Source organism: Ensifer adhaerens (genome assembly GCF_013283195.1).
Classification (GTDB): domain Bacteria; phylum Pseudomonadota; class Alphaproteobacteria; order Rhizobiales; family Rhizobiaceae; genus Ensifer; species Ensifer adhaerens_G.
Map to the genome: position 1 here is coordinate 399,099 of NZ_JABEKT010000001.1, position 56,609 is coordinate 455,707.

Below are 56,609 nucleotides of genomic sequence, written 5' to 3' on the forward strand. Positions count from 1 at the left end.
GGAAGCGACGCTGCAACTGGCATCCGGCGAGGTTCGCGCCGGTCAGGACCTGCGCGAAGTGATCAACGATGCGCTTCGCGTGCGCAATCTGATGGATGGCCTTCACTCGCGCTACAATCGCTCGATTGTCGAACAGGCGGCAATTGCCGGCGCCTTGAATGTCGAACTGAACGGCCAGCGCGAACAATACGCGCAGGTCGCGATCGAAGTGGCCCGCAGACTCGACGTCATCGCCGAAGAGACCGAACGCGGCTGGAGCGGAGCAGTGACCGCCGAAGGTGGCCTCAAGCTCGAGCGCATGGTGCGTGGCGTCAAGGAAGTCGCCGTCCTCGACATGGCGCTGATCGGCTCGTCCGACGCCCGTCATATCGACCAGCTGACGTCGAAGCTCAAGGAAATCTACTCCGCGCCGCCGGTGCTTCGCCGTCGCGATGGCGCACAGGACATCAGCGGTCCGCGCGCGCTTCTGGATGCGATCTTCGCGGCAGGCCGCAAGGGTCTTTCGATGCAGCGCTACAAGGGACTGGGCGAAATGAATGCCGAGCAGCTTTGGGAAACGACGCTCGATCCGAACGTGCGCTCGCTATTGCAGGTGCGGGTGAACGATGCGACCGACGCCGATGGACTGTTCTCGCGCCTGATGGGCGACGAGGTCGAGCCGCGCCGCGACTTCATCCAGGAAAACGCACTGAACGTTGCCAACCTCGATATCTGATCGAAAGACTGTCGCAATCGCTTCGCAGATCCCGGTGCCGCAAGGCACCGGGATCTTTTTTGTTTATTCCGCCTTGAAGCGGCCTTCGAAGGCGAGTTCTGCAAGCGGCTTGCGCTGGCTCGGCTTTTCCCGTTCGCGCAGATCGTCCGGCAGCGTCGAGGGGTCGGCCAGCCGGCCGATTGCCACCGCGGCCTCGACCCGATGGTGCTCGGGGACGCCGAGGGTGATCATTGCCTTGTCGCGATCGATGCCGGCCATCGCGTGCGCGTGCCAGCCGGAAACCGTTGTCTGCAGCGCAAGGCTGAACCATGCAGCACCGGTGTCGAAGGCATGGGTGTAGGCGGCCCGCATTTCGCCGGAGGCCGCCTGCGTATGGGTCTTGGAGATGACGATCACCAACGCGGCGGCATGCTTGGCCCAGCGCTGGTTGCTCTCGTTCAAGATATCCAGCAGACGCGCGAAATGCTCTGTGCCGCGGCGGGCATAGACGAACCGCCAGGGCTGGTTATTGCTCGCAGACGGTGCCCACCGGGCGGCTTCGAGCAGTAGGAGCAAGTCTTCCTCGCTGATTTCCTCCTGGGTGAACGCACGCGGCGACCAGCGCTTCAGGAACATCGTGTCGATCGGGTGGTCGGCGGTTCTGTGGTTGCTTTCCGTCATGAACATACCTCTTTTATCGTGTCGGAATCCCGTGGGAGGAGCGCTGCCATCGACGACGCCCGCTGCGCAAGGCGAGGCCGTTGGCGAGATTCGCGGCCGACGCTACATGGGATCAGGCGCCGATGAAACCGGCTTTGCGCCCGCACCGTTGATCGTTTTTCCGGCGCGATCCGCTCGATAACGGAATCTGCAGAAACGGTGTTTCGGGTGATTGTCGAGTTTGATAAAAAAGTTGTATAAGTTCTGTAGATTTTTCGGAGAGAGGACGTGCGATGACTTTTAAGGACCCGTCACTGTTTCGCCAGGCTGCCCTGATTGGCGGCGAATGGATTGAAGCGGATGCCGCCAATGCGATCGAAGTGACCAACCCGGCGAGGCGAATGGATTGAAGCGGATGCCGCCAATGCGATCGAAGTGACCAACCCGGCGACGGGCGAACTCATCGGACGCGTGCCGAAGCTTGGCGGCAAGGAGACGAAGGCGGCGATCGAAGCGGCGCGTCTGGCGCAGAAGGGCTGGGCTGCTCGCACTGCCAAGGACCGCGCCGGCGTGCTTCGCCGCTGGTTTGAGCTGATGATCGAGAACAAGGACGATCTCGGCCGCATCCTCACGCTCGAACAGGGCAAGCCGCTCGCCGAGGCGACCGGCGAAATCGTCTATGGCGCAAGCTTTGTCGAGTGGTTCGCCGAAGAAGGGCGCCGCATCTATGGCGACCTGATCCCCGGCCACCAGCCGGACAAGCGCATCATGGTGATGAAGCAGCCGATCGGCGTCGTCGCCGCGATCACGCCCTGGAACTTCCCCAATGCGATGATCACCCGCAAGGCGGGTCCTGCCTTTGCAGCCGGCTGCGCCATGGTGCTGAAGCCAGCGGCACAGACGCCGTTCTCGGCCATCGCGATCGCCATTCTCGCCGAACGTGCCGGCCTGCCGAAGGGTCTCTTCAGCGTCGTCACCGGCTCGGCTCGCGAGATCGGCGCGGAGATGACCGCCAACCCGGTGGTGCGCAAGCTGACCTTTACCGGCTCGACGGAAGTCGGCGCCGAGCTCTATCGCCAGAGCGCCGGCACGATCAAGAAGCTCGGGCTGGAGCTCGGCGGCAATGCACCGTTCATCGTCTTCGATGATGCCGATCTCGATGCGGCCGTGGAAGGCGCCCTGATCGCCAAGTTCCGCAACAACGGCCAGACCTGCGTCTGCGCCAACCGCATTTATGTGCAGGACAAGGTCTATGACGCCTTCTCCGACAAGCTGGCGGCGGCCGTTGCCAAGCTGTCGATCGGCAATGGTCTCGACCAGGGCGTGATCCTCGGCCCGCTGATCGACCAGGCGGCACTGGAGAAGGTCGAGGAACAGCGTGATCCTCGGCCCGCTGATCGACCAGGCGGCACTGGAGAAGGTCGAGGAACACGTTGCCGATGCCACCGCCAAGGGCGCGCGGGTGATCCAGGGCGGCAAGCGCCATGCCCTCGGTGGTACCTTCTATGAGGCGACGGTGCTGGCCGACGTTACCCAGGCGATGGCGGTCGCTCGCGAAGAGACTTTCGGCCCCGTGGCGCCGCTGTTCCGCTTCACCGACGAGGCCGACGTAATTGAAAAGGCCAACGACACGGAATTCGGCCTGGCCTCCTATTTCTATGCGAAGGATCTGGCGCGGGTGTTCCGCGTGGCCGAGGCGCTGGAATACGGCATGGTCGGGGTCAACACCGGGTTGATTTCGACCGCGGAAGCACCGTTCGGCGGCGTCAAGCTCTCCGGCCTCGGCCGCGAGGGCTCCAGATACGGCATCGAGGAATTCACCGAGATCAAATATGTCTGCCTCGGCGGTATCGCCTGACGCATTTGCAGCGTGAAACAATCAGATCGCGAAACCGGCTGGAAAGTTCTGGCCGGTTTTTTTGTTTGCCGCTAGAGAAGTTGCAGTCGTGAAAAGAGGAGATGACGCGATGCCGGCACCGAGCAACCCCTTCAAGGCAGCCCTTCGCGAACAGCGCTTTCAGCTCGGGCTCTGGGTCGCGCTGGCAAGCCCCTATGCGGCTGAGGTCATCTCCGGCAGCGGCTACGACTGGCTGTTGATCGACGGCGAGCACGCGCCCAACGATCTGCCGCTGCTCTCGGCGCAGTTCCGGGCCGTTGTTGCATCCGCCAGCCACCCGATCGTCCGTCTTCCGGTGGGCGATACCGCGATGATCAAGCAGATCCTCGATGTCGGCGTGCAGACGCTGCTCATTCCGATGGTCGAAAGCGTCGAGCAGGCGAAAGATCTGGTTCGCGCGACGCGTTATCCGCCGCATGGCATTCGCGGTGTCGGCGCGGCACTGGCGCGTGCGTCCGAGTTCGGCCGGATAACCGACTATCTCCATACCGCAAACGACCAGATCTGCCTTCTGCTGCAGATCGAGAGCCGCGCGGGTCTTGCGGCGATCGACGAGATTGCCGCCCTTGAAGGCGTTGATGGCCTGTTCATCGGCCCATCGGATCTGGCCGCCGACATGGGCTATCTCGGCAGCCCGGGGCACCCGGAAGTGCGCGCGGCGATCATCGATGCCTTTGCGCGCATCGAAAAGGCTGGAAAGGCACGGGGTATCATGACGCTCGATCTCGCACAGGCCCGCGATTACCGCGATCTCGGCGCCGATTTCATGGCGATCGGGACCGACGTGACCTCGCTGGTTCGGGCGACCCAGGCGCTGCGACAGGAGTTTACCGGCGAAGAAAGCCCGAAGGCCAACAAGATGGAATCCGGCTACTGATCGCAGATCGTGGTTAGCATCGGCATGGAAACGCCCGGGCTCCATTGGCGGAGTCCGGCAATCCTCCTCACGATCTTTTCAGAGTGATGGTTAGCGATATCGGTGAGCCGATGATCGAGGAACGGGTTTCGGAAGCGGTCGAGCGTGGTTTCGACATAGGCGCTGGCCTGTTGCCCAAGGCCCTTGGCGGCAAAGGCAGGAACCACTTCCCGGTCGTAGATATCTTCGAGCCGCCTGGCGATATCGGCATGGCCAAGGATCTGCCGGACCGTTTCGCCGGGATCGCGCCGCCCCCTGATCCATATATCCGCAAGCACCGTGTGGCCGAGGTTGAGGATATGCAGCTTGAGCTTTTCATAGGGTGTCAGGTCGTCGACCAACAGCACGCATGCGTGCGCGCAAGGCGCCTTCAGCCCGGGCTGTTTCTCGATCGCCCATAAGGCGTAAGGCTCGGCCACGGCGCCGGCCGGCTCGATCGGTTCGGAGACGATGCGGTCGACAAGCGTATTGGCCCAGATGACCTCGTTCGCCAGCCAGTCCGAGAGACGAGTGTCGTCAAGCCGCTCAAGCGCGAGCTCCAGCACGATCGCTTTCAGCACGTCGCCGTTGCGCGACACCAGTTCGCAGGGAAGGACAGTGAGCGGCTGGCCGCCGGCGTCGAAACGCGCTTTCAGAAGCAGCAGCAGTTTACCGGGAAAAGACCTCGGCACGGGCGCCGACAGGTCGTCGCCTGATGTGTCGTATCCAGTATCGCCGGTGTTGGAGATCAGAAACTCGGCCTCTGCCGCCACGACATCACAAACTGCATCCCAGTTGCCGTCGGTCGACAGCGCGCGGGTGACGCTCGTGACCCGCTCGACCTTGTCGACCGGTTCGCCGTCGACAAGCCCACGGATCACTACAGGATATCCGCCAGGCTGCGTCAATGCCGCAAGACGTCCTGCTCGCTCGGCTGAACCTGTGGTCTGGACGACCGTGATGTGTCCGGGTGCCGCCTGCCGATGGAGCGCTTCGCTGATGAAGAGATCGGCATGGGCCTGGAGAAAACGGCTCGTCCCAAACTGCACAAACGGTGTCTTCATCATGGCGTTCCGGTAGCTGGCTATGGAATGGATTGCAGCAGCGTCTCGCGCGCCGAGCGCAGATGACGCCTGCAGGCTTCCTCGGCGCGTTTGGCATCGTGCGACCGCAGCGCTTCGATATAGGCAAGATGTTCTTCCAGCGCCCGCGCGTTTCGCTGCCGCGCGTTGGTCTTGTTCCATTGGTAGTGGTAGTGGAACACGATCGAGATGATGTCGTAGAAATCGACGATGAAACGATTGCTCGACGATTTGTGCACGAGCAGATGGAAGCGCTCGTCGAGCTCGGAGAATTCCTTGTAGCGGTTGTCGATGTCCGCGAGGATCTCGTGGTGCAGCGCTTCGATCCTGCTCAACTCCTGCCAGGCCGAATGGCTGTCCGGCAGCGCCACGAAGCTTGCAGCCGAGCGAAGCTCGAACATCTCGCGGACCTCGGTCAGTTCCAGCGCAAATTCGCGGGTAAAGCCCTTGAGGATCCAGTGGCTGTTCGGCCGCTTCTCGATCAGCCCGAACCGGCTGAAGCGGATCAGGAATTCCCGCACGCTGGTGGTGCCGGTGCCGATCTCGCGCGCCAGTTCCAGCTCGTTGATCTGCATGCCCGGCTCGGCGCCACCGGCCAGAATCCGGCGCATGAAGCTGCGCTCGATGATTTCCGCGAGTGAATCCGTTTCTTCCGTCGGGAAGTAATCGTCCGGCCGCGGTTGGCGCAGCACGATCTTCTTGCGCTTGTCCCAGGTGATCAGCTTCGCCTCCTCGAAGCGGCCGAGAATGGCCCGCACCGTCGTCCGGCTGACGCCGAGCACCTGTCCCAGCTCCGGTTCGGAAGGCAGGGAGGATGTTTCCGCCAGCACTTTCAGGCAGCGGTTATAGGCATCCTTGAAGACGGTGTTCTGCTTTGCCATTGCCAGGGTCCGGGCGGTTGAGGTTTCGCGGGCGACGGAGCGCTGATGCGATCAGCCTTCGTCGGCCGCCGATCTAGCCTGCCGCAGCGCACTTGTCTTCGTCTCTCGCACGAAAATCATGACGTTTCTCCCCTGTGGTCGCTGTGCTCGCGGGCGCACGTCGTACCGCTGCACTTGTCTCGCCGCATAATACCCATTGACGGCAATCTGTCTATTGTGGATAAAAGACAAATAGGCCTTTCTCGAAATCGCAGCAATTTTCACGGAGAACATCAGGGTGTCAGTGCCGTCTTCAATCCTTCTGGCGCCCGAGGACAATGTGGTCGTGGCAACGCTTACGATCGCGCCCGGCGAAGCTCTGCCGGGCGGCGTCCGCACGGCGACGAAGATCGATCCGGGCCACAAGGTTGCGATCCGGCCAATCCATGCGGGCGATCCCGTGGTCAAATATGCCCAGGCGATCGGGCGCGCGACCAGCGACATAAAAGCCGGCGAGCATGTGCATTCCCACAACCTCTCCTTCGATCAGGATCGGCTGGCGATCAGCCCGCAAGGCGCGCCGGAAGAGGCGAGCGCTGCCGACAGGGCGCGCACTTTCATGGGCTATCGACGCGGCGACGGACGGGCGGCGACGCGCAACTATATCGGCATCATTGCCAGCGTGAACTGTTCCACCACGGTCTGTCGGGCGATCGCCGAGGAGGCCAACAGGCGCATCTTGCCGAAATACGAAGGCATCGACGGCTTCGTCCCCATCGTCCATGACCAGGGCTGCGGCATGTCTTCGACCGGCGACGGCATGATGAACCTGCACAGGACGTTGGCGGGCTACGCAAGGCATGTGAATTTCGGTGGCGTGCTGATGGTCGGGCTTGGCTGCGAGGTCAATCAGTTGACGCTCTACGGGCAAAGCGGGGCAGGGCATGAAAAGCGCCATTTCAATATCCAGGAGGCTGGCGGCTCGCGGCGTTCGGTCGAGCGGGCGCTCGGCATGCTCGACGAAATTGCCGAGGAAGTCGGCCGGCAGCGTCGTGTTGCCATTCCGGTGAGCGAGATCATCGTCGGTCTGCAATGCGGCGGCTCTGACGGCCTGTCCGGCATCACCGCCAACCCGGCTCTGGGGGCGGCGGTGGATATCCTGGCGGCCGCCGGCGGCACCGCGATCCTGTCCGAGACCTCGGAAATCTACGGTGCCGAACATCTGCTGCGCAGCCGGGCCGCCAACGACGCGGTTGCCGCCAAGCTCGATGGTCTGATCGCCTGGTGGGAAAACTATGTGGCGCTGCACGGCGCCTCGCTCGACAACAATCCTTCGCCGGGCAACAAGCGCGGTGGTCTGACGACCATTTTGGAGAAGTCGCTGGGGGCTGTGGCCAAGGGCGGCCGTTCGCCGCTCAATGCGGTCTACGGCTATGCCGAGCGCGTCACCGAACACGGCCTCGTCTTCATGGATACACCCGGCTACGACCCGGTATCGGCGACCGGCCAGGTTGCCGGCGGCGCCAATGTGATTGCCTTTACCACTGGCCGCGGCAGCTGTTTCGGCTGCAGGCCGGCACCGTCGATCAAGCTGACCAGCAACACCGCGCTGTTTCAGGCGATGGAAGAAGACATGGACATCGATTGTGGCGTGATCGCCTCCGGGGAGGCGACGATCGCCGGTCTCGGCCGCGAGATCTTTGATCTGATCATCGATACCGCTTCAGGAAAGAAGACCAAGAGCGAACTCTTCGGTTACGGCGACAACGAATTCGTGCCCTGGCATCTCGGGGCGACACTCTGACGATGTGATTTCGCGCATCCTTGGGGGAGGAGACAAGGGAATGCAGACGAGAAAGATCGGTCGCACCGACCTGTCGGTGACCGAATACAGTTTTGGCGCCGCCGGCCTTGGCGGGCTCTACAGGGAGTGCACGCGAGACGCGGCAATGGCAACGCTGGATGCCGCCTGGTCCGCCGGCTTGCGCTACTTCGACGTTGCGCCGTACTACGGGCTCGGTCTTGCCGAACGGCGGGTCGGCGATTTCCTGCGCGACAAGCCGCGTGACGAGTTTGTGCTATCCACCAAAGTTGGCCGGCTGTTGCATCCGGTGCCGGAAGGTGATGTGCCCGACTATTCCTACGTCAAGCCGCTGAACTTCGACGTAGCGTACGACTACAGCTACGATGCCATCATGCGTTCGGTCGAATTCAGCTATGCGCGCCTCGGTCTCAATCGCATCGATATCCTCTATGTGCACGATATCGGCGTCTACACCCATGGCGCCGCCCGCAACGCCGTCTACCTGAAGCAATTGCTGGATTCGGGCCTGAAGGCGCTGGAGGAACTGAAGGCGGGCGGCGTCATCGCCGCCTACGGTCTGGGGGTCAACGAGGTCCCGGTTTGCCTCGACGTGATGCGGCACGCCGATATCGACTGCATCCTGCTTGCGGGCCGCTACACGCTGCTCGACCGGTCCGCCGTCGTCGAGCTTCTGCCGCTCTGCGAAAAGAAGAAGACGTCGCTTATCGTCGGCGGCGTGTTCAACTCAGGCATCCTTGCGACCGGTCCCGTCGATGGCGCGCATTTCGACTATATGCCGGCCAACAGCGAGGTCCTTGAGAAGGTCGGCGCGATGGAGCGGATCGCCCGGGAGCGGGGTGTACCGCTTGCCGCTGCCGCCATGCAGTTCCCGCTCGACAATCCGGTGGTTGCCTCGGTCCTGCTCGGGACAGCGAAACCGGAGAGCTTGCGGCGCAACATGGATGCGCTGAGGCACAGACTGTCTACGGACGATTTTTCGGCCTTTGAGCCCTACACGCTTGTGGCGCCGGAGCTTGGATTGGAGGCTGTCCGGGCCTGACGCTTCGGGAGCCGGATCAGCGATCTTCGCGGATAGGGTTCCCGGACGCCGCATATCGAAACGCAACGCCGGAGGAGGCAGCACAGTCACGCAAATCGCAGCAACGACTGCTTGCAAAGCGGACAGTGTTGTATTAGCGTTTCGATATGTTTTTTATCGATAAAAGATCGATCTGCAAGCACCTGGCAGATCGATCTCCATAAGATGGAACGAGGTGCACTGAGAGGAGAAACCCAATGAGCATAACCAAGCACATTCTTTCCCGTCGTGCCTTCACCGCTCTCGCCGGAGCCGCGATGATCGCCACCATGGCGCCGGCCGCGTCCTTCGCGCAGGATGTCACCATTCCGATCATCGTCAAGGACACCACGTCGTTCTACTGGCAGATCGTGCTGGCTGGTGCGCGTGCAGCCGGCAAGGATCTCGGCGTCAACGTTCCCGAACTCGGCGCACAGTCCGAATCCGATATCAACGGTCAGATCAGCATTCTCGAAAACGCCGTTGCCGGTTCCCCGGCTGCCGTCGTGATCTCGCCGACGGAATTCAAGGCTCTGGGCAAACCGATCGACGAGGCCGCTAAAGCGGTTCCGATCATCGGCATCGACTCCGGCGCCGATTCCAAGGCCTTCTCCTCGTTCCTGACGACCGACAACGTTCAGGGTGGCAGGATCGCTGCTGATGGTCTGGCTGCAGCGATCAAGGAAATGTCGGGCAAGGAAGAGGGCGATATCGCCATTATCACCAGCCTGCCGGGCGTCGGTTCGCTCGACCAGCGCCGCGAAGGCTTCCTCGACCAGATCAAGACGAAATATCCGGGCTTCAAGGTCGTCGCCGACAAATATGCCGATGGTCAGGCAACCACAGGCCTCAACATGATGACCGACCTGATCACCGCCAACCCGAACCTTGTCGGCGTCTTTGCCTCCAACCTGATCATGGCGCAGGGCGTTGGTCAGGCGATCGCCGAAAACAAGCTCGGCGACAAGATCAAGGTTATCGGCTTCGACAGCGACGAGAAGACCGTCGGCTTCCTGAAGGAAGGCGTTTTGGCTGGCCTCGTCGTCCAGGATCCCTATCGCATGGGCTATGATGGCGTGAAGACGGCGCTTGCGGTCTCGAAGAAGGAGAAGGTCGAGGCCAATGTCGATACCGGCGCCAATCTGGTGACCAAGGCGAACATGGCTGAGCCGAAGATCGACGCTCTGCTCAACCCGAAGGTCAATTGACGGCAATCGGCGGCAAGCGCGCGAGCGTCGCCTGCCGCCGAGAATACGGGTGCCAGCGGTCGGATACGAGGACCGGCCGCTGGCAGTCCGCACGATGGGGAGGAGTGCTGAGATGCCAGGTCTCGACGAGGTCAGCGATATCAAGAGCGACGGTCTGAGGACGGCTGCCCGCCACCCGGTGCCGAAGGGCGAACCGATCCTGGAAATGCGAGCGCTGCAGAAGAAGTACGGCGCTGTCGAAGCATTGAAACCCGCCTCAATCACATTCCTGTCCGGAGAAGTTCATGCAATCGTCGGCGAAAATGGCGCCGGCAAGTCGACACTGATCAAGCTTCTGACCGGCGTGATCCGCCGCACCTCGGGCGAAATCTACTGGTGTGGCAAGCCGGTTCAGCTCGACAACCCGCAGGAGGCGATCGCGCGCGGCATCAACGCCGTGCATCAGGAGGTCGTGCTTTGCCCGCACTTGAGCGTGGCCGCCAACATGTTCCTCGGCGACGAGATCAACAGCGCCGGCCTGATGCGCAAGCGTGCCATGACCGAGGCGGCCCAGAGCGTGCTTGATGATCTTGGCTTCAACCTGCCGGCAGCCGCAACGCTCGGCAGCCTGACGATCGGCCAGCAACAGCTGGTCGCGACCGCCCGCGCCGCCATGCGCGGCACCCAGTTTTTGATCTTCGACGAGCCGACCGCCTATCTGACCCGCCAGGAATCCGCCCAGCTCTTCCGGCTCATTCGCCGGCTACAGGGCGAGGGGGTGACGATCGTCTATATCAGCCACCGCATGGAGGAGGTGTTCGAACTCGCCGATCGTGTGTCGGTGCTGCGCGACGGCACCCATGTCGGCACGCGAAAGATCGGCGAGACCAACGACGCCGAGTTGATCACCCTGATGATCAACCGCACGATCGAGCAGATCTATCACAAGGAACATTTTCAAGCCGGCGAAACGATCCTTGAAACCCGGGGCTTGAGCGGCCCCGGCTTCGAGGATGTGTCGCTCACCGTTCGTGCCGGCGAGATCGTCGGCCTCTATGGCCTGATCGGTGCCGGACGCAGCGAGTTTGCCCTTGGCCTCTACGGTCGCCATGCGGCGACTGCAGGCGAGGTCTACTGGCAGGGACGCAAGGTCAATATCGCCAATGAACGCAAGGCGATGGACCTCGGCATCGCGCTGGCGCCCGAAAGCCGGCGCGACCAGGGCCTTTGCCTCAACCTGCCGATCGGCCTCAATATCAATCTGCCGATCTTCAGTCGGTTGACTCGCGGTCTGACGATCAACCGTCTGAAAGAAATCGAGAATGCCGACAGGCAGATCCGCGATCTGAAGATCAAGACGCCGTCACGCCGTGTTCTGGCGTCGGCGATGTCCGGCGGCAATCAGCAGAAGATCGTCATCGGCAAGTGGCTGAGCCACGGCGCCAAGCTGTTCATCTTCGACGAACCGACGGTCGGCGTCGATGTCGGCACCAAGGCGGAAATCTACCGGCTGTTCGCCCGACTTCTGGAGAACGGCGCAGGGATCATCCTGATCTCCTCCTATCTGCCGGAGGTCTACGAACTCTCCGATCGCCTGCACGTGTTTCGGCGTGGGCGGCTGGTCGCCAGCCACGATTACCGCGCCGCAAGCCACGAGGAAGTGCTGACGCAGGCGATCGGCGTCTGATCGCGACAATGAAAATCAAGGGCAAGCAGGGAGAACGACGATGAGTGCTGAAACGGTCGAAAGCGGAACGGGTCCGGCGCCGCGGAAAGGCGTGAGCATTCTGTTCGGCCTGACGCTTCTCGGGCTCCTGCTTTTCCTCTGGCTGCTCCTGGGCCTTGCCACCAACAGTTTCTGGACGCCGAACAACATCAGCAACCTCTTGCGCCAGGGTGCGATGACGGCGATCCTCGCCGTCGGCCAGACCTTCGTTATCATCACTGCCGGCATCGATCTGTCCGTCGGTGCCGTTGTCGGCTTCACCAGCGTCATCGTCGCCTGGCTGCTTGCCGCCGGCGTGCCGCTCTGGATCGCCATCATCCTGACGCTCGCCTTCGGCGTCTTGATCGGCGCTTTCCATGCCTTCGGCATCGTTCGCATGGGGCTGCCGCCGTTCATCATCACGCTCGCAACGCTGACGTCGCTGCGCGGCATCGGGCTCTTGATCACCAACGGCTCGACGATCTCGATTACCAACGAGGCCTTCACCAATTTTTCCCGCGCCGATTTTCTCGGCGTGCCAAGCCTGTTCTGGATGGTGATCGTGGTGGCGATCCCGGCCTATGTCTTCCTGCACCTGAGCCGCTTCGGCCGCTACCTCTTTGCCGTCGGCTCCAACAGCGAGGCGGCGCGGCTTTCCGGTGTCAACGTGCATCGCACCATCTATCTCGCCTACATTCTGTCTTCGACCTGCGCCGCCTTCGTCGGCCTGCTCCTCGCCTCTCGCATCGGCATCGGCAACGCCACCCAGGCCGAAGGCTGGGAACTGCAGGCGATTGCCTCCTCGGTCATCGGCGGCACCAGTCTCTTCGGCGCGGTCGGCTCGGTGCATGGCCCGCTGCTCGGCGCCTTCATCCTCGCCACGATCAACAACGGTGCCAACCTGCTCAACGTCAATTCGTTCTGGCAGCGCATCATCACCGGCGTGCTGATCATCGTGATCGTCTATTTTGACCAGCTCAGGCGGCGCGGCGCCCGTTAGGCGCCCGGCTCCCAACAACATACGGAAAATGCCATGAAAGCCGTCCTCTGCCCGCAACCCGGTCGCCTGGAGATCGTTGACCGTGCGCCGGTGCCGACCCCACCCGCGGGTTGGGTCAGCGTCGCCGTCAGCCATGTTGGTATCTGCGGCACCGACTATCACATCTTCGCCGGCAAGCACCCGTTCCTGGAATATCCGCGCGTCATGGGCCACGAGATCTCCGCCACCGTGCTTGCTAACGGACCGGGAACGGTGATCGCGCCAGGCACGCCTGTCGTGGTCAATCCCTATCTCTCCTGCGGCCTGTGTGTCGCCTGCCGCCGTGGAAAGCCGAACTGCTGCACGGCGATCAAGGTGCTCGGTGTCCACACGGACGGCGCCTTCTGCGAGGAAATCCTCGTGCCCGAAGGCAATCTTTATCCGGCCATCGACCTCACGCCGGAAGCGGCCGCGACGGTGGAGTTTCTCGCCATCGGCGCCCACGCCGTGCGCCGGGCTGCCGCACCGGCCGGTGTGCGCGCCCTGGTCATCGGTGCCGGGCCGATCGGGCTTGGAACGGCCATTTTCTCGCGCATCGCCGGCCACGTCGTCACGCTGATGGATACCAGCACTGAAAGGTTGGCTTTCGCGACCGACCGGCTCGGTTTCGGCGGCGGCCTCGTCGCCGACGAAGCAGCCGGCCGCCGCATCGCCGAAGCCACGGATGGCGACGGATACGACGTCGTCTTCGATGCCACCGGCCACGCCGGCTCGATGGAAGCTGCCTTCGGCCATGTGGCGCATGGGGGAACGCTGGTGTTCGTCAGCGTCGTCAAGGACGAGATCCGCTTCTCCGATCCGGAATTTCACAAGCGGGAGATGACGCTGATCGGCAGCCGCAACGCCACACGCGAGGATTTCGACCATGTGGTCAATGCGATCAGGCAAGGGCTGGTGCCGGTGGAGGCGCTGATTACCCATCGAACGACGATGGACGCGGTGGTTGAGGATTTGCCGCGCTGGGCAAACGAGAAATCCGGCCTGGTCAAGGCGATTGTCCGGATCGCGGCGGCGTGACGCCCCGGTCCTGCTGCAATGCGGAAGATCGGATTGAGGCCTGGCGGCCGTGGGGCGCTTCAGAAAAAAGCGTCTGCCCGTGCCCAAAAACGCGAATTTCTGAAGAAAACGGACGGTTTCGGCCAGCTCCGGGCAAGTCCGTTTGTTAAATATCAGCAATCCGGGCGCATTCTCGCAGAAGTCGCTTGTATCGAGGTGAAACGGGTATACTTGTTGCAGTGCACAAGAAACATGGTAGTCTTGCAAGGATTGCGGACACCAAGACAAACAATCGCAAGCTTGCGTCCGACTGGGAGCGGCGTTGTCGTTGATTGAACCAAGGGGTACGCTTCCTATGTTCTACCAGCTCTACGAATTGAACCATGCCATGATGGCGCCGTGGCGGACGGCGGCGGATGCCATGCGGCTTGCTTTCAGCAATCCGATGAACCCGATCTCGCACACCTATTTCGGCCGTGCGACAGCCGCTGGCCTCGAGGTCTTCGAACGAACGACGCGCCGCTACGGCAAGCCGGAATTCGGCCTTCCCGAAACGCTGATCGACGGACAGCCTGTCGGCGTTCACGAGCGCATCGTCTGGCGCGAGCCGTTCTGCAACCTGATCCATTTCGAACGGGCGCTGCCCAAGGGCAGGGCTGCCGATCCGAAAGTGCTGATCGTTGCGCCGATGTCGGGCCACTATGCGACACTGCTGCGCGGAACCGTCGAAGCCCTGCTGCCGCATTCCGATATCTACATCACCGACTGGATCGACGCGCGCATGGTGCCCTTGAGCGAGGGCAATTTCGATCTCGATGATTACATCGACTACGTCATACAGATGCTGCACTTCCTTGGGCCTGACACGCACGTGATCGGGGTCTGTCAGCCGGCGGTCCCGGTGCTCGCAGCGGTCGCAGTGATGGAGGCGGCTGGCGATCCGCTGTCACCGGCCTCGATGACGCTGATGGGCGGGCCGATCGATACGCGCATCAACCCGACGGCCGTCAACAAGCTGGCCGAAGAGCGGCCGATCGAGTGGTTCCGCGACAATGTCGTCATGCCGGTGCCGTGGCCGCAGCCGGGCTTCATGCGCATGGTCTATCCCGGCTTCCTGCAGCTCTCGGGCTTCATGTCGATGAACCTCGACCGTCACCTGATCGCCCACAAGGAGTTCTTTGCCCATCTGGTGAAGAACGATGGCGATGCCGCCGAGAAACACCGCGATTTCTACGACGAATACCTTGCCGTAATGGATCTGACGGCTGAGTTCTACCTGCAGACCGTTCAGGTCGTCTTCATGCAGCATGCGCTGCCGAAGGGCGAGATGATGCATCGGGGCCGGCGCGTCGATACCACGGCGATCAAGAAGGTCGCGCTCTTGACGGTCGAAGGCGAGAACGACGATATTTCGGGTCTCGGCCAGACCAAGGCGGCGCAGACGATCTGCACCAACATCCCCGAGCATATGCGCATGCACTATATGCAGCCTGATGTCGGGCACTACGGTGTGTTCAACGGCTCGCGTTTCCGTCGTGAGATCGCACCGCGCATCGTCGCCTTCCAGCGCGAGCATGCCCGGCATACCAACCCGGTAAAGCAGGTGATCAAGGGCGGAAAAACCGCCTGATTTGTGAAAATCAGGGCTTTTGACCGCGTAGTGTCAAGGGCTTGTCCGATTCCGGGGAAGGGCGTCTTGTAGTCGATAGCGCGCCTTCCCACATCGTTTTCACCGGGCCGCAATGGGTGGTCCGGTTGATTGCGAGGAATCCTGAAGATGAACCAATCTGCATTGATCCGTCCGGATTGGACGCCTGCGACCATTGCATTGATGGTGCTCGGTTTCGTGGTTTTCTGGCCGCTCGGCTTGGCCATGCTCGCCTACATCCTCTTCGGCGAGAAACTGAAAACGTTCAAGAAAGACGCCAACAGTACGGTCGACGGCATGTGCTCCGCCTTCAAGCGTGGCAATCGCGCCAACTGGTCACAGCCGCATCGCACCGGCAACGTTGCCTTTGATGACTGGCGTGAAGCCGAACTTGCCCGCCTCGACGAAGAACGCCGTAAGCTCGATGAAATGCGCGAAGAATTCGATTCCTACGTGCGCGAGCTTCGCCGCGCCAAGGACCAGGACGAGTTCGACCGCTTCATGCGCGACCGCCGCAACGGTGGCTCCGGTCCTGTTGCCCCGTTTGAGGCAAACTGAGTGATGAAAAAGACATCCGGTGTTTCACATGAAACGCCGGATGTCGCGATCGGCATAAGGCGCCACCTGTCGCTTCAAACGCGCAAATGGTGCCGTCTCATGTCGATCACAAACACCGACAATTCCCTGGATCGCGGCGCGCTTTAGGGAATTATGCATTAGCCGGAAAGGCCGCGAATCGGATAGAAAGCCGTCATGTTCCCTTCTTTTACGCGGCGGCGCACCCCTCCAGCTCCTGTCGACACGACCCGAGAAATCGAAGTCGCGGGCAAGATGCTTCCGCTGACCATAAGGCAGAATTCACGCGCCACCCGCATGACGCTGCGCATCGAGCCCGGTGGCCGCGCGCTGAAGTTGACGATCCCACAGGGGCTTGCCGATCGGGAAGTGAACGCCTTCCTCACTCGCCATCAGGGCTGGCTGATGACCAAGCTGGCGCGGTTCTCCGGCGAAAGCCAGCTGGAAGAGGGTGGTTCGATCCTGATCCGCGGCATCGCCCATCGGATCGAAAGAACAGGAAAAATCAGAGGGTTGACTGAAGCAGTGATCGACGGTGACGAGGCGATACTGCACGTCAGCGGCGGCGAGGAACATCTGCGCCGCCGCATCGTCGATTTTCTGAAGAAGGAAGCGCGGCACGATCTTGACCGCCTGGTCGCGGTCTATGCCGGGCGGATCGGCCGGCGGCCCAAATCGCTGAGCCTGAAGGATACGCGCAGCCGCTGGGGATCCTGTTCGGCCGATGGGGCCTTGAGCTTCTCGTGGCGGATCGTCATGGCGCCGCCGAAGGTCATCGCCTATCTCGCCGCGCACGAAGTGGCGCATCTTCAGGAAATGAACCACGGGCCCGATTTCTGGGCGCTTTGCGAGAAGCTTTGCCCCGACACAAACGATGCTAAGCGCTGGCTGAGGCGCAACGGCACGATGCTGCACGCCATCGATTTCGATTAGGCAATTGTCGGGTTTAACCGCGACTGCGGCCGGCAAGCGCTGCTTGGATCTTCTCGTCCGTCTTGTATTGGCTGAGCGCGTAGACGGACCAGATCGCTGCCGGTACCCAGCCGATCAGGGTCAACTGCAGGACAAGGCAGATGATGCCGGCAAAGGGACGGCCGATGGTGAAGAACTGAAGCCAGGGCAGAATGAGGGCAAGCAGCAGACGCATTCGTCTCTCCGTTGTGATAGAATGCATATGGTGAGCGCAGGCCGAGACCGCAATGCCGCACCCTCTGGACGACGGTGCGTGGGGTGGTTTTTGGCTCGACTCCAGCGACATTTCATGCAAGGTCGCTTCTCATGAAAACCGAAGTGAAGATATGCGGCCTGAAGACCGCGGAAGCGGTGGATCGCGCGGTTGCGCTCGGCGCATCGCACACGGGCTTCATCTTTTTTGCCAAGAGCCCGCGCAACCTCGAACCCGATGACGCCGGCCGTCTGGCGGACAGGATCCGCGGCAAGGCCAAGATCGTCGCTGTCACCGTCGATGCCGACAATGACGATCTCGACGAGATCGTCGCAGCGCTCAATCCCGACATTTTGCAACTTCATGGCAGCGAAACGCCCGACCGGGTGCTCACCGTCAAGGCGGTCTATGGCCTGCCGGTGATGAAGGCCTTGTCGATCCGCGACGCCGACGATCTGAAAAAGGTCGAGCCCTATATCGGCATCGCCGATCGGTTTCTCTTTGATGCAAAGCCTCCGGCAGGATCGGAATTGCCCGGCGGCAACGGTGTTTCCTTCGACTGGACGCTGCTCGATGCGCTTGACGGCAGCGTCGATTACATGCTTTCCGGTGGTTTGAACGTGAACAACATCGGTGAAGCCCTGGCGCAGACGCGCGCCCGTGCCATCGATACCTCCTCCGGCGTCGAGAGCGCGCCGGGCGTCAAGGATCTGAAGCTCATGGAATCGTTTTTCGATGCCGTTCGCCACGCGGAGGCGATTACGGCACGGTCAGGGAGCAAGACGTGAACGAGGCGCCAAAACTGAATTCCTTCCGGGCGGGACCTGACGAAGACGGCCGTTTCGGCATCTTCGGTGGCCGCTTCGTTGCGGAAACCCTGATGCCCCTGATCCTCGACCTGCAGGCCGAGTGGGACAAGGCCAAGAACGATCCGGCCTTCAAGGCCGAACTCGACAATCTCGGCGCCCACTACATCGGTCGTCCGAGCCCGCTTTACTTCGCCGAGCGGCTGACGGAAGAACTTGGCGGCGCCAAGATCTACTTCAAGCGCGAGGAGCTGAACCATACCGGTTCGCACAAGATCAACAATTGCATCGGCCAGATCCTGCTGGCCAAGCGCATGGGCAAGACACGCATCATCGCCGAAACCGGTGCCGGCCAGCACGGCGTGGCGTCTGCGACCGTCGCCGCCCGCTTCGGCCTGCCTTGCGTCGTCTACATGGGCGCGACCGACGTCGAGCGCCAGGCGCCGAACGTCTTCCGCATGAAGCTTCTCGGCGCCGAGGTGAAGCCGGTCACAGCTGGCAACGGTACGCTCAAGGATGCCATGAACGAAGCGCTGCGTGACTGGGTCACCAATGTCGACAACACCTATTATCTGATCGGCACAGCTGCCGGTCCGCATCCCTATCCGGAGATGGTCCGCGACTTTCAAGCCGTCATCGGCCAGGAGGCGAAGGCGCAGATGCTTGAAGCCGAAGGCCGGCTTCCTGATCTCGTCATTGCTGCCGTCGGCGGCGGTTCCAACGCGATCGGTATCTTCCATTCGTTTCTTGACGATGAAGGCGTGAAGATCGTCGGCGTCGAGGCTGGGGGCAAGGGGCTCGATGGCGACGAGCATTGCGCGTCGATCACCGCCGGCTCGCCGGGCGTACTGCACGGCAACCGTACCTACCTGCTGCAGGACGGCGACGGCCAGATCAAGGAAGGCCATTCGATTTCGGCAGGCCTCGATTATCCCGGCATCGGTCCGGAACACTCCTGGCTCAACGATGTCGGTCGCGTCGAATATGTGCCAATCATGGACCACGAGGCATTGGAAGCCTTCCAGATGCTGACCCGTCTTGAAGGCATCATCCCGGCACTGGAGCCGTCGCACGCGCTCGCCGAGGTCATCAAGCGCGCGCCGACGATGGGCAAGGACGAGATCATCCTGATGAATCTCTCCGGTCGCGGCGACAAGGACATTTTCACCGTCGGCAAGATTCTGGGTATGGGGCTGTAACGATCATGACCGCACGCATGGACAGAAAGTTCGCCGATGTGGCGTCGGAAGGACGTCCGGTCCTCGTCACCTATTTCATGGGCGGCGACCCCGATTTCGAAACCTCCGTCTCCATCATGAAGGCGCTGCCGAAGGCCGGTGCCGATGTCATCGAACTCGGCATGCCGTTCTCGGACCCGATGGCCGACGGACCAGCTATCCAGCTGGCCGGCCAGCGTTCGCTGAAGGCCGGCCAGACGCTGGCAAAGACGATCGAGATCGCCCGCCGTTTCCGCGAGGAAGACCAGCGCACGCCGATCGTGCTGATGGGCTACTACAATCCGATCTACATCTACGGTGTCGATCGATTCCTGACGGACGCCCTGGACGCTGGTATCGATGGGTTGATCGTCGTCGATCTCCCACCGGAAATGGATGACGAGCTCTGCATCCCGGCGCTTGAGAAGGGCATCAATTTCATTCGCCTGGCGACGCCGACGACGGATGACCGCCGTCTGCCGAAGGTGCTCGAAAATACCTCGGGCTTCGTGTACTACGTATCGATGAACGGCATCACCGGTTCGGCACTGCCCGACCCGTCATTGATCGCCGGCGCCGTCGAGCGTATCAAAACCCATACGAAACTGCCTGTTTGCGTCGGTTTCGGCGTCAAGACGGCGGAACATGCAAGAGCCATCGGTGCATCTGCCGATGGCGTCGTCGTCGGTACGGCGATCGTCAATCAGATCGCGTCGAGCCTGACCGAAGAGGGTAAGGCAACGGACGCGACGGTACCGGGTGTCGAAGCGCTTGTAAGGGGCCTGTCGGCAGGCGTGCGATCCGCACGGCTCGCAGCAGCCGAATAATTGCCTATATTAGCGCGCACAACCCGAAGAAAATCTTCAGGAGACTATTAAGTGAACTGGATCACAAACTACGTTCGGCCGAAAATCAATTCGATGCTGGGCCGCAGGGAAGTGGCGGAGAATCTCTGGATCAAGTGCCCGGAAACCGGCGAGATGGTGTATCACCGCGATCTCGAGGAAAACAAATGGGTCATCCCGCAATCCGGCTTCCACATGAAGATGCCGGCCAAGGCACGGTTGAAGGATCTGTTCGACGGTGGCATCTACGAGACCCTGCCGCAGCCCAAGGTGGCGCAGGATCCGCTGAAGTTCCGCGATTCCAAGAAATACGCCGACCGCCTTCGCGACAGCCGCGCCAAGACTGAACTGGAAGACACGATCGTCGCCGGTCTCGGCCGCGTCCAGGGCGTCAAGCTTGTCGGCGTGGTACATGAGTTCAACTTCATCGGCGGTTCGCTCGGCATGGCCGCAGGCGAAGCGATCGTGAAGGCCTTCGAAAAGGCGATCGCGGAGAAGTGCCCGCTGGTCATCTTCCCGGCCTCCGGTGGTGCCCGCATGCAGGAAGGCATCCTGTCGCTGATGCAGTTGCCGCGCACGACCGTGGCCGTCAACATGCTCAAGGAAGCCGGTCTTCCCTATATCGTCGTGTTGACCAACCCGACCACCGGCGGTGTTACAGCCTCCTACGCCATGCTCGGGGATATTCAAATCGCCGAGCCCGGCGCCGAAATCGGCTTTGCCGGCAAGCGCGTGATCGAGCAGACGCTGCGCGAGAAGCTGCCCGAAGGCTTCCAGACGGCGGAATACCTGTTGGAACACGGCATGATCGACATGGTTGTCAAGCGTCACGACATCCCGTCGACGCTGGCACGCGTGCTGAAGATCCTGATGAAGAAGCCGGCCGATACGGTAAAGCTCAACGGCGGCGGTGCAGACCCAGTGGCCTTGCCAGTAGCGGCAAGCGCATAGCATACGATTCTATCGGGGCAGGGCGAGATGACAGCGGTGGAAGCCAGCGAAGCAGGCTACGAGATCGAAAAACTCCTTGCCTTGCATCCGAAAGGCTTCGACCTGTCGTTGGACAGGATAACCCGGCTTCTGGCCGCGCTCGGCAATCCGCAGGACCGCCTGCCGCCGATCATTCACGTGGCGGGCACCAACGGCAAGGGTTCCGTCACCGCCTTCTCGCGGGCGTTGCTCGAGGCCGCGGGCTTGAGCGTCCACGTCCATACCTCTCCGCATCTGGTCAATTGGCACGAGCGTTACCGGCTCGGTGTCAAGGGCGGCAAGGGCAAGCTCGTCAGCGATCCGGTTCTGGCCGATGCGGTTCGACGCGTGGCGGAAGCCAATGGCGGCGAGAAGATCACCGTCTTTGAAATCCTGACTGCCGTCACCTTCGTGCTTTTTGCCGAACATCCGGCCGACGTCGCGATCATCGAGGTCGGTCTCGGTGGCCGCTTCGACGCGACCAATGTCATAACCAATCCGGCCGTCTCGGTGATCATGCCGATCTCGCTCGATCACCAGGCCTATCTCGGCGATCGGGTCGAGCTGATCGCGGCGGAAAAAGCCGGCATCATGAAGCGTGGCTGCCCTGTCGTCATCGGCCAGCAGGAAGAAGAAGGCGTTCGCGACGTCCTGACCTCGACCGCCGAGCGCCTCGGCTGCCCGATGTCCGTCTACGGTCAGGATTTCCTGGCGCATGAGGAATTCGGCCGCCTTGTCTATCAGGACGAGCGTGGTCTGTCCGACCTGCCGCTGCCGAAGCTGCCGGGTCGGCATCAATATGCCAATGCGGCTGCAGCCATTCGTGCCGTGCGAGCGGCCGGTTTCGATGTGCCGGATGCGGCGATCGAGCGGGGCGTTGCCGGGGTCGAGTGGCCGGGGCGCCTTCAGCGCCTGGGCGGCGGTAAGCTTGGCCATTACGGCCCGCAGGATGCGGAGATTTGGGTCGATGGCGGCCACAATCCCGGTGCCGGGCAGGTGATCGCCGAAGCGATGGCGAATTTCGAGGAGCGCGAATCCCGGCCGCTATTCCTGATCATCGGTATGATCAACACCAAGGATCCGCTCGGCTATTTCCGAGCCTTCGTCGATCTTGCCGAGCAGGTCTTTACCGTGCCGATCCGGGCTTCCGATGCCGGGCTCGACCCGGTGGCGTTGGCGCAGGATGCCGCCTCTGTCGGCTTCGAGGCGTCCGCCGTTTCATCGGTGGCCGAGGCGCTGACGATCATTGCCAATCTTGTCGACGAAGACCCTGTGCCGCCACGCATCCTGATCGGCGGTTCGCTCTATCTCGTCGGCGACGTGCTTGCCGACAACGGCACGCCACCGAAGTGATAGGCTGCTGCGACAAGGATCGCAGCGATCTTTGCAGGACCATCCGCGCGCAACATTCAAGGCAAGAAAAAAGCCCGGCAAGCCGGGCTTTGAAGTCGGTTCGAGAAGGTGGCCTTAAGCGGCCGCAGTCGAAATCCAGGACGTCAGGGCCGTCTTCGGCGCAGCACCAACCTTGATGTCGGCAACTTCACCAGCCTTGAACATGGCAAGCGTCGGGATCGAGCGCACGCCGTACTGCGCGGCCAGTTCCGGGTTCTCGTCGATGTTCAGCTTCACGACCTTGACCTTGCCGGCGAGCTCGTTGGAGATTTCCTCGAGGCTCGGCGCGATCATCTTGCACGGGCCGCACCATTCAGCCCAGAAATCGACAACCACCGGCTCGGCGGCGTTCAGCACTTCCTGCTGAAAATTGGATGTATCGACTTTTACAGTAGCCATCGGCTGCTCCTTGCGTTCGAAATGTCGGTGTCCAGATGTTGTGTCTCATGTGAGACTGTCCCACTGGATTTTCAATATCGGGTATCTCACTTTGTCGCGAGGTCTTCAAGGCTCCTGTCCAGTCGTGCATCCTCAAGCACGTGGATGATCGGTCCTTCCGTGAAAATCAGAGCACATTGGAAGCGGTGCGCCGGATAAAGCGGCCTGAGCAACTCGCGATAGATCGCCAGCTGGGTAATGTAGGCAACGGGGACGTCCTTGGGTGTCGCCGGCACGGTGCGATTGGTCTTGAAGTCGGCGATCGTCACGACGCCATCCGCCACCGACAGCCGGTCGATCCGGCCGGAGACGGCAAATTCCTGATTTCGGAGCTTCAATGTGCCCATGACCGAGACTTCCGCCCGGCTGGCATCGGAAAAGAGCGATTGCAGCTCGCCATGATCGAGCACCTGCAGCACGGCATCGCGCAGGCGTGCGCGCTGGGTTTCGGGCCAGCGCGGCACCGAACGGGCGAGATAGCGATCAGCCGCCGTCGGGCGCTCGGAAGCGGCGATCGACGGCAGGACCTGCAGCAGCCGATGCAGGATGGCGCCGCGCAGCATCGAGATATCGGCTGGCGCCTTCTGCGAAAACAGCGCCGAACCGACGATCATGTCACCTTCGTCTTCGTCCACCGCAATGCCGACGCCCGATGGGCTGAGCGGCCGCGGCAATCTGCGTGGCGGCGGCAGCGGCGTGGAAAGAGCGATCGGCAATCCGGTTTTCGCGGGTGTTACGAGATCGGAGGCTTCGTCGCCCGTCGCAACTTCGCGCGGTACATGTGCTTCGCGCCAAGAGTGCCCCGCCCATTCCTCGTCACCCGCCTTGAACAGGACAGGGGTGCTGCGACCGTTGTCGTCCACAGACAAGCTCGCCTGCACCATGGCGTGCCAGGTGTCGGTGCTGGCCCGTTGCCCACGATAGCCACACACGACCAGCCGGTCGGCAGCCCGGGTCATGCCCACATAAAGCAGACGGCGGTATTCTTCCTCGGCCAGCGTCTTCAGCCTGTCGCTGTCGGCGGCGACAAGCGAATTCGATGCAGAGCCCGGAGCACGCCAGACGGGCAGGGGATAGCTCGAGCCATCCGAAAGCGGCATCTCCAGGAAACGAAGATCGGGCACGTGCTGCGAGTTGAACGGCTTGCCGCCGCCGTCGACCAGAAATACCACCGGCGCTTCCAACCCCTTGGCGGCGTGCACGGTCATGATGCGGACCTCGTCACGCTCCTTGTCCTGCTCGCGCTTGACGGTCGGCGCCTCGATCTCGAGCGTCGAGATGAAGGCCTGCAGTCCAGGCAGGCCGCTTCTTTCGTGTTCGAGCGCAAAGGTCAGGAACTCGTCGAGAATGTCGCTCACCTCGCTGCCAAGCCGGGCGAGAAACGCCGCGCGGCCACCATGGACGCCAAGCACGTGCGCAAAAAAGTCATGCGGAGCGAGCTGCTGGGAGAGGACGGCATAACGAAGAAGTGCCTTGACGGTTGCTTCGTACAGCGAGCCTTCTCCGCCACCGAATTCCTGCAACCTCTGCCAGAGGCTAACACCTTCGTCGCGTCGGGCCGCGAGCTCGAACAACGTGTCTTCGTCGAGGTTGAAGAGTGGGCTCTTCAGCAGTGCCGCCAGTGACAGGTCGTCTTCCGGCAGCAGCATGAAGCGCCCGAGCGCCAACAGGTCCTGGATGGCGATATGGCTGGTCAGGACCAGTCGGTCGGCGCCGGCGACGGGAATGTCGCTGCGGCGCTTCAGGGCGCGGGTCAGCGCATTGACGAAGGCGTCGCGCTTGCGCACGAGCACGATGACATCGCCCGGGCGCATGAAGCGGCGCACGCCCTTCTCGATGATCGTCTCGCGGCCGATCCAGTTGTCGAGCACGGCGGCTATGCGTCGGGCAAGAATGTTGACCGGTGCCGTTTCCGGGGTGGCGTCGAAGGGGGCCGTCCATTCGTCGTCGGTTTCTGTCGGTTCGGCGGCGATTACGTCCCAGATATCGACGGCACCGGGATGGCCGATGCGATTGGAGGCATGCACCACCGCCTCGTTTTGAGCACTGAGCCCACGCGCATGCACCGGGTTGGCAAAGACGGTGTCGACGGCGGAAAGCACGTCGACGGTAGAGCGGAAGGAGAGCTGCAGCCGGATCGGGCTGAAGGCCTTGCCGCCGTCGCGCACGCGCCGCTCCGTCTCGATGCTTTCACGGGAGAAGCGCTCGGGCCGCGCGCCCTGGAAGGAGTAGATCGACTGTTTCTCGTCGCCGACGGCAAACATGGTGCGGTCGGTTCCGCGGGCGCTGTCGCCGGAGAAGAAATCCGCCGCCAGCGCCTGGATGATCGTCCATTGTGTCGGGCTGGTATCCTGGGCCTCGTCGACGAGAATGTGATCGATGCCCTGGTCGAGCTTGTAGTGAACCCAGGCGCTGACGTCGCCGCGCGCAAACAGGCTGGCGGTGCGGTTGATCAGGTCCTCGAAATCGAGCTGGCTGCGAGTACGCTTGAGCGCTTCATAATCGCTGCTGAGCCGATCGGCGAGGGTCAGCGCCGACAGCGTCGCTTCGTACATCTGGACGATGCTCAGCCGGTCGGCGCAGGCGACGACGTGATCGCGGGCCGCTTCGACCAGCTGGAGCAGATCGGGAGCGGCCCCAAGCATCGCCTTGTTCACGAAGGCGGAATCGGCGCGCGGCTTGCCGGTACCGGTGAAGAACAGCTCCTGCAGCCCTTCGTAACGCGCCATGGGATCGGCAAGCTTGGCAGTCGCCCGCAGTCCCTCGGCAAAATCGAGCACCTTGGCGCCGCCGGCGCTGACGGCAAGCGAGAGATAGCGTTCCAGCGCCGGACCGTTGAGGCCTGCAAGCGGCCAGACGCCTTGAAGGACGCGCTCGACGCTATCCTCGGGCTCAAGCTTGAGGGCCGCGCGCAGTTGCACGGCGATGCCGCCATGGGCATCGGCATGGTCGAGAAAAGCCTGTATCGCCGTGCGGTTGGAAACGATCGCGCCCAGCAGCTTTTCAAGCCCGGTGTCGTCGGCAAGTTCGAGCACGGTGGCAAAGGCCTCGGCGAGTGCCGCATCGTCCTCGGCGGCGGTCGCGGTCAGCAAGGCACGGCGTGCATCCGCGAGCAGCACCGCCGCCGCGCGGTCGTCGAGCACCGAGAAGTGTCCGGCAACGTTGGCTTCCAGCGGAAACTGGTGCAGTAGCGCTTCGCAGAAGGCATGGATGGTCTGGATCTTCAGGCCACCAGGCGTTTCGAGCGCGCGCGCAAACAGCCGCCGTGCCTCCTGGAGCTTCAGTCGCGAAGGTAGTTCGCCTTCGATGGCCTCGATCCGCCTTTCCAGTGCCTCGTCGTCGAGCGTGACCCATTCGGCAAGGCGTTCGAAGACGCGGTTGGACATTTCGGAGGCGGCAGCCTTGGTGTAGGTCAGGCAGAGAATGGCAGACGGCCTGCAGCCGGCAAGCAGAAGGCGGATGACGCGCTGCGTCAGTACATGGGTCTTGCCCGATCCGGCGTTGGCCGAAACCCAGGCCGAGCGCGCGGGGTCGGAGGCGAGCGACTGCCGGCGCGAGGTCCAGTCGAGCCAGGCTTCGGGCGTCCTTTCGTCGGGGCCGGCGCTTTCATCCCTCATCGCTGTCATCCTCGCTGTCGGCGGTCGACCATTCGGCAACACGCGCCAGATGGTCGTACTCGCCGCCGTAGTCGCGCTCCTTCTGGACAATGAGGCGGGAGGCAAAGCCGTGTCTGCCCGACATCAGGGCGGTCAGCAGCTTCCTGAGCTCGATCAGGGCTTCGTCGGCCAGCTGATCGGCCGTTTTCGTTTCCTTCGCCCGGCTGTTCTCGTTGTTGACCGCTTCCACCTTGAAGCGGGAGCCTGGTTTCAGCCTGACATAGAGCAGTGATTGCGGGTGGCCGGGACCCATTCCCTTGAACGCACCGGCTTTCAGCGCCGCTGCTTCGAGCGCCAGCTGCGGATCGAGCAAGACCCGCGCTTCCTTGATCGAAGGGCTGGAGCCGGTCTTGTAGTCGATGATCTCAAAGGTGCCGTCCGTCAGCGCATCCAGCCGGTCGGCAATGCCGGTCAGGCGAATGTCGCCCACACCGACGTCCATCGATGCGGCAACTTCGGTCAGCGGTTTGCGGATAAACCGCGCACGCTCCCGCTCCCAGGCGAGGAACGCCTTGCCGACGGCGGCAAAACGTGGCCGCCAGATGGTGTCGATATGGGCGGGCAGGCGCTCTTCGTCGAAGGCTTCGTTGAGCAGGCGGACCATCGCCTCGTCGGCTGCCGGGGACTGGATGTCGAAACCGCCACGCACGAAACGGTCGACGATGCGGTGGTAGAGCGTGCCGCGCTCGGACGCACCCGGATCGCGGTTGAACGGGTCGAGCGGATGCAGCCGCAGGATCCGGCGTGCATAGATCGAATAGGGGTCGCGACGGAGCCGGGAGACTTCGCTGAATGAATATTTGCGCGGCTGCAGCTCGACCGGCGGCTTGGGTGCCGGGCGTTCGGCCAACGCCTGGCGGCCGCCCTTGTCGAGCATGCGCGCCCACAGCAGATAGTCGCTGCCGTTGGATCGCAGGTTCTCCGCCAGCCGTTTGCCGCCTAGCGCCAGGAGCCGCTGCAGCCACCGTGATGCGACGGTGGGCGCAGATCCCTGCCGCATTGAGCGGGAGAAGATCAGCTTGCGCGTGCCGCACGCCATCTGGAAGTCGTGCGCAAGCTGGCCGACGCGACGTTCGGGCGGCTCGAGGCCGATCCCGGTTTTCATGGTGCGGGAGAGGAAGGGATCATTGGCCGTCTGCCCCGGCCAATTGCCTTCGTTCAGGCCGCCGAGCACCACCAGATCCATGCTCTGCAAGCGCGATTCCAGCGCGCCGAAGATGAAGACGCGGGGGTGGCGCATCGAGCGTGGCTTGACCGCCTCGCTGGCGGCGAGCGCCTCCATGATGTCGCACCATTGCGGTCCGTCGGCATCCATCTGCCCTTCGGTCTCGATGATGCCGCGCAAGAGCGTCGCCAAGGCTTCGCCTGCCTCGCCGGACCAGAGACCGCTGAGGTCGGCACGTTCATCGCCGCAGACGGCCTCCAGCGCCTGGCCAGTCCGTGTTGCCCATTCGGCAAAGGTGAATGTTTCCGAGAACGGGCGACGCCCGTCGCTGCGCCGGACCAGCGCACCGGCAAGCGGGTCTGTTGCCGCCTTTACCCGCGCGGCAAGATCCTTGGCCGCAAGAATGTCGTCTTCGGTGATGCCGATCCGCCACTCCGGAGGGTGGCGGTCGACGTTGTGATCGGCGACTGCCTGGTCGAGCAGCGGTTCCAGCAGCGAGATATCGGCGATCTCAGTGCCGCTGCGCAGCGCCATTCGCTCCAGCACGTCGGCGCTGCGGCGCAGCTCCGCCTTCGAGAGACCGAAGCGCGCCAGCGGATGTTTGAACAGCGCCACCAGTGGCACCGGATCGCCGGGCCGAAGGCTTGCCTCCAGTAGAAGCCGCATCAGCGTACCGGCTGATGTCGAGGCGAGCGGTGTGCCGGCCGAATCGTCGGCTTCGATATCGAAACGCGCCAGTTCCGCACCGACGCGGCGCGCCAAATTGCGGTCCGGGGTGATCAGCGCCGCCTGGCTATCGTCGCTGCCCTCAAGCGCCAGCCGGAGCGCAATGGCAATCGCGGTCGCCTCCTCGCGCTCGTTGGCGGTCTCGATCAGCGCAACGTCGCCAAAGGCCCGCTGCAGCGTTTCCGGCTCGAGCCCGTTGCGGGTCTCGGTCCAGCCGTTGGTCGCCTTGGCCGGCAACAGCGCATGCGACAGGATCTCGCTGCGATCGGTCAGTCCCGCGTCGGCCTGGTCAAGGGTTGGCACATCGCGGCGCTCGACCTGCATGCGTTGCAGCAGACGGTGGAAGCCGTATTGCGGGTGGCTGCGGCTTGCCGGGTCGGGCCGGCCGGCGGCGACGGTATCGCCAATGATCATGCCCCATTCCGCATCAGTCATCGTCTGGTCGAGCCCCGGCAAAACGATGGTGCCGTTGGGCAGCTTCTGGACGGCGGCGATCAGCGCGGCCGTCGCCGGGATCGAGCCGGTCGAACCGGCGATGACAATCGGCCCCTGAAGCGCGCCTGAGGCGATGCGCTGGGTCTCTGCCTGCAGGATGGCGTTGCGATGCCGGGCCGGCGAGGATTGCTTGAGTTCCTCCAGCCGCTCCGGCCAGTAGACCCGGGCGATCTTCAGGAATTCGAGCGTCAACTGCCACCAGAGTGCATGCTCGCCAGCGTCGAGACCGTCGAGCGCTTCCCAGTCGAGTTCTTCCGTCTCCATCGCATCGACGAGTTCGGCCAGATTGCGTGCCAGCCAGATGGCGTCCGCGGGGCTTGCCGGCGCGATCAGCGGGCTTTCCGCATGAATGTCGAGCACCACCTTCGGCAGGCGGTTACGCCAGGCGAGGATGAGGCGGCCAAGTTCGATGAGCCGCGCGGTGCCGGGAAGGGGCGGTGCCAGATCGAGGATCGCCGGCACTTCGGCATCGAAGAAGCCGCTGTCGTCGTCGGTCTCGCCGAGTGCCCGGATCGTCGGCAGGATCGCCGAACGGCCGCCGAGCAGGTCGACGAATTCGGAGCGCAGCACGCGGGCGGAGCGGCGGGTCGGAACGAAAATAGTCACGCCGGCAAGCGGCAACGGGTCGGCGGGGTCGTAGCTAAAATCCGGTGTCAGCGTGCCATCGCAGAGCTTGCGCGCGAGTGTCTTCAGGAAGGGCAGGCCCGGCGGGATCGTGAAGACATTTGGCTCGCGATAGGACACGCTCATCCCCCCGGCTGGTAGCGGCGGATTGCGGCTTCAGCCTCTTCGATCGCCTCGGGCGTGCCGACCGTCATCCAGTGGCCGTCGAGCACAATGCCGTACAGTCGTCCTGACGCAATCGCCCGATCGAAATAGATATTCAGATTGAACGCATCATCAGGCGCATCGGCAAACAGTTTGGAATCGAGCGCGATCGCACCGGCATAGACGACGGGGCTGTCCATGCCCTCGGCATAGCGCACCAGGCTCCCATCGGCGACTAGCGAAAAATCCCGCTTGCCGTTGTGGCCGGTCGTATCTTCGTCGCGCACGCAAAGCAGCGCCATGTCCATGCGCTCGGGATCGAAAAAGTCGGCGAGCCGTTCGAGATTGCTGGGAGCGTCAGTGTCTTCGCCGATCCAGAATAGATCGGCGTTCATCACCAGGACAGGGCCGTCCGCCAGCAGCTTCAGGCCCTTGACCAGCCCGCCGCCCGAATTCATCAGCGCGTTACGCTCGTCGGAGATCACGATCTCGGGCGCCGCACGCTGCGCCAGGTGCGCTTCCATCTGGTCGGCGAAGTGGTGGACGTTGACGGCTGCCCGGGTGACGCCGGCGTTCACCAGCAGATCGAGAACGTAATCGATCATCGGCTTGCCGGCGATCTTCACCAGTGGCTTGGGGATGGTATTGGTGATCGGGCGTAGGCGGGTACCGAGGCCCGCCGCGAGCACCATCGCATTGCTGATCGCCATTGCTTCTCTGTCAGTTCGCTGATTCGGGACCGATTAATCCCGTCTTCATACACCAGTCGCGCAAGGGTTTCAGCGCTTCGTGCTGGAGGGCGACTTCAAGATAGGCGAAAGTGCGTGGCATGTGTTTCATGTAGCCGGGCTTGCCGTCGCGCTGCATCAGCCGCACCCAGATGCCGACGAGCTTGCAGTTGCGCTGGGCCGACATCAGATGCCAGTCGCGCAGGAACAGGGGCTCGTCGAACGGGCCGGCGGCGCGGCGATCCGCGAAATAGGCGTCCATCATTCGGTTCGCCAGCGCGGGTTCGATCGTCACTCGCGCGTCCTGAACCAGCGATGCCACGTCATAGGCCGTCGGTCCGATCATCGCATCCTGGAAATCGATCACGCCGACACGTTGAAGTCCTTCGTGACCGGCGCGCCAGATGATGTTCGGCGAATGAAAGTCGCGCAGCAGCAGGTTCGTCTCGGCGGTCTCGATGAGGTCGATCAAATCGTCCCAGATCGCGGCGTATTCCTGCTTTTCCTGTTCCGTTGCCGGCGCGCCACGCTTCCAGGGCAGGTACCAGTCGATGAGCAGCCGCGTCTCGATCTTCATCGCGGTGCGGTCGAAATCCGGGATATGGTGCTCGATACCGCCGGCAAGCGCGATGTCGCGCTTGGTCGGTGCCATGTGGAGCTGGGCAAGCAAGCGCACGCTTTCGACATAGCGTGTCTCGATCGGTCTACCGTCGTCGTCGAGCACGCCGTCGGAACCGAGGTCCTCGATCAGCAGCATTCCCTGGTCCAGATCGCGCGCGTAGATCGTCGGCGCTGCGAAGCCGCGTTCTCGGAGCAGCTCGTCGATGGCAACGAATGGCGTCACGTCCTCGGCGATATGCGCGAGCTGCTGGTAGTATTTGCCATCCTGAAGGATAGGGCCAGGCTTGTGTCGCGCGGCATCCATCAGGATTTTCGCCGGAAGGCCATCCCGGCCGTCGACGCGTTCGTACGCCCTGACTGAGGCATCGCCGCTCAGATGGCGCCGTCGTGCGTCTGCAAAGCCGTTCTGCGCGAGGAAGTCGCGGATTGCGAGCGTGCGGGCGATCCGCTGGAGGGCGCTCTCTGGTCCGGAGATGCTGACGCTCCGCCCGGCCGCTTCATGGGTGATCGACAGGACGATCCTGCTCGTTGGCAATGCTCCGTCGGCTCGCTCGGGCCATTCGACAAGGCAGATACCTAGAGACAGGGCTTCGTCGAAACCGAGTTCGTCGAGTTCGCTGGCGTCGGCAAGGCGATAGAGATCGAAATGCGCCACGGGAATGCGAAGGTCATAGCTCTGCACCAGCGTAAAGGTCGGACTTGGGACTTCGAGGCCGTCGTCATCGGCAACGGCACGCAGAAAGGCGCGCGCCAGGGTCGATTTTCCGGCCCCGAGATCGCCAGACAGCGCGAGACAGTCGCCCGTCTTCAGCGCCAGCGCCAGGTCTTCGCCGAGCTGGATCGTGGCTGCCTCGTCCGCCAGGAAGCGCGTGATCGGCTGCATTATTCCGCCGCGACGATTTTCGGGATCTCTGCCGAAGGAATGCGGCAACTGACCTCAGTGCCTTCGCCCTCGCGACTGCGGATCGATACGGTGCCGTGATGAAGGCTGACGAAGCTCTCGACGATCGAGAGGCCAAGGCCGGCGCCACCGCGCTGGCCGTGGCTTTCGAAGCGGTTGAACACTGTGTCGAGCACGTCCTGTGGAATGCCGGGACCGCTGTCGGAAACCGAGAAGACGAAGTCTCCGCCTTCCCGCCGGCAGGCAAGCTCGATGACGCTGCCGTCAGGCGCAAAATTTGCGGCATTGGTCAAAAGCTTGATGAAAATCTGCTTCAGCCGCTGCTGGTCGGCGACCATGCGGCCAAGGTTGTCGGGGGCCGCGACCCGTAGCGTGACACCGCCCTCGACCAGCCGGTCGGCCATTTGGTGGGCGATGTCGTCGAGGAAGTCGGTGAGATTGATCTCCGACATGTCGAGCTCGACGATGCCGGCATCGACGGTCGCAAGATCGAGAATGTCGTTGACGATGGTCAGAAGCAGCGACGAGGACGTGGCGATATGGTCGACATACTCCGCCTGGCGATCGTTGAGGTCGCCAAAGGCCGGCGTCTTCAGGAGATCGGCAAAGCCGATGATGTTGGTCAGCGGCGAGCGCAGTTCATAGGACACGTGGTGGACGAAGTCGTTCTTCAGCGCATCCGCCTTGCGCAGGGCATCGTTCTTTTCGGTCAGGGCGCGCTCGACGCGGACACTGTCGGTGATGTTGACGAAGGTCAGCATCGTCTGTGCGTTCGGCAGCGGAATGACGGCGAAGTCGAGGATCAACCCCGTCCGCAGTTCCAGAATGCCGCGGCTCGACGGCCGCTCGTCGTCGAAGCTGGTGATGATGTGGGAGAACCGCTTCCAGCCATCCGGCTGGTCGTAGGACATCAGGCAGGCCTGCTCGATCGCACGGATATGGGTGCCCGGCTTCGCCTCGGTCTCATTGATGCCCCAGATGGCTCGGAAGGCGGGGTTGGAAAGCCGGATGCGGCCATCGGGACCGAACACGGCCACGCCTTCGGCCAGATGGTCGATGGTTTCGCCCTGGACCTGGACCAGCGTGTTGTAGCGGGTTTCCAGATCGACCTTTTCGGTCAGGTTCTCGAACACCCAGGTGACGCCGCCTTGCGGCCGCGCCGTTGCGAAGACCCGCAAGGTCTGGCCGTTCGGCAGGTGCCAGAGGTCGGATTGCGTATCGAGCGCCTGATAGACGGAGAGCGCGTTCGCCTTCCACTGTTTCCAGTTGAGCTGTTCGGGCAGCTGGCCGCCGGAGCGCAAGCGATCAAGCACTTCACCATTGTCCGGTTTGCGCTCGAGGAAGCCCATATCCAGGTTCCAGAGGCGCTGGAAAGCCTGATTGTAGAATTGCAGCCGTTGATTGCCGTCGAAGATGGCGACCGGCGTCGCGAGATGGTCGAGCGTCTCGGCATGGCTCTTGAGCGTACGGTCGAGTTCTTCGCGAACGGCCTCGACGCCGGAGACGTCGATGGCAATTCCTGTGGTTCCGGCCGGGCTGCGGGCATCGACGACATCGAAAAATGTACGATTGCCCCTGACGACGGTGGAAAGCTTGTCGCGGAAGGGCGCATCGAAGGTCGAGACGGCGCGGATTTTTTCGCGGGCTATCGTTGCCAGCAGTTCACGGCCCTCGGCAATCGCGGCAGCGACGTTTGGTGCCTCCACCGCATCGGCATAGGCCTCGTTGACCCAGCTCAGCGCTCCATCCGTGCCGCGCTGCCAGACCGGCAGGTCGATCGCGTCAAGCAGCGTGCGGAAGGACATCAGCGAGTTGTTGAGGCGGTCGCGCTCGAGCTTCAGCTCGGCGAGTTCCGCCCGCATGTTGTTGAGTGCGATGAAGCGCACGAAAGCGCGTCCGCCGGAAACGCGGCCCTGTGCCTCCAGCACCTCGTTGCGCTGCGTTTCGAGCACCAGATCGAAGCTGCGCGCCTGGGTGCGCAGGGCGTCGATCGCCTTTTCGAGTTCGCTGGCGGAATTTCCCTTGATCCAGCGGCCGAATGCCAGGAATTCGCGATCGTCTGACGGCGCCCCGGTCTCCGCCGGCAGCTGGCCGAGCATTTCCGCCCGCTCCGCAAGCCCGTCCCAGATGACGATGCGGCGGTTCTTGTCGGCAATGAGTGCCTGGAAGCGCGAAAGGCGCTGATTGGCGTCCGAAAGGTCGGACCTGAGCTCGCGGTTCTCGGCCTCGATGTTGCCGCGCTGGCGGATCAACCAGATCGCGGAGATCATTGCCGCGGAGATGACGCCGATCAGCACGGAAAAGGTGATGACTTCCGACGAGCCGAAGATGTTCGCCTTCTGCGCCGAGACCTGGGCGACCGCATCCGTTGCGGCGAAGAGCGCCGTGCAGGCCATCAGGCGGCGAAGGAGCACCGGGCCTTTGCGGCGACCGCCCGATGAGGTTTCGTGTGCTGTTGTCATGGCGCTGCCGTCCCCGTCTGTCCGAAGGGTGCTGCCGGCTCTGTCGTGCCATGCGCAGTTCCGGCGATACCCTGAAGGGTTCGCGTCAGTTCTGGTTGCATCCCCGGTCTGTCTCCGTCTGTTTGCCGCTTGCCGACAAGACATCCCACTCGCAATGCCCGAAGGTCCGCACCGGCATCACGAATCAATGGGTTAGAGCATACTTCGTTGACGAATCGCCGGGAAGGGAGCCGCCCAAAAAAGAGGCCGCGCTCTCTTGTCAAGAACGCGGCCACAACATGTTGTGGATTGCCCGGGTAACGATTAGTACCGGTAGTGTTCAGCCTTGAACGGACCCTGCTGGCCGACGCCGATATAGTCGGCCTGTTCCTTCGACAGTTCGGAGAGCTTCGCGCCGAGCTTGTTCAGGTGCAGGCGAGCGACCTTCTCGTCGAGCGCCTTCGGCAGAACGTAGACTTCGTTCTTGTAGTTCTCGCCCTTGGTGAAGAGCTCGATCTGGGCCAGCGTCTGGTTGGTGAACGAGGCGGACATCACGAAGGACGGGTGACCGGTGGCGTTGCCGAGGTTGAGCAGGCGACCTTCCGACAGCAGGATCATGCGGTTGCCCTTCGGGAACTCGATCATGTCGACCTGCGGCTTGATGTTCGTCCACTTCAGGTTCCGCAGCGCGGAGACCTGAATTTCGTTGTCGAAGTGGCCGATATTGCCGACGATCGCCATGTCCTTCATCTCGCGCATGTGGTCCATGCGGATGACGTCCTTGTTGCCGGTCGTGGTGATGAAGATGTCGGCAGACGAAACGACGTCTTCGAGCTGGACGACTTCGAAACCGTCCATGGCGGCCTGAAGCGCGCAGATCGGGTCGACTTCGGTCACCTTGACGCGAGCGCCGGCGCCCGAGAGCGAGGCTGCCGAGCCCTTGCCGACGTCGCCGTAACCGCAGACGACGGCAACCTTGCCGGCCATCATCACGTCGGTGCCGCGGCGGATGCCGTCAACCAGCGATTCCTTGCAGCCGTACTTGTTGTCGAACTTCGACTTGGTGACGCTGTCGTTGACGTTGATCGCCGGGAACGGCAGCAGGCCCTTGGCCTGGAGCTGGTACAGGCGGTTGACGCCGGTCGTCGTTTCCTCGGTCACGCCCTTGATGGCGTCGCGCTGCTTGGTGAACCAGCCCGGCGAAGCGGCAAGGCGCTTCTTGATCTGCGCGACCAGGATCTCTTCTTCTTCCGAACCCGGGTTGGAGAGAACGTCTTCGCCGGCTTCGGCGCGGGCGCCGAGCAGGATGTACATGGTGGCGTCGCCACCGTCGTCCAGGATCATGTTGGAGACGCCGCCGTCGGCCCACTGGAAGATCTTGTCGGTGTAGGTCCAGTATTCCTCAAGCGTTTCGCCCTTGACGGCGAACACCGGGATACCGCTGGCAGCGATCGCTGCGGCTGCGTGGTCCTGGGTCGAGAAGATGTTGCACGAAGCCCAACGGATGTCGGCGCCGAGAGCGGCGAGCGTCTCGATCAGCACGGCGGTCTGGATGGTCATGTGCAGCGAACCGGTGATCCGGGCGCCCTTCAGCGGCTTGGATGCGCCAAACTCTTCGCGGCAGGCCATCAGGCCCGGCATTTCAGTTTCGGCGATCGTAATTTCCTTGCGTCCGAAATCGGCAAGACCGATGTCGGCGACGATGTAATCCTGAGTGGTGGTCATGAAATTCTCCAGGCTGATCTCTTCAAGCCGCTCTGGCCCTCTGGCGATCCGGCGGCACGACTATGCCTCCCGCGCATATCATCGCGGTGAGAGTGCGTCCGATCTATCAGGAATTCTGGGGCAGAGCAACCTCGATATAAAGAAGTCTTTATATCTTTATATTGTCGGTTACATTTCTTCGCCGAACTTGTCGCGGACCAATGCGTCGAGCGCATTGAGGGCCTCTTCGGCCTGTGCGCCGCTGGCCGTGACGCAGACGCTGGAGCCGGTGCTGGCGGCCAGCATCATCAGGCCCATGATCGAGGTGCCCCCGACCGTGCTTCCGTCCTTCGACACCGTGATTTCGGCATCATAGGCCTCGACGGTCTGCACGAACTTGGCCGAGGCGCGCGCATGCAGTCCGCGCTTGTTGACGATAAGAAGTTCGCGCGTCAGCGACATGTCGGGACGGTGATCCATCATTTTCCGCTCAGGACACGGCTGGCGACGTTGATGTATTTGCGTCCCGCTTCGGAGGCTTCCGCGAGCGCCTTGTCCATGTCGCTTTCGCCACGCACGCCGGCGAGCTTGATCAGCATCGGCAGGTTGACGCCGGCGATGACTTCAACGGTGCCGCTGCGCATCACCGAGATGGCGAGATTGGACGGCGTGCCACCGAACATGTCGGTGAGAATGATCACGCCGTGGCCCTCGTCGACGTTGGTCACGGCGTCGAGGATATCCTGCCGACGCTGATCCATGTCGTCCTCGGGGCCGATGCAAACGGTCTCGATAGCTTTTTGCGGACCGACAACATGCTCGAGTGCATGTCGGAATTCCTCAGCCAGCTTGCCATGGGTGACAAGCACAAGTCCGATCATGGGTATCTTTTCTCCGACTGCACGCGCAATTCACTGATGGTCAGATATCGCAATGCAGCAATTTCGTCCACCTGTTGGGGCGGCCATCTTGGCAAGGAAAAGGCGAAGTGCAAGCCAAAAATGCCGAAAAACCAGCCCCGTTGCCTGCAACTATAGCTAAAATCCTAATTTTTCGGGTAGCAGCGCACGCAGAGCAGCAAGCATGTGCACACCATTTTCAATGGGAACGCGAACAATCGGCAGGCTGCGACCGAAGGGGAGGGGAAGTTCCTCGTTTTCGGGCGGCATGCGCGGATCGAATGGCGCGCTCACCGGCAGGATCGCCCAATCCATCACCGCGGCAGGCACCGTTTCGAGCCTGGCGATGCCGGCGCCGCGGATCTCGATCAGACCCTCAATCGACGCTGGGCACCGGGCGATGATCTGGTCCTGTTCGATCGACAGATCGACACGGTCGTCGGCGACCAATGCCGCAAAGTGCCCCATCTGGCGGGCTGCCGAAATGCAGGCGAGCGCCAGTCTCGATTTGCCGATGCCGGAAGGGCCGGTTACCAGGAAACCGGCCGTGCCGATGACGATCGCCGTACCGTGAACATTATGCGGCGGTGTCACGCGTGCGGCTCGGCAGGTAGGGAAAGTACGAAGCGGGCACCGACGATCTTCCCATCCGGACCCATGACGTTCTCGGCCTTCAGCGTGCCGCCATGCGCTTCGGCGATCTGCCGGGAAATCGACAGGCCGAGGCCGGAGTTCTGGCCGAAATCTTCGCCCTCCGGTCTGTCGGTATAGAAGCGCTCGAAGATCCGATCGATGTCTTCCGCCTGGATGCCGGGACCATTGTCCTCGACATAGACGAGGCAGCGCGACCGGGAACGGGTGAGGCGCACGACGATGCGGCCGCCCTGCTCAGGTACGAAGGAGCGGGCGTTTTCGATCAGGTTGGTGATGATCTGGCCGATGCGCAGTTCGTAACCATTGATGGCGAAGCGCGCCTTGGGGCTGTCCTTGCGGTCGACGACGAAATCGAGCAGCACCGGCTTCTTTTTGCTGCGGATCTGGCGGGAGATCTCGACGAGGTCGCCAAGCAGCCTTTCAAGGTCGACGACCTTGGCGTCGCTGCGGGCAAGTTCCGCGTCGAGCCGCGAGGCGTCGGAGATATCGCTGATCAGGCGGTCGAGGCGGCGCACGTCGTGCTGGATGACGTCCATCAGCCGCTTCTTCGATTCGTCGGTGCGGGCAAGCGGCAGGGTTTCCACGGCGCTGCGCAGCGAGGTCAGCGGGTTCTTCAGTTCATGGCTGACGTCGGCCGCAAAATTCTCGATCGCCGCGATCCGGTCGTAGAGTGCAGTCGTCATCTCGCGCAGCGCCACCGACAGGTTGCCGATTTCGTCCTGGCGCGAGGAGAAATCGGGGATTTCTTCCCGCTCCTTGGCGCCACCGCGGCGGACCCGGATGGCGGCGGCAGAGAGGCGCCGCAGCGGATTGGCGATCGTCGACGACAACAGCAGCGACAGAATGACGTTGACGAGGGCGGCGACGCCGAACACGCGAATGATGGCGAGGCGCTCGGCATGCACGATCTTGTCGATGTCGCCCGCCTGGGTGGACAGCAGCAGCACGCCGAGCACGGCGCGTGACCGCTGCACCGGCACGGCGACCGAGACGATGAGTTCACCCTTTTCGGTGACGCGGCGCACCGCACCGCGCACGCCGGTCAGCGCGTTCATCACTTCGGGATAGATCGAGCCGTTGCCGCCAGGTGGTTCCTTGTAGAGCGGCAGGTCGCCCGACTGCAGCAGGCGGTTGATCCAGCTTCCGAACTTTTCCTCGATGCCGGTCGCTTCCGGGTCGACGGGCGGCAGGTCGAAGCGCAGCACCTGGCCGCCGCTATAGAGGTGGCGCGAATCGAGCAGCAGGTCCGCATCGGCGTCGAAGAGCCGCGCGCGGGTGCGGGTCGGCGAGATCAAGCGTCTGAGGACGGGAGCAACCCGCTCCTGAATGATCGGAAAATCCAGGTCTTCGTCGCTCGGCAGCGGCGTGATGCTCTGGCCGGCCTGCAGCTCCAGCAGTTTTTCGGGATCGATGGTGATCGAATTGGTGTCGACGGAGGCGGATGCCGAAATGGCGCCGGCGATGATTTCGCCCTGGGTCAGCAGGCTTTCGACGCGAGCGTCGATCAGGCCCTCGCGGAACTGGTTGAGATACATGATCCCGCCGACCAGAACGACGAGCGCGACGAGGTTGAAGAAGACGATCCGGCGTGTCAGGCTCGAAAAGACCGCGTTGCCGAACAGGCGGCGAATCAGCGTGAAGGAATAGGCCCAGCGCCGGCCGTTGTGGGCCGATGACCTTCCGTCAAGTTCGTCGATATCGCCCTGCAAGACTTCCACCAAGTCTTTCCGCTCCCGCAGCGGATCATCCCCGCCGTATCTTCCGATTGCGGACACCCATTACCCGTAAGCCGGGTTTCGCAGGTCCGCCGATGTTCTTTTTTCTGGTCTTCGGTCTCGTGGATTCAATGCCACCGGCCAAGCCAAGTGGCGGGCCGAAGCCTGCCCGCCATCGCATCGGTTCTGAATGCTCCACAAACGACGCGATGGCAAGGGCTGAGACCGCGTGTCGCCTCAGGCCATTTCCCGGAAGCGGTAGCCGACGCCATAGAGCGTCTCGATCATGTCGAAGTCGTTGTCGACCATCTTGAACTTCTTGCGCAGCCGCTTGATGTGGCTGTCGATGGTGCGGTCGTCGACATAGACCTGCTCGTCATAGGCAGCATCCATCAGGGCATCGCGGCTCTTGACCACGCCCGGTCGCTGCGCAAGCGAGTGAAGAATGAGGAACTCGGTGACCGTCAGGGTGACCGGCTCGTTCTTCCAGGTGCAGGTGTGGCGCTCCTGATCCATGGCCAGCTGACCGCGCTCGAGCGACCGCGTCGGCGTGTCGGAGGTCTTCGGGGCGCCAGTGGTGCCGCCGGCTGCAGCGGCTTCGCGGTTGGCGGCCCGACGCAGGATCGCCTTGACGCGCTCGACCAGCAGGCGCTGGGAGAACGGCTTGGTGATGAAATCGTCGGCGCCCATCTTCAGGCCGAAGAGCTCGTCGATTTCCTCGTCCTTCGATGTCAGGAAGATCACCGGCAAATCCGACTTCTGGCGCAGGCGCCGCAACAGTTCCATGCCGTCCATGCGCGGCATCTTGATGTCGAAGATCGCAAGCTGCGGCGGCCGGGCCAACAGGCCTTCGAGCGCGGAGGCACCATCCGTGTAGGTCTCGACCTTGTAGCCTTCAGCTTCAAGGGCGATGGATACGGACGTCAGGATATTCCGGTCATCATCGACAAGCGCGATGGTCTGCATCGTGTTCAACTCCGTCATTTGAGGCCGATCGCCGGTTTCGTCTTCGAATCCACGGCAACCGCGAGTCACGGGTGCGTTACTTGAGTATAAAGGTGGAACAAATTGTGGCGAAGCCCAAAATGCCCTCAAGCGTACACTCCGTCGCTGAGAGGCAGATATGGCGCAGGGAACTCGGATTCAACCGATTAAAAAAACGATAATTTTCTTTAAATCGATTAATATACTGAAATCATTATTCTTTTTTTGACGTCACCTTGTTTTTGAGCGAGCATGCAAGTATGTTCCGGCCAAATTCAACGCCAATGGCCAAACACGAAGGAAGCTTGACCATGGAGCAACTCGGCACTCGCAACGCAGCGAACGGCTTGGAAAAACTCGGCTTTACGGATCTCGACGTGGTCCGCTACAACCTCGAAGCCGCAGACCTTTATGAAGAAGCCCTTCGCCGCGGCGAAGCTCAGTTGACCGCACATGGCGCGATCGTTGCGCGCACCGGCCAGCACACCGGCCGCTCTCCGAAGGACAAGTTCGTCGTCCGCGACGCCTCCACCGACGATCAGATCTGGTGGGACAACAACAAGCCGCTGTCCCCGGAGCATTTCGCCGTCCTGCGGAAGGACATGCTCGACCATGCTAAGGGCATGTCGCTTTATGTCCAGGATCTCGTCGGCGGTGCCGACAAGAATCATGCGCTGCCGACGCGTGTCGTTACCGAATATGCCTGGCATTCGCTGTTCATTCGCAACCTCCTGATCCGTCCGGACCGCGCAGACCTTGCTTCCTTCCTGCCGAAGCTGACGATCATCGACCTGCCGAGCTTCAAGGCTGACCCGGAGCGCCACGGTTGCCGCACCGAAACTGTCATTGCCTGCGATCTGACCAACGGCCTCATCCTCATCGGCGGCACGTCCTATGCCGGCGAGATGAAGAAGTCGGTGTTCACGGTCCTCAACTACCTCTTGCCGAAGAAGGGCGTCATGCCGATGCACTGCTCGGCCAATGTCGGACCTGAAGGCGATACCGCCATATTCTTCGGCCTGTCGGGCACCGGCAAGACCACGCTTTCGGCCGATCCGACCCGCACTTTGATCGGCGACGACGAGCATGGCTGGAGCGATGAGGGCGTCTTCAACTTCGAAGGCGGCTGCTACGCCAAGGCCATCCGTCTTTCTGAAGCCGCCGAACCGGAAATCTTCGCGACGACCCGCCGCTTCGGCACCGTCATGGAAAACGTCGTTCTCGACGAACGCCGCGTTCCCGATTTCAATGACGGCTCGCTGACGGAAAACACCCGCTGCGCCTATCCGCTGGATTTCATCCCGAACGCCAGCGAAACCGGTACCGCGCCGCAGCCGCGCACGATCATCATGCTGACGGCCGACGCCTTCGGCGTGATGCCGCCGATCGCCAAGCTGACGCCGGAACAGGCGATGTACCACTTCCTGTCCGGCTACACCGCCAAGGTTGCCGGCACCGAAAAGGGCGTTACCGAGCCGGAAGCAACCTTCTCGACCTGCTTCGGCGCACCGTTCATGCCGCGCCACCCGTCGGAATACGGCAACCTCTTGAAGGACCTGATCGCCAAGAACGGCGTTACCTGCTGGCTGGTCAGCACCGGCTGGACCGGCGGTGCCTATGGTACCGGCAGCCGCATGCCGATCAAGGTGACCCGCGCTCTGCTCGCGGCAGCCCTTGACGGTTCGCTGAACGCCGCCGAGCTGCGCACCGACGCCAACTTCGGCTTTGCCGTGCCGGTCTCGGTACCGGGCGTCGACGACGGTATTCTCGATCCGCGATCGACCTGGGCTGATGGCAACGCCTATGACGCCCAGGCCCGCCGCCTGGTCGACATGTTCATCGCCAACTTCGCCAAGTTCGAAGATCATGTCGATGGTAGCGTCCGCGATGCAGCTCCCGGCACGAAGATTGCCGCCGAGTAAACATTGCCGGCTATGATTCACGTGAAACCCGGTCTTCCATGGCCGGGTTTTTCGTTTTCATGGCGAATGTTTTCAAGAGGTTCCCGCTGTGCCATAGATCGGGGCGAGGTGAATCATGGCTAGCGACCCGCTTTACATAAACGACAATATCGTCATTGCCGGCTGGGAGCTGACGGAGCAATTCGTGCTGGCCGGCGGGCCCGGGGGGCAGAACGTCAACAAGGTCTCGACGGCCGTCCAGCTGTTCTTCAACGTCCAGGCGTCACCGGCGCTCACCGATCGCATCAAGGCCAATACCTTGAAGCTCGCCGGTCGTCGCGCCTCTAAGGATGGCGTGCTGATGATCGAGGCCAGCCGCTTCCGCAGCCAGGAGCGCAATCGCGAAGACGCACGCGAAAGGCTGAAGGAGATGATCCTGAAGGCCGCCGAACCACCGCCGCCGCCGCGCAGGAAGACCAAACCGACCCGCGGTTCGATCGAGCGCCGGCTGAAGGAAAAAACCGGGCGCGGCGAGACCAAGAAGCTGCGTGGACGCCCGACCGGCGACTGACGTGCGGTTGCGAAATCTTTTCAACCGTCTCTTGTCTTTTACCGCCATGCGCCCTCTCTTATCCCAAGCGACTTTTGCAGAAGGAGGGATCCATGGGCCTTTTCAGTTTTATCAAGAACGCTGGCAAGAAGTTGGGCATTGGCGGTGACGACGACGCGCCGGATACCGAAAGCGTCCAGAAGGAACTCGCTTCGCACGATCTCGGCACCAAGGACGTCCAGGTCGAAGTCGTCAATGACAAGGTGGTGCTGAAGGGTGTCGTCAAGGACCAGACGGCGTTCGAGAAAGCCGTGGTCGCCGTCGGCAACACGCTTGGCGTTTCCGCGGTCGAGGCCTCCGAGCTCAAGGTTGCCGATGCGGGTGCAGCGCCGGCACCCGCCAAGGCGCCTGTCTTCTATACCGTCAAGAAAGGCGACAACCTCTGGAAGATCGCCGAGGCACAATACGGCAAGGGCAAGGGCGCCAAGCACACGGTGATCTTCGAGGCCAACAAGCCGATGCTGACCCATCCCGACAAGATCTATCCCGGCCAGGTTCTGCGCATTCCGGATCTGGACGCCGCGTGACAGCCTTGTCGACGCGATCATTTTTCAGCGTCGTTCTGACGGTGGCAAGTCTTGGGCTTGCCACGACCGGTTTCGCGCAAACGCTGCGCGAGCCGGCCAAGGGCAGTTCGGAGCGCGCAGCAATCCTCGACGCCTTGCGGCCTGCCGTCGAGGCGGAGATGCGCGGTTCGGTCGAATTCGTCGTCACCACCATGCGGGCGACGCCGAACTGGGCCTTCGTGCAGGTCGAGCCGCAGCGGCCGGGAGGTGGCGCCATCGATCTCTCAAAGACCGGATTTCGTGATGATGCCGACATGATGGATGGTTCGACGGTGTTCGCGCTCGTCAGCTTCCAGGGCGGTCGATGGAATCTCGTTGATCACGTCGTCGGCCCGACGGATGTCGCCTATGCCGGCTGGTCCGAGCGCTACGGCGTCCCGGCAAGGCTGCTCGGGCTGGAGTGAGGGCAACCTCATGCTGGTTCTCCCCAAGGGCATAAAACACATCCCCGGCTTTCTCGACCGGGGCCGCCAGGAAGAGATCGTCGAGGCGATCCGCGGCGTGGTCGCCGAAGCGCCGCTGTTCGTGCCGGAGATGCCAAAGACCGGCAAGCCGATGTCGGTGCGCATGACCAATTGTGGACCGCTCGGCTGGGTGACCGATCGCGAGAAAGGCTATCGCTACCAGCCGCAGCACCCTGGCACCGGCAGGCCGTGGCCGCCGATGCCCGAGATTCTCCTAGAAGTCTGGAACGCGGTTTCGGCGAGCGACAAGCAGCCGGAAGCCTGCCTGGTGAATTTCTATTCCGAAGAGGCCCGCATGGGCCTGCATCAGGATCGCGATGAGCGCGATCTGGAGACTGCCGTCGTTTCGATTTCGCTTGGCGATAGCTGTCTGTTTCGCGTCGGCGGTAAGGAGCGCGGCGGCCAGACGGTGTCCTTCAGGCTCGAAAGCGGCGATATCGTCGTGCTCGGTGGCGAGGGGCGCCTGGCCTTCCACGGCGTTGACCGGATCTATCCTGATACGTCAACGTTGCTCAAGAACGGCGGCCGCCTCAATCTGACGCTGCGCCGGGTCAATCCCTGACAATCGACGGAAATACGCATGCCGGATCGGGCCCGATCTGGCTGCGCTAGACTGATTGCATGCGCCAGCTGCGGCGAACGTTCAGAGCTTGCGCAGGGCCACCGTCTCGGTGAGGTGGTCGGGGCCTTTCTGCAGGATGAGGTCGGCGCGCGGTCGCGTCGGCAGAATGTTCTGGTGCAGGTTCTTCAGGTTGATGTTGTGCCAGAGCCCTTCGGCGATCGCCCGTGCCGCATCCTCGCTGATGGTCGCATAGCGATGGAAGTAGGATTCCGGGTTCTTGAAGGCCGTTTCCCTAAGGCGCATGAAGCGGTTGACGTACCAGCTGTGGATCAGGCTTTCCTCGGCGTCGATATAGATCGAGAAGTCGAAGAAGTCCGAGACCATCGGCACGATCTTGCCGTCGGCCGGCAGGTTGCGCGACTGCAGGACATTGATACCCTCGAAGATCAGAATATCGGGCCTGTCGATGACCGTGTACTGATCCGGCAGCACGTCATAGGTCATGTGCGAATAGCTTGGCGCCCTGACGTTCGGCTGTCCGGCCTTGATCGCCGACAGGAAGCGCAGGAGCGCGCCGACGTCGTAGCTTTCAGGGAAGCCCTTGCGGTCCATCATGTTTTCGCGCTGAAGCACGGCGTTCGGATAGAGGAAGCCGTCCGTCGTCACCAGATCGACCTTCGGGCTCGAGGGCCAGCGCGACAGAAGCTGCGCGAGAATACGCGCTGTCGTCGACTTGCCGACCGCCACCGATCCGGCAATGCCGATGACGAAAGGCGTCTTCGTTTCGGACATGCTGAGGAAGCGCTTGCGCTGCTCGAACAGCATCTGCGACGATTCCACATGGGTCGAAAGCAGCCGCGACAGCGACAGATAGATTTGGCGGACCTCGCCGAGATCCACCGGGTCGTTCAACGAGCGCAGCCGCTGCACTTCGTCCGCGGTCAGCGTCATGGGCGTGTCGGCACGAAAACGCGACCATTCCTCGGCGGAGAAGAAATGATAGGGCGAATAGTCCCGTCTCTGAAGATTGTCCGGGAGATCGGCCATTTCGATATCTTGCGCAGCTAGGGTCATGGATCCCGCCGATTAGCCTTTTCCTGCAGACCGGATTGGCTTGTCCGCCGTGCAAGTTCGTCGAGCACATCCTGCAACGGAATGTCTGCAATTTTCAATACGACCATCAGATGATAGAGGAGATCGGCGCTCTCATCGACGAGATTCTGCCGATCGTTCCCTATCGCCGCGATCACGGTTTCGACTGCTTCCTCGCCCAGTTTCTTGGCCGCCTTCTGCTGACCGTGTGCGACCAGTTTCGCCGTCCAGGATTCGTCCGGTGACGCCTTGGCGCGTTCGGCGACGATGGTCTCGAGGTCGGAAAGGGAAAAATCACTCATAACGAAACCCTGAAAACTCAATCGAGACGCATGGCGATGCCATGTTCGGCCATATAGCGCTTGGTTTCGCCAATGCTATAGGTGCCGAAGTGGAAGATCGACGCGGCCAGAACCGCCGTTGCATGGCCGTCACGGATGCCGGCAACCATATGATCAAGCGTGCCTACGCCGCCGGACGCGATAACCGGCGCGCGCACCGCATCGGCGACCGCGCGTGTCAGCGCGATGTCGTAGCCGCTCTTGGTTCCGTCACGATCCATCGAGGTCAGGAGAATTTCACCGGCGCCGAGATCGACGACGCGACGGGCAAACTCGACGGCGTCGATGCCGGTCGTCTGGCGGCCGCCATGGGTGAAGATTTCCCAGCGGTTCTCTTCGCCGTCCTTCGAGACCTTCTTGGCATCGATCGCCACCACGATGCACTGGTTGCCGAACTTGTCAGCGGCTTCGGCGACGAAGTCCGGGTTTTTCACGGCGGCCGTGTTGATCGAGACCTTGTCGGCGCCTGCGAGCAGCAGCTTGCGGATATCGGCCACCTGGCGCACGCCACCGCCGACGGTGAGCGGCATGAAACATTGTTCGGCCGTGCGGGCGATGACGTCGAAGATGGTTTCGCGGTTGTCCGAAGACGCGGTGATGTCGAGGAAGCAGAGTTCGTCGGCGCCTGCCGCATCATAGGCGCGAGCCGCTTCCACCGGGTCGCCGGCATCGATCAGGTCGACGAAGTTGACGCCCTTGACGACACGACCGTCCTTGACGTCGAGGCAGGGGATTACGCGGGCTTTGAGGGTCATAGGCTCATGCCTTTCTCGTGGCGCGGATCAGCGCCAGGGCTTCCTGCGGATCGATGCGGCCGTCATAGAGCGCGCGGCCGGAGATGGCACCTTCGAGCTTCGCCGCATCCGGCGCGATCATTCGCCGGATATCGTCCATCGAGGCAAGGCCGCCCGACGCGATCACCGGGATCGAAACGGCGTCGGCAAGCTCCAGGGTCGAATCCCAATTGATCCCGGTAAGAATGCCGTCGCGATCGATATCGGTGTAGATGATCGCCGAGACGCCGGCGCCCTCGAACTTCTTCGCAAGCTCGATAACGCCGAGTTCAGACGCTTCCGCCCAGCCTTCGACCGCGACCTTGCCGCCCTTGGCGTCGATGCCGACGGCAACCTTGCCCGGAAACTTTCGGCAGGCTTCGATCACCAGCGCCGGGTCGCGCACCGCGACTGTGCCGAGGATGACGCGGGCCAGCCCGCGCGACAGCCAATTCTCGATATGCTCAAGCGTGCGGATGCCGCCGCCGAGCTGCACCGGATTCTTCGTCGACTTCAGGATCGCGTCGACGGCGTCCCCGTTGACGGTCTCGCCGGCAAAGGCACCGTTGAGGTCGACCACATGCAGCCACTCGAAGCCCTGCTCCTCGAAGGCGCGCGCCTGCGCACCGGGATCCGGGTTGTAAACGGTCGCCTGCTCCATGTCGCCGAGCTTCAGGCGCACGCATTGCCCGTCTTTCAGGTCGATAGCGGGGAAAAGGATCATGTGTCTATCCGATCAGAGGTCGCTCAAAACCGTTACGGCTTCCAGCGCAGGAAATTCGAGATGAGGGCAAGGCCGAGCGCCTGGCTCTTTTCCGGATGGAACTGCGAACCGGCCTTGTTGCCATTGGCGACGAAGGCGGTGACGGTACCGCCGTAGTCGGCTTCGGCCACGACATCGCCGGCGTTTTCCGCTGCCAGATGGTAGGAATGCACGAAGTAGGCGTGCAGGCCGTCGTCGCCGGTGCGAATGCCGTCAAACAACGGATGCGCGCGCGCCAGTCTGAGTGTGTTCCAGCCGATCTGCGGGATTTTGAGCGACGGATCCGTCGGCTTCATTTCGACGACGTCGCCGGGGATCCAGCCGAAACCATGGGTCGTGGTCTTTTCGAGGCCACGCGACGACATCAGCTGCATGCCGACACAGATACCGAGAAACGGCCGGCCGGCCCCTTCGACGACCTCGGTCAGTGCCTGTTCCATGCCATCGACGGCCGCAAGGCCACGCCGACAATCGGCATAGGCGCCAACGCCCGGCAGCACGATGCGATCGGCGGTCGCGACGCGTTCCGGCCTGTCGGTCAGGTCGATCTCGGCGTCGATACCGGCTTCTCGCGCAGCCCTTTCGAAGGCCTTCGTTGCCGAGCGCAGATTGCCCGATCCATAGTCGATAATGGCGACGCGCATCAGCGTTCTCCGTAGGATTCAAAAAGTCCAAGACCCGGGCCGGTGCTTGCCGGCTCTTGCCTTGGCCAGTCGACGGCTGGCCGAGCAACTGTTGCTCGGTCGACCGAGGGCACGTTTGCGAAGTAGATTTCTTCCGCCGTCTCGAGATCGCGCGCCGGCACGATGGCGCGCAACGTCCAGTCGCAGGTTATGAGCCGGCGAACAATGAGCACGGGGCCTTCCAGCGCGACCAGCAGGGCGAGCGCCAGATGCAAAAGAAGCGCTGCCAGCACGCCACCGGCAATCGTCGATAGAGAGATTAACAAAAACTGCAGAACAGCAACTGCGATTCCGAATACCCATAGGCGCTTGGCAAACAGCCAGAGCGCGGGAAACAGAAATGCGCCCCAGGAGAAGCCATCAGCAACAAAGCGTGCCCGGTCGTCGTCGGCGCGGGCGCCCGGCGGGGTCAGGATCATGTAAGAGGCCATGGTGATCAGCCAGATAATGACCGCTCAGGCAAGCGTACCCTTGGTCGAGGGAACGCGGCCGGCCTGGCGCGGGTCGATTTCGGTTGCCGTGCGAAGCACGCGGGCGACGGACTTGAAGCAGGTCTCGGCGATATGATGGTTGTTGGCGCCGTAGATGTTCTGGATATGCAGCGTGATGCCGGCGTTCTGGGCGAGCGCCTGGAAGAATTCGCGCACCAGTTCGGTGTCGAAGGTGCCGATCTTCGGCGAGGTGAAGGCGACGTTCCAGACGAGGAACGGCCGGCCGGACACGTCGACTGCAGCGCGCGTCATCGTTTCGTCCATGGCAAGGTCGAGCGAGGCGTAGCGGGTAATGCCGCGCCGGTCGCCAAGTGCCTTGGCGATGGCCTGGCCGATGGCAATGCCGGTGTCTTCGACCGTGTGGTGATCGTCGACGTGCAGGTCGCCGTCGGTCTTGATCTCCATGTCGATCAGCGAATGTCGGGAAAGCTGGTCCAGCATATGGTCGAAGAAGCCGACACCCGTCGCGATCTTCGAGGTTCCGGTGCCATCGATATTGACGGATACGGACACGGCCGTTTCATTCGTCTTACGCGAAACTTGGCCGGTGCGGCTGGACGTGGCTTCTGCCATCAGGCTCTCCTGTATGCGCTGGAGCCGCTCCTTATCAGGGGAGCGGGAAAATATCCAGAACCGCGGCGGAGATTTGACGGATTCGGCGAAGGTCCCGATTTACGGTCAACTCCATGGCCCACCGGGATTTGCAATCGCGCAAGAGGCACTTACATAGGCTTCAAGCAACCAGGCTCGTTCGAGCCCCCAACGCCCCTGGTTCTGGGGCCGACAGGTATCTTCAATGAGTGAACACAATCCCTACGGAACGATGCACGCGACCACCATCATCACGGTGCGCAAGGACGGCAAGGTGGTCATGGCCGGCGACGGCCAGGTTAGCCTTGGCCAGACGGTGATGAAGAGCAATGCCCGCAAGGTCAGGCGGCTGGCCAAGGGCGACGTGATCGCCGGCTTTGCCGGCGCGACGGCCGACGCCTTCACGCTTCTGGAGCGGCTCGAGGCCAAGCTCGAACAGTACCCGGATCAGCTGATGCGCGCGGCGGTGGAACTCGCCAAGGACTGGCGCACCAACAAGTATCTGCGCAATCTCGAGGCGATGATGCTGGTCGCCGACAAGTCGATCACGCTGGCGATTACCGGCAATGGCGACGTGCTGGAGCCGGAACATGGAACGATCGCCATCGGCTCGGGTGGCAATTACGCCTTTGCCGCGGCCCGCGCCCTGATGGACAGTGACAAGTCGGCCGAGGAAGTCGCGCGCCGGGCGCTCGAAATCGCAGGCGACATCTGCGTCTATACCAACCACAATATCGTGGTGGAGACGCTGGATGCCAACTGACCAGGCCCATGTCAGCTTCGAAAGGGTGGCCGATGGCCACCTGCCGATGCTGCATGGCTGGTTGAGCGAGCCGCATGTGCGGCAATGGTGGGGTGATCCGGACAAGGAAGTCGCGTTGATCCGCGACGGCTGCGCCTCGGGCGAGGTGGATGGCTTCATTTTCCACGTCTCGGGCGAGCCGGCAGGCTACATCCAGTCCTGGACACCATCAGAATATGACGAAGAGCCGTGGGCGAAGGATCTGCCCGGCGATGTCCCCGGCGTCGATATTTTCATCGGTCCGCCGGAGATGACCGGGAAGGGCGTCGCGTCCCTGGCGCTTCGGGCCTTTGCCCAGACGCTCTTTGCCGCCGGTGCGCCGCGGATCGTGATCGACCCCGATGCCGGCAACAGACGAGCCGTCCGGGCCTATGCGAAAGCGGGCTTCGTGCCCTTTGGCGAATGGATAGATGCATCCGGCCGCACGCTCCTGATGGAGCTGACGCGGACCGAGTTTGAGAGGACTACATGAGTATTTTTTCACCCCGGGAAATCGTGTCGGAACTCGACCGTTTCATCATCGGCCAGAACGATGCCAAGCGCGCGGTCGCGATCGCGCTGCGCAACCGCTGGCGGCGCCAGCAGCTCGGCGACGATCTGCGCGACGAGGTCATGCCGAAGAACATCCTGATGATCGGGCCGACCGGTGTCGGCAAGACGGAAATCTCCCGCCGTCTGGCCAAGCTCGCCGGCGCGCCTTTCGTCAAGGTCGAGGCGACCAAGTTCACTGAAGTCGGCTATGTCGGCCGCGATGTCGAACAGATCATCCGTGACCTCGTCGAAGTCGGCATCGGTCTCGTGCGCGAGAAGCGCCGGGCCGAGGTCAAGGCCAAGGCACACCAGAATGCCGAAGAGCGCGTTCTCGACGCGCTGGTCGGCGCCACCGCCTCGCCGGCCACGCGCGATAGCTTCCGCAAGAAGCTGCGCGCCAACGAGCTGGACGACAAGGAGATCGAGGTCGATATCGCCGAGACCGGCGCGCCCGGCGGCTTTGAAATTCCGGGCATGCCGGGCGCCAATATCGGCGTGCTCAACCTGTCGGAAATGTTCGGCAAGGCGATGGGCGCGCGCACCAAGAAGGTCAAGACCACGGTCAAGGCCTCCTATGAAGTGCTCGTCAACGACGAGTCCGACAAGCTGCTCGATAACGAGCAGATCCAGCGTGAGGCGGTGAGGGCAGTCGAGGACGACGGCATCGTCTTCCTCGACGAGATCGACAAGATCGCGTCGCGCGAAGGCGGCATGGGTGCGGGCGTATCGCGCGAAGGCGTGCAGCGGGATCTGTTGCCGCTGGTCGAAGGAACGACGGTTGCGACGAAGTACGGACCGGTGAAGACCGATCACATTCTCTTCATTGCCTCGGGCGCATTCCATGTGTCGAAACCATCAGATCTTCTGCCCGAACTTCAGGGTCGTCTGCCGATCCGCGTCGAGCTGCGCGCGCTGACTAAGGAAGACTTCCGCCGCATCCTGACGGAGACCGAGGCGAGCCTCATCCGGCAGTACAAGGCGCTGCTTGAGACGGAAGAAGTGAAGCTCGACTTCACCGACGATGCCATCGACGCACTTGCCGATGTGGCTGTGCAGCTCAACTCGAGCGTCGAGAACATCGGAGCCCGTCGTCTGCAGACGGTGATGGAGCGCGTGCTGGACGAGATCTCGTTCAACGCTCCCGATAGTGCCGGCCAGGCGGTTACGATCGATGCGGAATATGTCCGCAAGCACGTCGGCGATCTCGCCGCCAACACGGATCTGTCGCGCTACATCCTGTAGCGCCGTCGTCCCATCCTGGAACGACCGGACGTGGCGGCAATGCCTTGCCGTCAAGCAACTCTAAAGATGAAAGGCGCCTGTCCCTCGACAGGCGCCTCCATTTTTTCTAACACGGTCGGGCAAGCGATTGTGGCCGGAGGCATTATTCCGACATGATCTTGTCGTAGGAGCCGCGCCGCCGGATAGGCGCCTCCACCGTTGATAGGAAGAAGAGATCGTGCGTTTTACCGCCTGCATGCTCGCTATTGCCACGTTCTGCCTGACTGCAGGCCAGACGTTGGCGGCCAACGTTGTTCCGCCGGGCAACCGGAACGTCGAACAACCCGGCATACCGGGCGCATCCGTTCGCCGCACCAAAGCCGGCCGCACCTCCTTCGACGCCAAGTTCGAGAAGGTCCGCGACCTGCTTGCCAGTGACAAGCAATTGATGAGCAAGATCAAGTCGACGTCGCGTGCCTATGGCATCGCACCGATTCACATGATCGGTGCCATCGTCGGCGAGCACACCTACAATGTCGATGCCTACGACCGGCTGCAGTCCTATTACGTCAAGGCCGCCGCCTATGCCGGCAACAGCTTCCAGTTCGGCTATGATGGCGAGACGGTGGCCGAGTTCGTCGCCCGTCCGCAGTTTGCCGATTGCACGGGAAAGAAGAGCTCCTATTCGCTGTGGAGCTGCCGCGAGCGGGTGTGGGATGCTGAGTTCCGCGGCAAGTCCGTCGGCGGCAAGTCCTTTCCGAACAACCGTTTCAGCGCGGTCTTCTTCCAGCCCTTCTTTGCCGGACAGACCTTCGGCCTCGGCCAGATCAATCCGCTGACGGCGCTGATGTTGACTGATATCGTCGCCAAGACCTCGGGCTATGAGCGTCTCGACGAGACCAATGCGGCCGGCGTCTACGAAGCGATCATGGATCCGGATGTCTCGCTTGCCTATATGGCCGCCTCGATCCGTCACTCGATCGATGTCTACAAGTCCATCGCCGGCGTCGATATTTCGGGCAATCCCGGCATCACCGCCACGCTCTATAATATCGGCAATCCCGATAGCCGTGCGGCCGCCCTTGCCGCCCGGAACCAGGGCGGCGAGACCCAGTGGCCGGAGGAAAACTATTACGGCTGGTTGGTGAACGACAAGCTGGCGGAACTCGAAAGCCTGTTGTGATTCACGTGAAGCACTTTCCTTGATTGCGCCGTAAAAACCTGAAATCCTGGCGCAATCGAGAAAGGCAATCACCATGGACATGCGTCCGGAGCCATTCGAACCACCGGCTCCCACTCCGCGGGTCGGCGTGCCGTCCTACCTCAAGATCATCAAGACCGTTCTGCGCAATCCGCTCGAACTCTGGGGCGAGCCGTCCTATACGCTGCCGTGGATCGAGACGAAATTCATCACGCAGCGCACCCTGATCGTCAACGATCCCGGCCTCATCCGTTACATCCTCGTCGAAAACGTCAGCAATTATGAGATGTCCAAGGTCAGGCGGCTGATCCTGCGGCCGATCCTGCGCGACGGCCTGTTGACCGCCGAAGGTGAGGTCTGGAAGCGATCGCGCAAGGCCATCGCCCCGGTGTTCACGCCCCGCCACGCCAAGGGATTTGCCGGCCAGATGCTGCGCCGGTCGGAAGAGTTCGTCGAACGCTACGCGCACGCCAAGGTGCAGCCGTTCACCACCAATGTCGCCAGCGACATGACCGAACTGACCTTCGATATCCTGGCGGAAACGCTGTTCTCCGGCGAGGTCGCGGTTGAAAGGGAGGGCTTCGTCCAGAGTGTCGAAGAGCTTCTTCACCGCATGGGCCGCGTCGACCCCATGGATATTTTGTTGGCGCCGGAATGGCTGCCGCGGCTGACCCGTATCGGCGGCAAGAAGGTGATGAACCGCTTCCGCACGATCGTGTCGGAAACGATGGCGCTCCGGCGACAGCGCATGGCGACGGATCCCGCCGGCACGCCCAATGATTTCCTCACGCTCCTACTCCAGACCGAGGGCGCAAACGGTCTTTCGACTGAGGAGATCGAGGACAATATCCTTACTTTCATCGGTGCCGGGCATGAAACCACAGCCCGGGCGCTCGCCTGGACTCTCTATTGCGTCGCCAACACGCCGGCTTTCCGTGAGGCGATGGAGTCGGAGATTGACGGCGTCGTGAAGAGCGGTGCCGAGCCGGTCGAATGGCTGACGCTGATGCCGCACGTGCTGGCGGCCTTCGAGGAGGCGATGCGGCTTTATCCGCCGGCGCCGTCGATCAATCGCGCCGCCATCGAGGAGGACGAGTGGACGTCGCCGACCGGCGAGCGCGTGAGGATACCCAAGGGTATCGCCGTTCTGGTGATGCCGTGGACACTGCATCGCCACGTGCTCTATTGGGATAAGCCGCGCGCCTTCATGCCCGAGCGCTTCCTGCCGGAAAACCGCGAGAAGCTGCATCGCTTCCAGTATTTGCCGTTCGGTGCCGGTCCGCGCATCTGCATCGGTGCGACCTTCGCGCTACAGGAGGCCGTCATCGCGCTCGCCGTGCTGATGCACCGGTTCCGCTTCGACGTCACCGACGAGACGAAACCCTGGCCGGTGCAGCGGCTGACTACTCAACCGCGGGGCGGCTTGCCGATGCGGGTTTCGGCTCGCTGAAGGTCTTGCCCGGAATTGCCGATTGCACGCCACGCACCGGCGAATCTGCCGGCATCGGCTGTGGCAACTGCTTCGATGGTTTCTTGATCGTCTTGATTGCGGCGCAGGTCGCGTCTCCGACATTGTCGCAGGGCTTGTAGACGACGATCTCGCTGCCGGCGCCGTCGTCCCATACCGCCTGGATCGTCAGCGTCTTGGCTTCGTTGGCGGCAAGCGAGATGTAGACATATTCGGCTGTTTCGTCGGCCGGCAGGTTGAAGGGGATCTGCGGATTGCATTTGGCGAGCGGGAAGCGCTTGTCGAGCGCGTCCGAATTGATCGAGTAGCGGATTTCCGATAGCCGGCAATGCATCGTCTGCAATGCGGTAAAATAGATTAGCTGCCGGCCATCGTAGTTGCGAAACTGGATCCACCCGGTCTGCTTGTTGGCGTCCAGCATCGCCTTGTAGATCGAGACATCGGGCAATTGAGGTTTGTATTCCTCTTCCTCGGCGTCCTGTGCGCCACCCGGTTGGGCAAACAGCAGCCCGGCGGCAAGAATGCTGGCGACTGCCGACCTCCTGGAAAATCTCATGCCGCTCTCCCGTTCGTGTCGCACCGATGACCGCGAATGTCCTCGACACGATGGCCTTCTCTTCCAATATGTCATATCACCGGATCGATCCCCAATGAACCCGGGCTACCCCGGCCGAAACACTGGACTGGCTCGAATTGACGTCCCATTTTCTTCTCGGCATCGATACCGGCGGAACCTACACCGACGCGGTCCTCTTCAGCGAAACGGCGGGTGTGGTCGCCAAGGCAAAGGCGCTGACCACGCGCCACGATCTGGCCGTCGGGATTTCCGGCGCGGTCGAGCAGGTGTTGCAGAAGGCGGATGTTCCGGCCTCTGCCATCAGCCTCGTGTCGCTGTCGACCACGCTTGCCACCAACGCGCTGGTCGAGGGCCAGGGCGGTCGTGCCGGCTTGGTCATGATCGGCTTCGGCCCCGAAGATTTGAAGCGCGACGGGCTGCAGGATGCGCTCGGCTCCGATCCGGTGATCTTCCTGCCCGGCGGGCATAACGTTCACGGCGGCGAGACGCCGCTCGACATGAGCGCGCTTGACGAAGCCCTGCCGGTCCTGGCCGAACAGGTGTCCTCCTTTGCGATCGCCGGTTATTTCGCCGTGCGCAATCCCGCCCATGAACAGCGCGTGCGCGACCGCATCCGCGAAGTCTCGCATCTGCCGGTAACCTGCAGCCACGAGCTTTCGTCCAAGCTCGGCGGCCCGCGCCGGGCGCTGACGACGCTTCTGAACGCCCGTCTCGTCTCGATGATCGATCGGCTGATCGGCTCCTGCGAGGGCTTTTTGAAGTCCCGCGGCATCGATGTGCCGATGATGGTGGTGCGCGGCGATGGCGCCCTGATTTCCGCCGAAGAGGCAAGGCTCCGGCCGATAGAGACGATCCTTTCCGGACCCGCGGCCAGCCTCGTCGGCGCGCGGCACCTGACCGGCCTCGACAATGCTGTCGTGTCTGATATCGGCGGTACCACGACCGACGTCGCGGTGCTCGACCGCGGCCGCCCTCGGCTTGACGCTGAAGGTGCGGTTGTCGGCGGTTTCCGCACCATGGTCGAAGCGGTGGCGATGCGCACCTATGGCCTTGGCGGCGATTCGGAGGTTCGCATCAACGATCGTGGTTTGAAGGCTAAGATCGATCTCGGGCCCCGGCGGCTGATGCCGCTCAGCCTTGCCGCCGCGCTCCATGGCGATGCGGTGCTTTCGGTGTTGGAAAAGCAGCTGCGGGCGCAACATGCCGGTCGCAACAATGGCCGGCTTGCGGTTCGCACCGGCCTACCCGAACACTTGGCAAGCGGCCTGCAGCCTCAGGAGCAGGCGCTCTACGAGCGTATCGGAGCCTCGCCGATCTCGCTTGAGAACCTTTTGACGTCGACGCCGCAGCGCGCCACCCTAGACCGACTGGTGGCGCGCGGCCTGGTGCATATCTGCGGGTTGACGCCATCAGATGCCATGCATGTGCTCGGCCGCCAGTCGCAGTGGAGCGCCGAAGCTGCGCGTCTCGGCATCGAACTGGCGGCGCGTACCCGCGACGGCTCAGGCCAGCCGATCGCCGCGTCTGCCGAGGCAATGGCCGAAATGATCGTCGATCGTGTC

53 protein-coding genes (2 of these 53 cut by a window edge) are annotated in these 56,609 nt (G+C 62.4%); 29 read left to right on the forward strand and 24 right to left on the reverse strand.

What is annotated here, in order from left to right; translation table 11 throughout:
- Nucleotides 1–715, forward strand: the 3' end of a protein-coding gene (gyrB, locus tag LPJGGPFB_RS01800; RefSeq protein WP_173418470.1) for a DNA topoisomerase (ATP-hydrolyzing) subunit B. The gene continues 1,721 nt to the left of window position 1, outside the view; only the last 715 of its 2,436 coding nucleotides appear in the window; its start codon lies beyond the left edge, outside the window; it ends in the stop codon at nt 713–715.
- A 63-nt stretch (nt 716–778) separates the two neighbouring features.
- Here the strand turns inward: gyrB and LPJGGPFB_RS01805 are convergent, their stop codons facing one another.
- Nucleotides 779–1,375 (reverse strand): nitroreductase family protein, encoded by a 597-nt coding sequence (locus LPJGGPFB_RS01805; protein ID WP_173418471.1) that lies wholly within the window; start codon nt 1,373–1,375, stop codon nt 779–781.
- A 414-nt stretch (nt 1,376–1,789) separates the two neighbouring features.
- On the opposite strand from LPJGGPFB_RS01805, the gene LPJGGPFB_RS01810 reads away from it, so the two are divergent.
- The 3 genes from LPJGGPFB_RS01810 (at nt 1,790) to hpaI (ending at nt 4,128) form a co-directional block, all read left to right on the forward strand.
- Nucleotides 1,790–2,863, forward strand: coding sequence for an NAD-dependent succinate-semialdehyde dehydrogenase (locus tag LPJGGPFB_RS01810; protein WP_427857471.1), 1,074 nt, complete (start codon nt 1,790–1,792; stop codon nt 2,861–2,863).
- Nucleotides 2,766–3,212, forward strand: coding sequence for an aldehyde dehydrogenase family protein (locus LPJGGPFB_RS33665; RefSeq protein ID WP_427858185.1), 447 nt, complete (start codon nt 2,766–2,768; stop codon nt 3,210–3,212). The genes LPJGGPFB_RS01810 and LPJGGPFB_RS33665 overlap by 98 nt, the downstream gene beginning before the upstream one ends.
- 109 nt (nt 3,213–3,321) lie before the next feature.
- A complete protein-coding gene (gene hpaI, locus LPJGGPFB_RS01815) occupies nt 3,322–4,128 on the forward strand; it encodes a 4-hydroxy-2-oxoheptanedioate aldolase (RefSeq protein ID WP_173418472.1) in 807 nt (268 codons plus the stop codon).
- Here the strand turns inward: hpaI and LPJGGPFB_RS01820 are convergent.
- Nucleotides 4,122–5,210, reverse strand: coding sequence for a mannitol dehydrogenase family protein (locus LPJGGPFB_RS01820; RefSeq protein WP_173418473.1), 1,089 nt, complete (start codon nt 5,208–5,210; stop codon nt 4,122–4,124). The genes hpaI and LPJGGPFB_RS01820 overlap by 7 nt on opposite strands.
- 20 nt (nt 5,211–5,230) lie before the next feature.
- Nucleotides 5,231–6,109, reverse strand: coding sequence for a GntR family transcriptional regulator (locus LPJGGPFB_RS01825; protein WP_173418474.1), 879 nt, complete (start codon nt 6,107–6,109; stop codon nt 5,231–5,233).
- A 277-nt stretch (nt 6,110–6,386) separates the two neighbouring features.
- Between LPJGGPFB_RS01825 and LPJGGPFB_RS01830 the strand changes: the two genes are divergently transcribed.
- From LPJGGPFB_RS01830 to LPJGGPFB_RS01870, 9 genes are all read left to right on the forward strand, one after another.
- Complete coding sequence (locus LPJGGPFB_RS01830) at nt 6,387–7,892, forward strand: UxaA family hydrolase (protein WP_173418475.1); 1,506 nt, start codon at nt 6,387–6,389, stop codon at nt 7,890–7,892.
- Nucleotides 7,893–7,932: 40 nt separating this feature from the next.
- Nucleotides 7,933–8,952, forward strand: coding sequence for an aldo/keto reductase (locus LPJGGPFB_RS01835; protein ID WP_173418476.1), 1,020 nt, complete (start codon nt 7,933–7,935; stop codon nt 8,950–8,952).
- 236 nt (nt 8,953–9,188) lie between these two features.
- On the forward strand, nt 9,189–10,178 hold the full coding sequence (locus tag LPJGGPFB_RS01840) for an ABC transporter substrate-binding protein (protein ID WP_173418477.1): 990 nt from the start codon (nt 9,189–9,191) through the stop codon (nt 10,176–10,178).
- Nucleotides 10,179–10,290: 112 nt separating this feature from the next.
- The gene (locus LPJGGPFB_RS01845; RefSeq protein ID WP_173418478.1) at nt 10,291–11,844 is read left to right on the forward strand and encodes a sugar ABC transporter ATP-binding protein; all 1,554 of its coding nucleotides are present in this window, start codon (nt 10,291–10,293) and stop codon (nt 11,842–11,844) included.
- 40 nt (nt 11,845–11,884) lie between these two features.
- On the forward strand, nt 11,885–12,862 hold the full coding sequence (locus LPJGGPFB_RS01850) for an ABC transporter permease (RefSeq protein ID WP_173418479.1): 978 nt from the start codon (nt 11,885–11,887) through the stop codon (nt 12,860–12,862).
- A 33-nt stretch (nt 12,863–12,895) separates the two neighbouring features.
- Nucleotides 12,896–13,918, forward strand: coding sequence for a zinc-binding alcohol dehydrogenase family protein (locus tag LPJGGPFB_RS01855; RefSeq protein ID WP_173418480.1), 1,023 nt, complete (start codon nt 12,896–12,898; stop codon nt 13,916–13,918).
- Nucleotides 13,919–14,252: 334 nt separating this feature from the next.
- On the forward strand, nt 14,253–15,527 hold the full coding sequence (phaZ, locus tag LPJGGPFB_RS01860) for a polyhydroxyalkanoate depolymerase (protein WP_173418481.1): 1,275 nt from the start codon (nt 14,253–14,255) through the stop codon (nt 15,525–15,527).
- Between the two features lie 147 nt (nt 15,528–15,674).
- Complete coding sequence (locus tag LPJGGPFB_RS01865; RefSeq protein WP_173418482.1) at nt 15,675–16,103, forward strand: DUF2852 domain-containing protein; 429 nt, start codon at nt 15,675–15,677, stop codon at nt 16,101–16,103.
- A gap of 195 nt (nt 16,104–16,298) precedes the next feature.
- Nucleotides 16,299–17,054 carry a M48 family metallopeptidase gene (locus tag LPJGGPFB_RS01870; RefSeq protein ID WP_173418483.1) on the forward strand — a complete coding sequence of 252 codons (756 nt, stop codon included), beginning with the start codon at nt 16,299–16,301 and terminating at the stop codon, nt 17,052–17,054.
- 13 nt (nt 17,055–17,067) lie between these two features.
- Here the strand turns inward: LPJGGPFB_RS01870 and LPJGGPFB_RS01875 are convergent, their stop codons facing one another.
- Nucleotides 17,068–17,268, reverse strand: coding sequence for a YqaE/Pmp3 family membrane protein (locus LPJGGPFB_RS01875; RefSeq protein WP_173418484.1), 201 nt, complete (start codon nt 17,266–17,268; stop codon nt 17,068–17,070).
- A 131-nt stretch (nt 17,269–17,399) separates the two neighbouring features.
- Between LPJGGPFB_RS01875 and LPJGGPFB_RS01880 the strand changes: the two genes are divergently transcribed.
- Genes LPJGGPFB_RS01880 through LPJGGPFB_RS01900 form a run of 5 tightly spaced genes read left to right on the forward strand, consistent with a single transcriptional unit; the run spans nt 17,400 to nt 22,476 of the window.
- Nucleotides 17,400–18,074 carry a phosphoribosylanthranilate isomerase gene (locus tag LPJGGPFB_RS01880; protein WP_173418485.1) on the forward strand — a complete coding sequence of 225 codons (675 nt, stop codon included), beginning with the start codon at nt 17,400–17,402 and terminating at the stop codon, nt 18,072–18,074.
- Nucleotides 18,071–19,291 carry a tryptophan synthase subunit beta gene (trpB, locus tag LPJGGPFB_RS01885; protein ID WP_173418486.1) on the forward strand — a complete coding sequence of 407 codons (1,221 nt, stop codon included), beginning with the start codon at nt 18,071–18,073 and terminating at the stop codon, nt 19,289–19,291. The genes LPJGGPFB_RS01880 and trpB overlap by 4 nt, the downstream gene beginning before the upstream one ends.
- Before the next feature lie 5 nt (nt 19,292–19,296).
- Entirely contained in the window at nt 19,297–20,136 is an 840-nt protein-coding gene (trpA, locus tag LPJGGPFB_RS01890; RefSeq protein ID WP_173418487.1) for a tryptophan synthase subunit alpha, read from the forward strand.
- A gap of 51 nt (nt 20,137–20,187) precedes the next feature.
- Nucleotides 20,188–21,105: an acetyl-CoA carboxylase, carboxyltransferase subunit beta gene (accD, locus tag LPJGGPFB_RS01895; RefSeq protein ID WP_173418488.1), complete on the forward strand. Its 918-nt coding sequence runs from the start codon at nt 20,188–20,190 to the stop codon at nt 21,103–21,105.
- Between the two features lie 27 nt (nt 21,106–21,132).
- A complete protein-coding gene (locus tag LPJGGPFB_RS01900) occupies nt 21,133–22,476 on the forward strand; it encodes a bifunctional folylpolyglutamate synthase/dihydrofolate synthase (RefSeq protein WP_173418489.1) in 1,344 nt (447 codons plus the stop codon).
- A 114-nt stretch (nt 22,477–22,590) separates the two neighbouring features.
- Here LPJGGPFB_RS01900 and trxA read toward each other — a convergent pair whose 3' ends face one another.
- The 12 genes from trxA to chvI form a co-directional block, all read right to left on the reverse strand.
- Nucleotides 22,591–22,914: a thioredoxin gene (gene trxA, locus LPJGGPFB_RS01905; RefSeq protein ID WP_025425335.1), complete on the reverse strand. Its 324-nt coding sequence runs from the start codon at nt 22,912–22,914 to the stop codon at nt 22,591–22,593.
- Between the two features lie 86 nt (nt 22,915–23,000).
- Entirely contained in the window at nt 23,001–26,570 is a 3,570-nt protein-coding gene (addA, locus tag LPJGGPFB_RS01910) for a double-strand break repair helicase AddA (RefSeq protein ID WP_173418490.1), read from the reverse strand.
- Nucleotides 26,560–29,745 carry a double-strand break repair protein AddB gene (gene addB, locus LPJGGPFB_RS01915; protein WP_173418491.1) on the reverse strand — a complete coding sequence of 1,062 codons (3,186 nt, stop codon included), beginning with the start codon at nt 29,743–29,745 and terminating at the stop codon, nt 26,560–26,562. Before addB ends, addA begins: the two co-directional genes overlap by 11 nt.
- The gene (locus tag LPJGGPFB_RS01920) at nt 29,742–30,473 is read right to left on the reverse strand and encodes a nucleotidyltransferase family protein (protein ID WP_173418492.1); all 732 of its coding nucleotides are present in this window, start codon (nt 30,471–30,473) and stop codon (nt 29,742–29,744) included. The genes addB and LPJGGPFB_RS01920 overlap by 4 nt, the downstream gene beginning before the upstream one ends.
- Nucleotides 30,474–30,483: 10 nt before the next feature.
- Nucleotides 30,484–31,995: a tRNA (adenosine(37)-N6)-threonylcarbamoyltransferase complex ATPase subunit type 1 TsaE gene (gene tsaE, locus LPJGGPFB_RS01925; protein WP_173418493.1), complete on the reverse strand. Its 1,512-nt coding sequence runs from the start codon at nt 31,993–31,995 to the stop codon at nt 30,484–30,486.
- A complete protein-coding gene (locus LPJGGPFB_RS01930; RefSeq protein ID WP_173418494.1) occupies nt 31,995–34,475 on the reverse strand; it encodes a sensor histidine kinase in 2,481 nt (826 codons plus the stop codon). The genes tsaE and LPJGGPFB_RS01930 overlap by 1 nt, the downstream gene beginning before the upstream one ends.
- A 303-nt stretch (nt 34,476–34,778) precedes the next feature.
- Nucleotides 34,779–36,179 (reverse strand): adenosylhomocysteinase, encoded by a 1,401-nt coding sequence (ahcY, locus tag LPJGGPFB_RS01935; RefSeq protein ID WP_173418495.1) that lies wholly within the window; start codon nt 36,177–36,179, stop codon nt 34,779–34,781.
- A 168-nt stretch (nt 36,180–36,347) separates the two neighbouring features.
- Complete coding sequence (locus LPJGGPFB_RS01940) at nt 36,348–36,641, reverse strand: HPr family phosphocarrier protein (RefSeq protein WP_077505416.1); 294 nt, start codon at nt 36,639–36,641, stop codon at nt 36,348–36,350.
- A complete protein-coding gene (locus LPJGGPFB_RS01945; RefSeq protein WP_077505418.1) occupies nt 36,638–37,039 on the reverse strand; it encodes a PTS sugar transporter subunit IIA in 402 nt (133 codons plus the stop codon). The genes LPJGGPFB_RS01940 and LPJGGPFB_RS01945 overlap by 4 nt, the downstream gene beginning before the upstream one ends.
- A 156-nt stretch (nt 37,040–37,195) precedes the next feature.
- On the reverse strand, nt 37,196–37,651 hold the full coding sequence (locus tag LPJGGPFB_RS01950; protein WP_173418496.1) for an HPr kinase/phosphorylase: 456 nt from the start codon (nt 37,649–37,651) through the stop codon (nt 37,196–37,198).
- Entirely contained in the window at nt 37,648–39,429 is a 1,782-nt protein-coding gene (locus tag LPJGGPFB_RS01955) for a sensor histidine kinase (protein WP_327795848.1), read from the reverse strand. The genes LPJGGPFB_RS01950 and LPJGGPFB_RS01955 overlap by 4 nt, the downstream gene beginning before the upstream one ends.
- A gap of 234 nt (nt 39,430–39,663) precedes the next feature.
- Nucleotides 39,664–40,392, reverse strand: a complete 729-nt coding sequence (gene chvI, locus LPJGGPFB_RS01960; RefSeq protein WP_115421109.1) for a two-component system response regulator ChvI — start codon at nt 40,390–40,392, stop codon at nt 39,664–39,666.
- Nucleotides 40,393–40,721: 329 nt separating this feature from the next.
- On the opposite strand from chvI, the gene LPJGGPFB_RS01965 reads away from it, so the two are divergent.
- The 5 genes from LPJGGPFB_RS01965 to LPJGGPFB_RS01985 all read left to right on the forward strand — a co-directional run bounded on the left by LPJGGPFB_RS01965 (nt 40,722) and on the right by LPJGGPFB_RS01985 (nt 44,513).
- Nucleotides 40,722–42,332, forward strand: coding sequence for a phosphoenolpyruvate carboxykinase (locus LPJGGPFB_RS01965; RefSeq protein ID WP_173418498.1), 1,611 nt, complete (start codon nt 40,722–40,724; stop codon nt 42,330–42,332).
- Between the two features lie 115 nt (nt 42,333–42,447).
- Complete coding sequence (arfB, locus tag LPJGGPFB_RS01970; RefSeq protein WP_173418499.1) at nt 42,448–42,882, forward strand: alternative ribosome rescue aminoacyl-tRNA hydrolase ArfB; 435 nt, start codon at nt 42,448–42,450, stop codon at nt 42,880–42,882.
- A gap of 92 nt (nt 42,883–42,974) precedes the next feature.
- A complete protein-coding gene (lysM, locus tag LPJGGPFB_RS01975) occupies nt 42,975–43,448 on the forward strand; it encodes a peptidoglycan-binding protein LysM (protein ID WP_053251199.1) in 474 nt (157 codons plus the stop codon).
- The gene (locus LPJGGPFB_RS01980; RefSeq protein WP_345790932.1) at nt 43,445–43,891 is read left to right on the forward strand and encodes a hypothetical protein; all 447 of its coding nucleotides are present in this window, start codon (nt 43,445–43,447) and stop codon (nt 43,889–43,891) included. Before lysM ends, LPJGGPFB_RS01980 begins: the two co-directional genes overlap by 4 nt.
- 10 nt (nt 43,892–43,901) lie before the next feature.
- On the forward strand, nt 43,902–44,513 hold the full coding sequence (locus tag LPJGGPFB_RS01985) for an alpha-ketoglutarate-dependent dioxygenase AlkB (protein ID WP_173418500.1): 612 nt from the start codon (nt 43,902–43,904) through the stop codon (nt 44,511–44,513).
- An 81-nt stretch (nt 44,514–44,594) separates the two neighbouring features.
- On the opposite strand, the gene coaA is transcribed toward LPJGGPFB_RS01985, so the two are convergent.
- The 7 genes from coaA to hisB are packed head-to-tail and all read right to left on the reverse strand — an operon-like array spanning nt 44,595 to nt 49,229.
- Nucleotides 44,595–45,587, reverse strand: coding sequence for a type I pantothenate kinase (coaA, locus tag LPJGGPFB_RS01990; RefSeq protein ID WP_173418501.1), 993 nt, complete (start codon nt 45,585–45,587; stop codon nt 44,595–44,597).
- Nucleotides 45,584–45,907: a phosphoribosyl-ATP diphosphatase gene (locus LPJGGPFB_RS01995; protein WP_173418502.1), complete on the reverse strand. Its 324-nt coding sequence runs from the start codon at nt 45,905–45,907 to the stop codon at nt 45,584–45,586. Before LPJGGPFB_RS01995 ends, coaA begins: the two co-directional genes overlap by 4 nt.
- 17 nt (nt 45,908–45,924) lie before the next feature.
- Entirely contained in the window at nt 45,925–46,701 is a 777-nt protein-coding gene (hisF, locus tag LPJGGPFB_RS02000) for an imidazole glycerol phosphate synthase subunit HisF (protein ID WP_173418503.1), read from the reverse strand.
- A 4-nt stretch (nt 46,702–46,705) separates the two neighbouring features.
- Nucleotides 46,706–47,443, reverse strand: a complete 738-nt coding sequence (hisA, locus tag LPJGGPFB_RS02005) for a 1-(5-phosphoribosyl)-5-[(5-phosphoribosylamino)methylideneamino]imidazole-4-carboxamide isomerase (RefSeq protein WP_173418504.1) — start codon at nt 47,441–47,443, stop codon at nt 46,706–46,708.
- A gap of 32 nt (nt 47,444–47,475) precedes the next feature.
- The gene (gene hisH / locus LPJGGPFB_RS02010; protein WP_173418505.1) at nt 47,476–48,126 is read right to left on the reverse strand and encodes an imidazole glycerol phosphate synthase subunit HisH; all 651 of its coding nucleotides are present in this window, start codon (nt 48,124–48,126) and stop codon (nt 47,476–47,478) included.
- The gene (locus LPJGGPFB_RS02015) at nt 48,126–48,596 is read right to left on the reverse strand and encodes a DUF2628 domain-containing protein (protein WP_173418506.1); all 471 of its coding nucleotides are present in this window, start codon (nt 48,594–48,596) and stop codon (nt 48,126–48,128) included. Before LPJGGPFB_RS02015 ends, hisH begins: the two co-directional genes overlap by 1 nt.
- Nucleotides 48,597–48,620: 24 nt before the next feature.
- A complete protein-coding gene (gene hisB / locus LPJGGPFB_RS02020) occupies nt 48,621–49,229 on the reverse strand; it encodes an imidazoleglycerol-phosphate dehydratase HisB (RefSeq protein ID WP_077505443.1) in 609 nt (202 codons plus the stop codon).
- Nucleotides 49,230–49,452: 223 nt separating this feature from the next.
- Between hisB and hslV the strand changes: the two genes are divergently transcribed.
- From hslV to LPJGGPFB_RS02045, 5 genes are all read left to right on the forward strand, one after another.
- Entirely contained in the window at nt 49,453–50,010 is a 558-nt protein-coding gene (gene hslV / locus LPJGGPFB_RS02025; protein WP_173418507.1) for an ATP-dependent protease subunit HslV, read from the forward strand.
- On the forward strand, nt 50,000–50,521 hold the full coding sequence (locus tag LPJGGPFB_RS02030) for a GNAT family N-acetyltransferase (RefSeq protein WP_173418508.1): 522 nt from the start codon (nt 50,000–50,002) through the stop codon (nt 50,519–50,521). The genes hslV and LPJGGPFB_RS02030 overlap by 11 nt, the downstream gene beginning before the upstream one ends.
- Nucleotides 50,518–51,822, forward strand: coding sequence for an ATP-dependent protease ATPase subunit HslU (gene hslU, locus LPJGGPFB_RS02035; protein ID WP_173418509.1), 1,305 nt, complete (start codon nt 50,518–50,520; stop codon nt 51,820–51,822). The genes LPJGGPFB_RS02030 and hslU overlap by 4 nt, the downstream gene beginning before the upstream one ends.
- A 217-nt stretch (nt 51,823–52,039) precedes the next feature.
- Nucleotides 52,040–52,984 (forward strand): DUF1402 family protein, encoded by a 945-nt coding sequence (locus LPJGGPFB_RS02040; protein WP_345790934.1) that lies wholly within the window; start codon nt 52,040–52,042, stop codon nt 52,982–52,984.
- Nucleotides 52,985–53,057: 73 nt separating this feature from the next.
- Nucleotides 53,058–54,452, forward strand: a complete 1,395-nt coding sequence (locus LPJGGPFB_RS02045) for a cytochrome P450 (protein ID WP_173418510.1) — start codon at nt 53,058–53,060, stop codon at nt 54,450–54,452.
- Here the strand turns inward: LPJGGPFB_RS02045 and LPJGGPFB_RS02050 are convergent.
- Nucleotides 54,406–55,026: a hypothetical protein gene (locus LPJGGPFB_RS02050; RefSeq protein ID WP_173418511.1), complete on the reverse strand. Its 621-nt coding sequence runs from the start codon at nt 55,024–55,026 to the stop codon at nt 54,406–54,408. The two genes, LPJGGPFB_RS02045 and LPJGGPFB_RS02050, sit on opposite strands and share 47 nt — an antisense overlap.
- Before the next feature lie 137 nt (nt 55,027–55,163).
- On the opposite strand from LPJGGPFB_RS02050, the gene LPJGGPFB_RS02055 reads away from it, so the two are divergent.
- Nucleotides 55,164–56,609, forward strand: partial view of a hydantoinase/oxoprolinase N-terminal domain-containing protein gene (locus LPJGGPFB_RS02055; RefSeq protein WP_173418512.1) — the 5' portion only. 558 nt of this gene lie beyond the right edge of the window; the window shows 1,446 of its 2,004 coding nt (coding positions 1–1,446); the start codon lies at nt 55,164–55,166; its stop codon lies off the right edge, out of view.

Bases quoted from the DNA above. Each gene is read 5' to 3' on its own strand.
- LPJGGPFB_RS01870 (WP_173418483.1), top strand. From the start codon at position 16,299: ATGTTCCCTTCTTTTACGCGGCGGCGCACCCCTCCAGCTCCTGTCGAC.
- hslU (WP_173418509.1), top strand. From the start codon at position 50,518: ATGAGTATTTTTTCACCCCGGGAAATCGTGTCGGAACTCGACCGTTTC.
- phaZ (WP_173418481.1), top strand. From the start codon at position 14,253: ATGTTCTACCAGCTCTACGAATTGAACCATGCCATGATGGCGCCGTGG.
- LPJGGPFB_RS01855 (WP_173418480.1), top strand. From the start codon at position 12,896: ATGAAAGCCGTCCTCTGCCCGCAACCCGGTCGCCTGGAGATCGTTGAC.
- LPJGGPFB_RS01995 (WP_173418502.1), bottom strand. From the start codon at position 45,907: ATGAGTGATTTTTCCCTTTCCGACCTCGAGACCATCGTCGCCGAACGC.
- tsaE (WP_173418493.1), bottom strand. From the start codon at position 31,995: ATGCAGCCGATCACGCGCTTCCTGGCGGACGAGGCAGCCACGATCCAG.
- LPJGGPFB_RS01835 (WP_173418476.1), top strand. From the start codon at position 7,933: ATGCAGACGAGAAAGATCGGTCGCACCGACCTGTCGGTGACCGAATAC.
- LPJGGPFB_RS01940 (WP_077505416.1), bottom strand. From the start codon at position 36,641: ATGATGGATCACCGTCCCGACATGTCGCTGACGCGCGAACTTCTTATC.
- lysM (WP_053251199.1), top strand. From the start codon at position 42,975: ATGGGCCTTTTCAGTTTTATCAAGAACGCTGGCAAGAAGTTGGGCATT.
- addB (WP_173418491.1), bottom strand. From the start codon at position 29,745: ATGAGCGTGTCCTATCGCGAGCCAAATGTCTTCACGATCCCGCCGGGC.
- LPJGGPFB_RS01875 (WP_173418484.1), bottom strand. From the start codon at position 17,268: ATGCGTCTGCTGCTTGCCCTCATTCTGCCCTGGCTTCAGTTCTTCACC.
- LPJGGPFB_RS01845 (WP_173418478.1), top strand. From the start codon at position 10,291: ATGCCAGGTCTCGACGAGGTCAGCGATATCAAGAGCGACGGTCTGAGG.
- LPJGGPFB_RS01920 (WP_173418492.1), bottom strand. From the start codon at position 30,473: ATGGCGATCAGCAATGCGATGGTGCTCGCGGCGGGCCTCGGTACCCGC.
- LPJGGPFB_RS02050 (WP_173418511.1), bottom strand. From the start codon at position 55,026: ATGAGATTTTCCAGGAGGTCGGCAGTCGCCAGCATTCTTGCCGCCGGG.
- arfB (WP_173418499.1), top strand. From the start codon at position 42,448: ATGGCTAGCGACCCGCTTTACATAAACGACAATATCGTCATTGCCGGC.
- LPJGGPFB_RS01820 (WP_173418473.1), bottom strand. From the start codon at position 5,210: ATGAAGACACCGTTTGTGCAGTTTGGGACGAGCCGTTTTCTCCAGGCC.
- LPJGGPFB_RS01945 (WP_077505418.1), bottom strand. From the start codon at position 37,039: ATGATCGGACTTGTGCTTGTCACCCATGGCAAGCTGGCTGAGGAATTC.
- trpA (WP_173418487.1), top strand. From the start codon at position 19,297: ATGACCGCACGCATGGACAGAAAGTTCGCCGATGTGGCGTCGGAAGGA.
- LPJGGPFB_RS01930 (WP_173418494.1), bottom strand. From the start codon at position 34,475: ATGACAACAGCACACGAAACCTCATCGGGCGGTCGCCGCAAAGGCCCG.
- LPJGGPFB_RS01880 (WP_173418485.1), top strand. From the start codon at position 17,400: ATGAAAACCGAAGTGAAGATATGCGGCCTGAAGACCGCGGAAGCGGTG.
- hisB (WP_077505443.1), bottom strand. From the start codon at position 49,229: ATGGCAGAAGCCACGTCCAGCCGCACCGGCCAAGTTTCGCGTAAGACG.
- hpaI (WP_173418472.1), top strand. From the start codon at position 3,322: ATGCCGGCACCGAGCAACCCCTTCAAGGCAGCCCTTCGCGAACAGCGC.
- ahcY (WP_173418495.1), bottom strand. From the start codon at position 36,179: ATGACCACCACTCAGGATTACATCGTCGCCGACATCGGTCTTGCCGAT.
- hisH (WP_173418505.1), bottom strand. From the start codon at position 48,126: ATGCGCGTCGCCATTATCGACTATGGATCGGGCAATCTGCGCTCGGCA.
- LPJGGPFB_RS01840 (WP_173418477.1), top strand. From the start codon at position 9,189: ATGAGCATAACCAAGCACATTCTTTCCCGTCGTGCCTTCACCGCTCTC.
- hslV (WP_173418507.1), top strand. From the start codon at position 49,453: ATGAGTGAACACAATCCCTACGGAACGATGCACGCGACCACCATCATC.
- LPJGGPFB_RS01825 (WP_173418474.1), bottom strand. From the start codon at position 6,109: ATGGCAAAGCAGAACACCGTCTTCAAGGATGCCTATAACCGCTGCCTG.
- chvI (WP_115421109.1), bottom strand. From the start codon at position 40,392: ATGCAGACCATCGCGCTTGTCGATGATGACCGGAATATCCTGACGTCC.
- LPJGGPFB_RS01850 (WP_173418479.1), top strand. From the start codon at position 11,885: ATGAGTGCTGAAACGGTCGAAAGCGGAACGGGTCCGGCGCCGCGGAAA.
- hisF (WP_173418503.1), bottom strand. From the start codon at position 46,701: ATGACCCTCAAAGCCCGCGTAATCCCCTGCCTCGACGTCAAGGACGGT.
- LPJGGPFB_RS02030 (WP_173418508.1), top strand. From the start codon at position 50,000: ATGCCAACTGACCAGGCCCATGTCAGCTTCGAAAGGGTGGCCGATGGC.
- trxA (WP_025425335.1), bottom strand. From the start codon at position 22,914: ATGGCTACTGTAAAAGTCGATACATCCAATTTTCAGCAGGAAGTGCTG.
- hisA (WP_173418504.1), bottom strand. From the start codon at position 47,443: ATGATCCTTTTCCCCGCTATCGACCTGAAAGACGGGCAATGCGTGCGC.
- LPJGGPFB_RS01865 (WP_173418482.1), top strand. From the start codon at position 15,675: ATGAACCAATCTGCATTGATCCGTCCGGATTGGACGCCTGCGACCATT.
- addA (WP_173418490.1), bottom strand. From the start codon at position 26,570: ATGAGGGATGAAAGCGCCGGCCCCGACGAAAGGACGCCCGAAGCCTGG.
- LPJGGPFB_RS01985 (WP_173418500.1), top strand. From the start codon at position 43,902: ATGCTGGTTCTCCCCAAGGGCATAAAACACATCCCCGGCTTTCTCGAC.
- LPJGGPFB_RS01965 (WP_173418498.1), top strand. From the start codon at position 40,722: ATGGAGCAACTCGGCACTCGCAACGCAGCGAACGGCTTGGAAAAACTC.
- coaA (WP_173418501.1), bottom strand. From the start codon at position 45,587: ATGACCCTAGCTGCGCAAGATATCGAAATGGCCGATCTCCCGGACAAT.
- LPJGGPFB_RS01900 (WP_173418489.1), top strand. From the start codon at position 21,133: ATGACAGCGGTGGAAGCCAGCGAAGCAGGCTACGAGATCGAAAAACTC.
- LPJGGPFB_RS02015 (WP_173418506.1), bottom strand. From the start codon at position 48,596: ATGGCCTCTTACATGATCCTGACCCCGCCGGGCGCCCGCGCCGACGAC.
- LPJGGPFB_RS01805 (WP_173418471.1), bottom strand. From the start codon at position 1,375: ATGACGGAAAGCAACCACAGAACCGCCGACCACCCGATCGACACGATG.
- LPJGGPFB_RS02045 (WP_173418510.1), top strand. From the start codon at position 53,058: ATGGACATGCGTCCGGAGCCATTCGAACCACCGGCTCCCACTCCGCGG.